At 64.1% G+C, this 57149-nt stretch carries 47 protein-coding genes, 1 other RNA gene and 4 pseudogenes (1 of these 52 running past the window's edge); 33 read left to right on the forward strand and 19 right to left on the reverse strand.

All coding sequences use genetic code 11. The features are described 5' to 3' along the window. Positions 1-221: pseudogene (locus QZ613_RS00005) on the forward strand (class I SAM-dependent methyltransferase); the annotation flags it as partial. Between the two features lie 84 nt (positions 222-305). On the opposite strand, the gene QZ613_RS00010 reads toward QZ613_RS00005, so the two are convergent. From QZ613_RS00010 to QZ613_RS00020, 3 genes are read right to left on the reverse strand one after another with little or no spacing between them, the layout of a single operon-like run. Beyond that, complete coding sequence (locus QZ613_RS00010) at positions 306-1550, reverse strand: multifunctional CCA addition/repair protein (RefSeq protein WP_291981172.1); 1245 nt, start codon at positions 1548-1550, stop codon at positions 306-308. Between the two features lie 40 nt (positions 1551-1590). Continuing rightward, entirely contained in the window at positions 1591-2556 is a 966-nt protein-coding gene (locus QZ613_RS00015; protein WP_291868174.1) for a complex I NDUFA9 subunit family protein, read from the reverse strand. Between the two features lie 40 nt (positions 2557-2596). Then, positions 2597-4555, reverse strand: a complete 1959-nt coding sequence (locus QZ613_RS00020) for a lytic transglycosylase domain-containing protein (RefSeq protein WP_291981175.1) — start codon at positions 4553-4555, stop codon at positions 2597-2599. A 44-nt stretch (positions 4556-4599) separates the two neighbouring features. Here QZ613_RS00020 and QZ613_RS00025 point away from each other — a divergent pair, with 44 nt between their 5' ends. After that, a complete protein-coding gene (locus tag QZ613_RS00025) occupies positions 4600-5223 on the forward strand; it encodes a 5-formyltetrahydrofolate cyclo-ligase (RefSeq protein ID WP_043570841.1) in 624 nt (207 codons plus the stop codon). Here QZ613_RS00025 and QZ613_RS00030 read toward each other — a convergent pair. From QZ613_RS00030 to QZ613_RS00065, 7 genes and pseudogenes are all read right to left on the reverse strand, one after another. Beyond that, positions 5220-6326 carry an EAL domain-containing protein gene (locus QZ613_RS00030; protein ID WP_291981177.1) on the reverse strand — a complete coding sequence of 369 codons (1107 nt, stop codon included), beginning with the start codon at positions 6324-6326 and terminating at the stop codon, positions 5220-5222. The genes QZ613_RS00025 and QZ613_RS00030 overlap by 4 nt on opposite strands. Before the next feature lie 28 nt (positions 6327-6354). Beyond that, a pseudogene (locus QZ613_RS21005) lies at positions 6355-8769 on the reverse strand (PAS domain S-box protein); the annotation flags it as partial. A gap of 57 nt (positions 8770-8826) precedes the next feature. Continuing rightward, positions 8827-10008: a PatB family C-S lyase gene (locus tag QZ613_RS00045; RefSeq protein ID WP_043570843.1), complete on the reverse strand. Its 1182-nt coding sequence runs from the start codon at positions 10006-10008 to the stop codon at positions 8827-8829. A 13-nt stretch (positions 10009-10021) separates the two neighbouring features. Next, positions 10022-10954, reverse strand: coding sequence for a cysteine synthase A (gene cysK / locus QZ613_RS00050; RefSeq protein ID WP_043570852.1), 933 nt, complete (start codon positions 10952-10954; stop codon positions 10022-10024). Positions 10955-11088: 134 nt separating this feature from the next. Next, complete coding sequence (ilvA, locus tag QZ613_RS00055) at positions 11089-12600, reverse strand: threonine ammonia-lyase, biosynthetic (protein ID WP_043570855.1); 1512 nt, start codon at positions 12598-12600, stop codon at positions 11089-11091. An 81-nt stretch (positions 12601-12681) separates the two neighbouring features. After that, positions 12682-13812 (reverse strand): YbdK family carboxylate-amine ligase, encoded by a 1131-nt coding sequence (locus QZ613_RS00060; protein WP_291981182.1) that lies wholly within the window; start codon positions 13810-13812, stop codon positions 12682-12684. A gap of 2 nt (positions 13813-13814) precedes the next feature. Further along, entirely contained in the window at positions 13815-15065 is a 1251-nt protein-coding gene (locus tag QZ613_RS00065) for a cation:proton antiporter (RefSeq protein ID WP_291981184.1), read from the reverse strand. Between the two features lie 329 nt (positions 15066-15394). Between QZ613_RS00065 and QZ613_RS00070 the strand changes: the two genes are divergently transcribed. The 5 genes from QZ613_RS00070 (at position 15395) to QZ613_RS00090 (ending at position 23810) form a co-directional block, all read left to right on the forward strand. After that, a complete protein-coding gene (locus QZ613_RS00070; protein WP_291981186.1) occupies positions 15395-19270 on the forward strand; it encodes a DUF3683 domain-containing protein in 3876 nt (1291 codons plus the stop codon). A gap of 214 nt (positions 19271-19484) precedes the next feature. Continuing rightward, positions 19485-20990, forward strand: a complete 1506-nt coding sequence (locus tag QZ613_RS00075; RefSeq protein ID WP_291981188.1) for a potassium transporter TrkG — start codon at positions 19485-19487, stop codon at positions 20988-20990. A gap of 205 nt (positions 20991-21195) precedes the next feature. Beyond that, complete coding sequence (locus QZ613_RS00080; protein ID WP_291981190.1) at positions 21196-21450, forward strand: DUF4212 domain-containing protein; 255 nt, start codon at positions 21196-21198, stop codon at positions 21448-21450. A 10-nt stretch (positions 21451-21460) separates the two neighbouring features. Continuing rightward, positions 21461-23269 (forward strand): sodium:solute symporter family protein, encoded by a 1809-nt coding sequence (locus QZ613_RS00085; RefSeq protein ID WP_291981192.1) that lies wholly within the window; start codon positions 21461-21463, stop codon positions 23267-23269. A 169-nt stretch (positions 23270-23438) separates the two neighbouring features. Further along, positions 23439-23810 (forward strand): hypothetical protein, encoded by a 372-nt coding sequence (locus QZ613_RS00090; protein ID WP_043568347.1) that lies wholly within the window; start codon positions 23439-23441, stop codon positions 23808-23810. Between the two features lie 90 nt (positions 23811-23900). Here the strand turns inward: QZ613_RS00090 and QZ613_RS00095 are convergent, their stop codons facing one another. From QZ613_RS00095 to QZ613_RS00105, 3 genes are all read right to left on the reverse strand, one after another. Continuing rightward, complete coding sequence (locus tag QZ613_RS00095; protein ID WP_291981194.1) at positions 23901-24551, reverse strand: BON domain-containing protein; 651 nt, start codon at positions 24549-24551, stop codon at positions 23901-23903. Then, on the reverse strand, positions 24548-25141 hold the full coding sequence (locus tag QZ613_RS00100; RefSeq protein ID WP_043568354.1) for a phosphoheptose isomerase: 594 nt from the start codon (positions 25139-25141) through the stop codon (positions 24548-24550). Before QZ613_RS00100 ends, QZ613_RS00095 begins: the two co-directional genes overlap by 4 nt. Before the next feature lie 300 nt (positions 25142-25441). Continuing rightward, complete coding sequence (locus QZ613_RS00105; RefSeq protein ID WP_043568357.1) at positions 25442-25852, reverse strand: YraN family protein; 411 nt, start codon at positions 25850-25852, stop codon at positions 25442-25444. On the opposite strand from QZ613_RS00105, the gene rsmI reads away from it, so the two are divergent. From rsmI to QZ613_RS00215, 22 genes are all read left to right on the forward strand, one after another. Beyond that, positions 25851-26690 (forward strand): 16S rRNA (cytidine(1402)-2'-O)-methyltransferase, encoded by an 840-nt coding sequence (gene rsmI / locus QZ613_RS00110; protein WP_043568414.1) that lies wholly within the window; start codon positions 25851-25853, stop codon positions 26688-26690. The two genes, QZ613_RS00105 and rsmI, sit on opposite strands and share 2 nt — an antisense overlap. Positions 26691-26813: 123 nt before the next feature. Further along, positions 26814-27848 carry a dihydroorotase gene (pyrC, locus tag QZ613_RS00115; RefSeq protein ID WP_291981196.1) on the forward strand — a complete coding sequence of 345 codons (1035 nt, stop codon included), beginning with the start codon at positions 26814-26816 and terminating at the stop codon, positions 27846-27848. Between the two features lie 56 nt (positions 27849-27904). After that, entirely contained in the window at positions 27905-28354 is a 450-nt protein-coding gene (locus QZ613_RS00120) for a hypothetical protein (RefSeq protein ID WP_291868208.1), read from the forward strand. A gap of 4 nt (positions 28355-28358) precedes the next feature. Then, a complete protein-coding gene (locus tag QZ613_RS00125) occupies positions 28359-29147 on the forward strand; it encodes a DUF3025 domain-containing protein (protein WP_291981198.1) in 789 nt (262 codons plus the stop codon). Between the two features lie 9 nt (positions 29148-29156). Continuing rightward, positions 29157-29530, forward strand: an RNA gene (rnpB, locus tag QZ613_RS00130) — RNase P RNA component class A. A 353-nt stretch (positions 29531-29883) separates the two neighbouring features. Then, on the forward strand, positions 29884-30330 hold the full coding sequence (gene mraZ, locus QZ613_RS00135) for a division/cell wall cluster transcriptional repressor MraZ (RefSeq protein ID WP_043568363.1): 447 nt from the start codon (positions 29884-29886) through the stop codon (positions 30328-30330). Further along, positions 30327-31277: a 16S rRNA (cytosine(1402)-N(4))-methyltransferase RsmH gene (gene rsmH, locus QZ613_RS00140; RefSeq protein WP_043568367.1), complete on the forward strand. Its 951-nt coding sequence runs from the start codon at positions 30327-30329 to the stop codon at positions 31275-31277. Before mraZ ends, rsmH begins: the two co-directional genes overlap by 4 nt. A gap of 1 nt (position 31278) precedes the next feature. Next, the gene (gene ftsL / locus QZ613_RS00145; protein WP_043568370.1) at positions 31279-31557 is read left to right on the forward strand and encodes a cell division protein FtsL; all 279 of its coding nucleotides are present in this window, start codon (positions 31279-31281) and stop codon (positions 31555-31557) included. Then, entirely contained in the window at positions 31554-33302 is a 1749-nt protein-coding gene (locus tag QZ613_RS00150) for a penicillin-binding protein 2 (protein WP_043568373.1), read from the forward strand. The genes ftsL and QZ613_RS00150 overlap by 4 nt, the downstream gene beginning before the upstream one ends. Beyond that, entirely contained in the window at positions 33299-34807 is a 1509-nt protein-coding gene (locus tag QZ613_RS00155; protein WP_291981200.1) for a UDP-N-acetylmuramoyl-L-alanyl-D-glutamate--2,6-diaminopimelate ligase, read from the forward strand. Before QZ613_RS00150 ends, QZ613_RS00155 begins: the two co-directional genes overlap by 4 nt. Before the next feature lie 5 nt (positions 34808-34812). Then, complete coding sequence (murF, locus tag QZ613_RS00160) at positions 34813-36186, forward strand: UDP-N-acetylmuramoyl-tripeptide--D-alanyl-D-alanine ligase (protein WP_291981344.1); 1374 nt, start codon at positions 34813-34815, stop codon at positions 36184-36186. Continuing rightward, the gene (gene mraY, locus QZ613_RS00165; protein WP_043568376.1) at positions 36186-37274 is read left to right on the forward strand and encodes a phospho-N-acetylmuramoyl-pentapeptide-transferase; all 1089 of its coding nucleotides are present in this window, start codon (positions 36186-36188) and stop codon (positions 37272-37274) included. The genes murF and mraY overlap by 1 nt, the downstream gene beginning before the upstream one ends. 1 nt (position 37275) lies before the next feature. After that, entirely contained in the window at positions 37276-38643 is a 1368-nt protein-coding gene (murD, locus tag QZ613_RS00170; protein WP_291868224.1) for a UDP-N-acetylmuramoyl-L-alanine--D-glutamate ligase, read from the forward strand. Then, a complete protein-coding gene (gene ftsW / locus QZ613_RS00175) occupies positions 38643-39803 on the forward strand; it encodes a putative lipid II flippase FtsW (protein ID WP_043568380.1) in 1161 nt (386 codons plus the stop codon). The genes murD and ftsW overlap by 1 nt, the downstream gene beginning before the upstream one ends. Beyond that, entirely contained in the window at positions 39800-40885 is a 1086-nt protein-coding gene (gene murG, locus QZ613_RS00180; RefSeq protein ID WP_043568383.1) for an undecaprenyldiphospho-muramoylpentapeptide beta-N-acetylglucosaminyltransferase, read from the forward strand. The genes ftsW and murG overlap by 4 nt, the downstream gene beginning before the upstream one ends. Continuing rightward, positions 40882-42270 carry a UDP-N-acetylmuramate--L-alanine ligase gene (gene murC / locus QZ613_RS00185; protein ID WP_291868229.1) on the forward strand — a complete coding sequence of 463 codons (1389 nt, stop codon included), beginning with the start codon at positions 40882-40884 and terminating at the stop codon, positions 42268-42270. The genes murG and murC overlap by 4 nt, the downstream gene beginning before the upstream one ends. 1 nt (position 42271) lies before the next feature. Then, positions 42272-43207 carry a D-alanine--D-alanine ligase gene (locus QZ613_RS00190; RefSeq protein WP_043568387.1) on the forward strand — a complete coding sequence of 312 codons (936 nt, stop codon included), beginning with the start codon at positions 42272-42274 and terminating at the stop codon, positions 43205-43207. 24 nt (positions 43208-43231) lie between these two features. Continuing rightward, a complete protein-coding gene (locus QZ613_RS00195; protein WP_291868233.1) occupies positions 43232-43963 on the forward strand; it encodes a cell division protein FtsQ/DivIB in 732 nt (243 codons plus the stop codon). Then, positions 43960-45189: a cell division protein FtsA gene (ftsA, locus tag QZ613_RS00200; RefSeq protein ID WP_043568391.1), complete on the forward strand. Its 1230-nt coding sequence runs from the start codon at positions 43960-43962 to the stop codon at positions 45187-45189. The genes QZ613_RS00195 and ftsA overlap by 4 nt, the downstream gene beginning before the upstream one ends. Positions 45190-45261: 72 nt before the next feature. Beyond that, a complete protein-coding gene (ftsZ, locus tag QZ613_RS00205; protein ID WP_043568393.1) occupies positions 45262-46437 on the forward strand; it encodes a cell division protein FtsZ in 1176 nt (391 codons plus the stop codon). A gap of 97 nt (positions 46438-46534) precedes the next feature. After that, the gene (gene lpxC, locus QZ613_RS00210; RefSeq protein ID WP_043568421.1) at positions 46535-47464 is read left to right on the forward strand and encodes a UDP-3-O-acyl-N-acetylglucosamine deacetylase; all 930 of its coding nucleotides are present in this window, start codon (positions 46535-46537) and stop codon (positions 47462-47464) included. Between the two features lie 4 nt (positions 47465-47468). Next, entirely contained in the window at positions 47469-47657 is a 189-nt protein-coding gene (locus QZ613_RS00215; protein ID WP_042335507.1) for a hypothetical protein, read from the forward strand. Here QZ613_RS00215 and QZ613_RS00220 read toward each other — a convergent pair. The 3 genes from QZ613_RS00220 to QZ613_RS00230 form a co-directional block, all read right to left on the reverse strand. Beyond that, positions 47644-48078, reverse strand: coding sequence for a DciA family protein (locus QZ613_RS00220; protein ID WP_043568396.1), 435 nt, complete (start codon positions 48076-48078; stop codon positions 47644-47646). The genes QZ613_RS00215 and QZ613_RS00220 overlap by 14 nt on opposite strands. 158 nt (positions 48079-48236) lie before the next feature. Beyond that, positions 48237-48752, reverse strand: a complete 516-nt coding sequence (locus QZ613_RS00225) for a dihydrofolate reductase (protein ID WP_043568399.1) — start codon at positions 48750-48752, stop codon at positions 48237-48239. Positions 48753-48848: 96 nt separating this feature from the next. After that, positions 48849-49670: a thymidylate synthase gene (locus QZ613_RS00230; protein ID WP_043568400.1), complete on the reverse strand. Its 822-nt coding sequence runs from the start codon at positions 49668-49670 to the stop codon at positions 48849-48851. Positions 49671-49850: 180 nt separating this feature from the next. On the opposite strand from QZ613_RS00230, the gene QZ613_RS00235 reads away from it, so the two are divergent. Beyond that, positions 49851-51380: a hypothetical protein gene (locus tag QZ613_RS00235; protein ID WP_043568402.1), complete on the forward strand. Its 1530-nt coding sequence runs from the start codon at positions 49851-49853 to the stop codon at positions 51378-51380. A 9-nt stretch (positions 51381-51389) separates the two neighbouring features. Here QZ613_RS00235 and mog read toward each other — a convergent pair whose 3' ends face one another. After that, the gene (gene mog, locus QZ613_RS00240; RefSeq protein ID WP_043568423.1) at positions 51390-52016 is read right to left on the reverse strand and encodes a molybdopterin adenylyltransferase; all 627 of its coding nucleotides are present in this window, start codon (positions 52014-52016) and stop codon (positions 51390-51392) included. A 2-nt stretch (positions 52017-52018) separates the two neighbouring features. After that, positions 52019-52552, reverse strand: a complete 534-nt coding sequence (yjgA, locus tag QZ613_RS00245) for a ribosome biogenesis factor YjgA (protein WP_043568405.1) — start codon at positions 52550-52552, stop codon at positions 52019-52021. Positions 52553-52669: 117 nt separating this feature from the next. Between yjgA and pmbA the strand changes: the two genes are divergently transcribed. The 3 genes and pseudogenes from pmbA to QZ613_RS00260 all read left to right on the forward strand — a co-directional run bounded on the left by pmbA (position 52670) and on the right by QZ613_RS00260 (position 56838). After that, a complete protein-coding gene (gene pmbA, locus QZ613_RS00250; RefSeq protein ID WP_043568425.1) occupies positions 52670-54043 on the forward strand; it encodes a metalloprotease PmbA in 1374 nt (457 codons plus the stop codon). A gap of 226 nt (positions 54044-54269) precedes the next feature. Beyond that, positions 54270-55629: pseudogene (locus QZ613_RS00255) on the forward strand (IS1182 family transposase). A 125-nt stretch (positions 55630-55754) separates the two neighbouring features. Next, positions 55755-56838, forward strand: a pseudogene (locus tag QZ613_RS00260) (twin-arginine translocation signal domain-containing protein). Between the two features lie 144 nt (positions 56839-56982). Here the strand turns inward: QZ613_RS00260 and QZ613_RS00265 are convergent. After that, positions 56983-57149, reverse strand: partial view of a TRAP transporter large permease subunit gene (locus tag QZ613_RS00265; RefSeq protein WP_291903281.1) — the end only. Its footprint extends 1333 nt past the window's final position; 167 of the gene's 1500 nt are visible here — the last part of the coding sequence; its start codon lies off the right edge, out of view; it ends in the stop codon at positions 56983-56985.

Below are 57149 nucleotides of genomic sequence, written 5' to 3' on the forward strand. Positions count from 1 at the left end.
ACAGCACGCAGTCGAGCTTCCTCCTCGACTGTGGCCTGGCTGCGGTTCTCGCACGAACGCCAAGCAGTGATGCGCGGCGCTACCTGCCCCTGGCCAGTGCCGCCAACAAGCTGGTTTCACCGGCGGAAATGGGCGAGCTGTTCAAGGTGATGGCGCTTGGCAAGGGTATTGCCGAGCCACTGCTCGGCTTTGCCAGCGGCGACCGCAGCCGGACCCTCTGAAGCCGCCCCGCCACTGCCGGTGGCCTTGCCAGTGTCCCCGGCGTCGCTCGCGCTGCTGGCGGCCTGCTGGCAGGCTCGGGCCGACTACGTGCGCTGCACAGGCGCGGTCTCTGCCCCGGGCTTCACGAGTGGTGCCAGCGCGGCCACGCGAGCGGCGTGTATCCGCGCGCCAATCTCGGCGGGTTCCGGGCAGCTGCCGGCAATCGCCGCGGCATCGATGCCGCGTGCCAGCAGCAGGGCCTGGCGAAGAAGTGGCGCTGCTGGATAGCCGGCGTCCTGCCAGCCCAGGCGACCCTGAAAGTCGCAGGTGCAGGCTTCGAGCAGCTGCTCGAAGCGCTCGGGGCGGCGCAAGGCGTCGGTGTTTTCGAGCAGCCTGACGATCTCTGCCGTCGCCAGTTGCCCGGCGCGATGTACGTCGCCGTGATGGCGTGCGACGAGGAGCGCCAGATCCCGGCACTCGATCGGTACTCTGAGGCGCTTGCACACCGCGCTCGCCAGTTCGACGCTGCGCGCTTCGTGACCCGGATGGCGTGGCAAGTCGGCAGCAGCCGTCTCGCCCTTGCCGAGATCGTGGAGCAATACGGCGAAGCGTACCGGTAGCGTGCAGCCGCGCTGCGCCGATTGATCGACGACCATCATGACATGCACGCCGGTATCGATTTCCGGGTGCATCTCGGCGCGTTGCGGTACGCCGTAAAGGCGGTCCAGTTCGGGCAGCAGTCGGCGCAGCGCTCCGCATTCGCGCAGTACGTCGAACATCCGCGACGGTTTTTCTTCCAGCAGACCCTTGGCCAGTTCCTGCCAGACGCGTTCGGGGACCAGGTGGTCGAGCTCGCCGCTGGCGACCATTTCTTGCGCCAGGGCCACGGTTTCCGGGGCTACCGTAAAAGCGGTGAAGCGAGCGGCGAAGCGGGCAAGGCGAAGGACGCGCACCGGGTCCTCGACGAAGGCCGGACCGACGTGGCGCAGTACGCGCGCGGCGAGATCATCGACACCGCGATGGGGGTCGATGAGCATCCCATCGGCACTGCGCGCAATGGCGTTGATGGTCAGGTCGCGGCGCGCCAGATCCTCACTCAGGCTGACTTCCGGTGCGGCGCGAAAAGCAAAGCCCTTGTAGCCGCGGCCCGTCTTGCGTTCGGTCCGCGCCAGCGCATATTCCGCGTGCGACTGCGGGTGCAGGAAAACCGGGAAATCCCTGCCGACGGGCTTGAAGCCGCGGGCGAGCATCTCCTCGGGTGAGGCGCCGACGACGACGTAATCACGATCCTGAACCGGCAAGCCGAGCAGTTCGTCGCGGATGGCGCCGCCGACGGTGAAGATCTCCATCAGGACGCTGGCCGGCGCTTAGCGCGGCGCGCCAGCCAGCTCAGCGACCGGCACGGAGGCGATAGCGATCCAGGCGAACCTGCCCCTGCTCGGCTGGCGACAGGTAGGTCGGGGCCACGGCTTCCAGGGCTGTTGGCTGCCAACCAGGATAGTCGTGTGCGCCATCGCTGACGCTGTCTACGTCCATCGAACGCAGGTTGTCCGGCGACATCGGCGGGTTTGGCAGCAGCCACAGCAGGCCGGCCTGCAGGTAGGCCCAGCCGCCGTTGCCTAGATCGATGATGCGCCGGCGCTTGCCGACCAGTTGGGCCGTGTACTCGACCAGCTCACGCAGCGTGTAGACCTTAGGACCACAGAGGTCGTAAGTCTGGCCAAAGGTGTTGCGATCGTTGAGGCTGTCGCAGAAAGCCTTCGCCACGTCGCCAACAAAGACCGGCTGGAAGCGCGCGGAGGCGCCGCCGAGCGGGAAAATCGGGAACAGTTTGAGCAATTTGGCAAACATGTTGAGGAAAGCGTCACCCGGGCCGAAAATCACCGACGGTCGAAATACCGTGATCTCCAGTTCGTCCATGGCCGCCCCGACCACGGCTTCTCCTTCACCCTTCGAGCGCAGATACTCCGATGCCCCGTCGCCGGCTGCATTCAGCGCGCTCATGTGCACCAGGCGCCGGACGCCGCTTTGTTTCATGGCCGCGACAATGTTCCTCGGCAGGTCGACATGTGCCGCGGCGAAACCCTTGCCGTAAGGCAGGCGCGAATCCTTGTCGTGGAGTATGCCGACCAGGTTGATGACGGCGTCCTGGCCGCGCATCAGTTCGACGAGGGCCTGTGAATCGTTCACCTTGGCTTCGACCATCTCGACGGTCGGCAGCATGATCAGCTTCTTGGTGTTGTCGCGGTGGCGGGTAGCGATCGTCACCCGTACGCCGCGTTGCGAAAGGCAGCTGGCGATCCAACCGCCGACAAAACCACTGCCGCCGATCAACAGCACGTTCTTGAGTTCCATAGCGTTCTACCGGTGAAATGAGTGTCGAGAAAGCATGATTCTAAGGCAAATCCTCGCCCTTGGCTTCGCCGCCGGTGCGGGGAGCGATGACCCCGAGCCGGTTCTTGAGCGTTTGCGGTCGGCCGTCGAACAGTGCCGAGTAATAGACCGAATTGCTCATCACCTTCTTGACGTAGTCCCTGGTTTCGCCGAAAGGAATCGTTTCCGCATAGATTGCCCCTTCCAGCGGCACGTCGGCGCGCCATCTGCGCGCCCGACCCGGCCCGGCGTTGTAGGCCGCCGAGGCGAGCACCGGGTGATTGTCGAGGCTCTCGAGCACCAGCCGCATGTAGCTGGTGCCGAGCAGCAGGTTGATTTCGGTGTCGTTGACCTTGCCCTGGTGGTAATCCTTGAGACCAATCTTGCCGGCTACCCATTTGGCGGTGGCCGGCATCAGCTGCATCAGACCGGAAGCACCGGCACCCGAACGCGCATTGGTGACGAAGCGGCTCTCCTGGCGCATCAGGCCATATACCCAGGCGTCGTCGAGCGCCTGGTTGCGTGCTGCCGGCCGCACCTGATCGCCAAACGGTGCCAGGTAGCGCAGCGAGTAGTCGTGTTCACTGCGCGTTCGGTCGGCCGTGGCAATGGCACGGTCGTAGATGTCGGCACGCAAGGCGATCGCGGATGCGGTCAGCAGTTCCCGGTCGCTCATTCCGCGCAGGGCCCAGTTCCATTCGCGGACAGCTTCCGAGCGCAGATTGAGGCGGAAGAAAGCCAGTGCGCGTTGCACGCCGGGATTGGCGTGAACGGCGGCCAATTCTTCCTTGCTCGGCGGTGACGCCTGCGGTGGTGGTGCAATCGGCTGGCCGAGGTCGTCACTGGCCAGGTTGCCATAAAAATCGGGTTGTCCGGCGATCTTCATAAACAGCGCATTCGCTTCGGCAAGTCGACCGCCGGCACGGTAGGCGCGGCCCAGCCAGTAGATCCAGGCCGGCTGCGCGGCAAGTTCCGGCGGCATCGCTTCGATCGTCGAGCGCACGGCGCCCCAGTCCTGTGCGCGTAGCGCCGCGCGGACCTTCCACTCCGCCACGTCGTCCGAAAGTGGCGCGTCACCCGCCTGCCGATACCACTCGATGGCCTCTGGCATGTGGTCCTGCGCCGCCTGGCGGCCGATCTGGGCCCACGCCCAGCCCAGTTGATCCTTGTTCAGCGAAGGCGCTATCCGCTGCAGTTGCTGTGCAGCCATGCGCGGGTCGTTGCGGGCGATGCGCTGGATAGCGAGGACGGCCAGCTCGCGTTGCATGCGATTGCCGGAAAAATCGCCCGGCAATCTGATCAGCCAGGGCAGCGGCGCGCCGATGATCGTTTGCGCCAGCTTCTTGTCCGGCGTCTGGCTGGGCGGCAGATAGTTCATGCTGTACGCCGCCGCAGTGGTCTTGTTGGCCTCGAACTGGTTGCGAATGCGCGCCCAGACGGCGTCGGCGAGGACCCGCTTTTCGAGTATCAGTGCCTCCAGCACCGGGTAGCAGGGTTCCGGCGGCTCGAGCAGAGTCAACCACAGCGGCAAGGCATCGTCGAGCATGGTCGGGTCGCCGCGTGCGCGCCTGCTCTGCAGCGAATAGCAGGCGAGATCCTGCGCCGGGGCTTGCAGCAGACCCGGGAACTCGGCGTCGAAGGCCGCCCATTGCTGCTGCTTGCCGGTCTGTCGGAGCCAGTCCGTGCGCAACTTCTCGGCGACGTAGGTGTTCTGGTGTCGGTTCAGGAAAGCCGCGACGGTCGCCGGATCGGCCTCCTTCAAGTCGAGGAGAAGCTGCCAGTAATCGACATAGGCCGCCAGTTCGTAACCCTGCAGCGTCGCCGCCAGTTGCTCGAGGCGGACTCTGTCGCCGTTGCGAGCGGCGCTGCGGGCGGCGAGAAACTGCTCGTCTGCGTCCGTCGCGACGGCGCCGAGCGGGGTCAGAAACCAGCTGCCGAGGACGATCAGGATGGTGTGGCGGAGGGTGTCGCGAAACTTCATGGTAAGCTGGATTTCCCTGAAAATATCGGTTTTGAGCATATCACATGGCTGCCGGACCAATCTCTGCAATCGCTGTCGACGGACCGGCCGGCGAGCGCCTGGCGGCGCGTTGCGCAGTGCGCAAGAGCCTGCTCGATCGCCGCCTGGCGCTGACTGCCGAGCAGTGCGCGCAACTCTCCAGCCGCGTCTGCGCGCACTTGCGCGACGGCTTCCCGCATTTGTCGGCGCTGGCCGTCGGTTTCTGTTGGCCGATGAAGAATGAAGCCGATCTCAGGCCGTTGATCGAGGAATGGGCCAGTGCGGGCAGGCGAGGCTTCAGCGCGTTGCTGCCGGTGGTCATCGACGAGCAGCAGGCGTTGGCATTTCGCGCCTGGTCCGCGGACAGCGTCATGTTCGCCGATCGCTATGGCATTCCAACCCCGGCTGGCGGCGACTTTCTGATTCCCGAGGCGCTGTTGTTGCCGGTGAATGGCTTCGACCTCGCCGGCTACCGCCTCGGCTACGGGGGGGGCTATTTCGACCGCACCCTGGCCCTGCTCTCGCCGCGACCCTTGGTCGTCGGGGTCGGATTCGAACTGGGCCGGCTGGACACCATCGTTCCCCAGCCGCACGACCAGCCCCTCGACGCGGTGGTTACCGAAGCCGGTATCTTCCGGCCGTTGCGCTAGGCTGGCTGGCGGCCGAGAACGAAGGCTGCCAGCGCATCGGCAGGCATCGGGCGCGCTATCCAGTAACCCTGGATTTCGTCGCATTGACAGAGACGCAGCTGCGCGGCGACCTCGGCATCCTCGACACCCTCGGCGATTGCGCGCAGCTTGAGCGCGTGCGCCATCTGGACGATGGCGCGAACGATTGCCGCGTCGTCGGCGTTGCTGACCAGGTCGCGGACGAAGGGGCGGGCGATCTTCAGTTTGTCCACCGCGAAACGTTTCAGGTAAGCAAGGCTCGAGTAGCCGGTACCGAAATCGTCTACGGATAGTTTGACGCCGATCGCCTTCAGGCGGCGGGCAGTGTCGAGCGTTGCTTCAGCGTCGTGAATCAGGATCGATTCGGTCAGTTCGAGTTCCAGCCATTGCGAGTCGAGGTCGGCGAGGACCAGCGAGTTGATCACCGTTTCGAGCAGATCGCTGCGCCGGAACTGCACGCCGGAAAGGTTGACCGCGACGCTGAAGGGCGGCAGCCCGGCCGCCTGCCAGGCGCTCGCCTGACGGCAGGCTTCGCCGAGAACCCACTTGCCGAGCGGCACGATCAGACCCGTCTCTTCGGCAATCGGGATGAATTTGGCCGGCGCAACCAATCCGTGATCCGGGCTCTGCCAGCGCACCAGCGCTTCGACGCCGACGATCGCGCCCGAAGCCAGGTCGATCTGCGGCTGATAGTGCAGGACGAATTCGGAACGCTCGAGTGCCCGCCGCAGACGAGTTTCGAGATGCATGTGCTCGACCGCCTGGACGTTCATCTGCTCGGTGAAGAAGCGGTGCGCGTTGCGGCCGGAGTGCTTGGCGTGATACATGGCCGTGTCGGCCTTCTGCGTCAGGCTGTCGAAATCGTCGCCATCGTCGGGAAAGAGCGAAATACCGATCGAGAACGAGGTGGACAAGGCGTGCTGGCCGATCAGAAACGGTTCGCCCATGCGCTGCTGGATCTTGTCCGCCAGCCGCGACACCGACTCGCTGTCGCCCGCGTCCCTGAGGACGATCAGGAACTCGTCGCCGCCCTGCCGGCTGATGGTGTCGGATTCGCGAACAACAGGTGCCGAGCCGGGCGACAACGGCCTGGAGCAACTTGTCGCCGACCGGGTGGCCGAGCGAGTCGTTGATCGTCTTGAAGCGGTCGAGGTCGAGGAACATCAGGGCGACGCGGCCGTGCGACCGCCTGGCCAGCGCCAGGGCCTGCTCGAGGCGGTCGCGCAGGAGCAGGCGGTTGGGCAGCCCTGTCAGCGGGTCGTGGTGGGCCAGGAATTCGGCGCGTTGCTGCGCGGCCTTGCGCTCGGTGATGTCGGTAAATGTGGCTACGGCGGCGTTAGCCTGCGTCGCGGTGCCGGTGCACAAGGGCGAGGCATTGATCAATATCCAGCGCACGCTGCCGTCGGCGGCGCGCAATCCCATGACCGTTTCGCGCACTTCGCAGGCTTCGCGGATGGCGATCACCCAGGGCCAGTCCTCGCTGGCAAAAGGTGTTCCATCCTCGCGCAGCCTGGTCGTGCCGGCGGCAAGCGAAACGCCGCCGGAAAACGTTTCCTGCGAGTCGGCGAAAATTTCTTCGGCGGCGGGGTTGGCAAAGATCAGTTTTCCCGCCTGCGACCACAGCATCAGCCCTTCGGCCATCGCCGACACCACGCCACGGAAGCGGCTCTCGCTTTCGTGCAGACGGTCGATCATCTGCCGCAACTCGCTGACATCCTCCTTGATGGCGACAAAGCTGGTGGTGCGACCCTGACTGTCCTCGACCGGTGCGATCATGGCGCGTTCGTGATAAAGCGAGCCGTCGCGACGTCTGTTCTCGAACTCGCCATGCCAGGTGTCGCCGGCCTTGAGCTTTGCCCACAGGTCGGCGTAGGTGGCCGCTGGCGTACGTCCTGATTTGAGTATCGCCGGCGTCTGGCCGATGACCTCATCCTTTGCATAACCGGTCGTTTCGACGAACTTGTCGTTGACGTATTCGATACGCCCCTGGGTATCGGTAATGATGATCGTGGCCGGGTTCTGCTCGACGACCAGCGAGAGCTTGCGTGCCCAGGCCTCGGCCACGTGGCGTTCGGTGATCTCGTGGAAAATGCCGAGGATGCTTGTTTCGCCAGTTGGTTTGGTGTGTTCCGGGACCAGAACGCCGTCGAAGAAGCGTGGACCCTGGAGCGTCGGAAAACCGAACTCGATCTGCTGCGCACAGTTGGTTTCGTAGACTGCTGCCAGCGCACGCTCCCAGCGCTCGATCAGCGCCGCGTCCAGATCGGGGAAGTCGGCGAACACCTCGCGCACGGTCCTTCCGAGAACGCTGCCTGGTTGAAGGCCCAGCGAACGTTCGAAGGAGGCGTTGGTGAACAGGTGGCGATACTGAGCGTCGTAGCGACTGATGATCACCGGCAGATTCTCGACCAGCGTCCGGTACGAGTTCTGCCGTTCGAGGAGGTCGGCCGTCCGCTCGCGGACCAGTTCCTCGGCCATCGCGCGCCGGTTCAGCACGTTGTGCAGGTAGATCAGCAGGAGCAGGGTGAACAGCGCGCCGAGCAGCGGAACGTAAGGCACCATCGGCGAATAATTGCGCTCCAGCCAGCCCGGCGTAGCCTCTATCTCTACCGACCACAGCCGCCGTCCAATCTCGACCTCGGCTCGGTAGCCGTTGATCGCCGCCGCCTTTGCGCGCTGCGTCGGAGGCTGCCCGGCAGGGGTCCAGGCACGAATCAGCTGCTGTTCCTCCGGCCGCGTCTGGTCGACCAGGAAGACGTTCAGGCCGGTTTCGGTATCCCCGGCGTTGGCGGCGTCGAACATCTGATTCATGCTCAGGACACCGAGGACGATGCCCCTGATCGCCGCACGGCGCTGATCGCGGGTGGGAGGGACTTTGCCGCCACGGTAGACGGGTGCGCAGATGACCACGGTGTCGGTCTGTCGGTTGTCGATGAGGAGCGGGCCAAGATCGCTGCTCACCTGCAGGCCGGTATCAATCGCCTGCTCGATGAGCGGCCCGCGGTTCGACGCGGCGTGCAGATTGACCCCGATGGCCAGGTGATTGGGCTCGTAGGGCACGGCATAGAGGACCGGGAAATAGCGTGGGCGATCGCCTACCGGCTGCGTTGCTCCTTCAGCGTTGCGTTCGCTGATCGCAAAGGAGTTGCCCCAAATCCGGCGGGCGCGGCGCTCGAAGTTGTCGCGATCAGCCGCCTCGACGACGGGCAACCAGCCAAAACCGCGAATGCCGCGATCGCCGACCATTGGTCCGGCGAACGCCTCGAAAGCACGCCAATCGACCGCTTCAACGCTGCTGAAAAGGCGTTGCAAGGTCGTCAGGTTGTCCAGCTGATCGACAATCCGCTGCCTGACGAGGTCGGCACGCGTTGCCGCTGCCTGGCGAAAGCGTTGTTCAAGGCGTTCCTGGGCGGCGTTCGACAATGAGCTGCTCACCCAGCCGGTAATCGCCGCAGCGGCCAAGGCGACGCCGATCAGGATCGCTGCGTGGCCAGACCAGGACCGGCGTGAAAAGAAAGAGAATGCCATTTACTACGATTGCCCTTGTTGGCACCCAGAGTCTCGCATGCTAGGCGCGCGGTTCGACTAAAGCAATGCGCTTCTCGCCGGTGGCAGTCGCCCGGGCAAGGCCGAACAGGCACTGAGCATGCGCTCGAGTGCTGCATCCAGCGTCGCGCGCGGACACCCGAAATTGAGTCGCAACCAGCCGGGAAGGCCAAAATCAGCGCCATTGGACAGGCCGACGCCGGCGTTCTCGAAAAAAACCGCGGCGTCGCCGACGCCGAGGGCGCGCGCGTCGATCCACGCCAGGTAGGTCGCCTCGACCTGGTTCACGGTCAGACCCGGGATGTCGCCGAGTACCGCTGCCACCCGGTCGCGGTTGTCGCGCAGAACGGCGAGCAGCGCCTGTTGCCAGTCATCGCAGTCGCGATACGCGGCTTCCGTTGCCGCCAGGCCCAGGGCATTCACATGCGGGACGATGCCGTGCATTGTCGCCTTGAAGCGCCGCCGCAGCGCAGCGTCGGGAATGACCGCGAAAGCGCAACCGAGACCGGGAATATTGTAGGTTTTCGAGGGCGCCATCAGGGTGATGCTGCGCTGCGCGATGTCGGCGTCGATCGTCGCCAGCGGCCGGTGTCGCAGGTGTCGGTCGAGCAGCAACTGGCAGTGGATTTCGTCGGAACAGACGATCAGCTGGTGGCGTTTGCAGAAGGCCGCGATCTGGGCGAGTTCGTCATCGTCCCAGGCGCGCCCCACCGGGTTGTGCGGGTGGCAGAGGAGCAGCAGGTGGCTGCTCGGCGTCACCGCCTTGTGCAAGGCGGCGAAATCCCACACCCAGCGGCCGCCAAGCTGCTGCAGCGCGGCGGTGGCCAGTTCCTTGCCGGCCAGGCCGGGTGCCGAGAGGAACGGGGGATAGACCGGCGTCGCCGTCAACACATCGCCGTCGACCGCGCGGCAGGCGACGTTGAGCCCGCTGACCAGCCCCGGCAGCCAGACCAGCCAGTCCGCCTCGATCTGCCAGTCGTAGGCGCGCTGCAGATGCCCGAGGACGGCAGCGAGCAGCGACGGGGTCGCCTCTGCGTAGCCGAAACAGCCGTGGGCGACGCGCTTTTCAAGGGCGCTGATGATCGCCGGCGGCGCCGCAAAATCCATGTCGGCAACCCACAGGGGGAGCACGTCGCGGTCAGCGTAGCGGTTCCACTTCAGCGAGTCGCCGTGGCGACGGTCGATGACGCGGTCGAAGCAGAAATCACTCACCGGCAGCATCGGCACAATGCACTCAGACTTCGAGGTCCGCAAAGAGGGCCGTCGACAGGTAGCGTTCCCCGAAAGAGGGAATGACGACGACGGTCAGCTTGCCCGCGTTCTGCGGCCGCCGCGCGACTTCCATCGCCGCCCATACTGCGGCCCCGGAAGAAATGCCGACGAGCAGGCCTTCTTCGGTGGCCATTCTGCGGGCGGTGGCGAAAGCGTCGTCCGCGCTGACCCGCAGCACTTCGTCGTAGATCGCCGTGTTGAGCACCTTCGGCACGAAGCCGGCGCCGATGCCCTGGATCGGATGCGGTCCCTTCGTTCCACCGGAGAGCACCGGCGAAGCGTCGGGCTCGACGGCGATCACCTGCACGCCGGGCTTCCTCTCCTTGAGCACTTCGCCGACGCCGGTAATCGTGCCGCCGGTGCCGACACCGGCGACGAAAATGTCGACCTGGCCATGCGTGTCACGCCACACCTCTTCAGCCGTCGTCGTACGGTGGATGGCCGGGTTGGCCGGGTTTTCGAACTGCTGCGGGATGTAGTAGCGCGAATCGGCGGCGGCCATGGCTTCGGCGCGGCCGATGGCGCCGCCCATCCCGTCCGGCCCGGGCGTGAGGACCAGTTCGGCCCCGTACGCCTTGAGCAGCAGGCGGCGCTCGCGGCTCATCGTTTCCGGCATCACGAAGCAGCACTTGATCCCGCGCGCCGCGCAGACCATTGCCAGACCGATGCCGGTGTTGCCCGAGGTCGGTTCAAGAACGATCGTTTCCGGGCCGATCCGGCCGGCAGCCTGCGCGTCGTCGATCATGGCCATGGCGATGCGATCCTTGACGCTGTGCGCCGGATTGCAGAACTCCAGCTTGGCGGCGATGGTGCCTTCGATGCCGGCAGTGATTCGATGCAGTCTGACCAGTGGCGTATTGCCGATCAGGCCGGTGACGTCGTTGACGATGTTCATGGGCATCTCGATGATCTCCTCGAAAGTGTGCGGTGTCTGGACCGGCTCGGGAACGAACAGCGGCGTGTGAGAGGTCAAGGCCGCTGGCGTTGCCGGCCAAGCCTATCACCGCTACGGGTGTCTGCGGCGTGAAACTAGCCCAGGAACAGCTTGTACGCCTGGTTGTTGGTCTCGTTCCAGTGCGCGTAGCCGACCTTCTTCAGGAAGTCCTCGAATTCGTTCATTTCACTCGGCGGTACCTGCATGCCGACCAGTACTCGCCCGTAGTCGGCGCCGTGGTTGCGGTAGTGAAAAAGACTGATGTTCCAGCCCGCGCTCATGCTGTTGAGAAATTTCATCAGTGCGCCAGGGCGTTCGGGAAACTCGAAACGGTAAAGAAGCTCGTTGCTGATGCGTGGCGAGTGGCCGCCAACCAGATGGCGGATGTGCCCCTTGGCCATTTCGTCGTCGGTCAGATCGAGGGCCGGATAATCGTGCCTGTGCAGCTGTTCGAGGAGCTTTATCGATTCGGCGCGGGAACCGACCTGGATGCCGACGAAGACGTGTGCGTCGCGCTGGTCGTTGTAGCGGTAGTTGAACTCGGTGATGTTGTGCGATCCGATCAACGACACGAATCGCTTGTAGGCACCGGGTTTCTCGGGCAGGGTCACGGCAAAGACGGCTTCGCGTTGTTCGCCCAGTTCCGCGCGTTCGGCAACGAAGCGCAGACGGTCGAAGTTGAGGTTGGCGCCGGAGGCGATGGCGACCAGCGTCTTGTCTTTCAATTTGTGCGCGCGGGCGTATTCCTTGGCGCCGGCCACCGCCAGCGCGCCCGCCGGTTCGAGGACCGCGCGGGTGTCCTCGAAGACGTCCTTGATCGCCGCGCAAATGGCGTCGGTATTTACCAGCACCATTTCATCGACGTACATCTGGCAGAGGCGGAAGGTCTCCTCGCCGACGTATTTGACCGCCGCACCGTCGGCAAACAGGCCGACATGGTCGAGCCGCACGCGCTTGCCGGCCGCCAGCGAGCGCGCCATGGCGTCGGCGTCGCTGGCTTCAACCCCGATGATCCTGGTCTCCGGCCGGACCCGCTTGATGTACGCGGCAACGCCGGAAATCAGTCCGCCACCCCCGACACAGCAGAATACGGCATGGATCGGTTTGCCGTGCTGGCGAAGGATTTCCATGCCTATCGTCCCCTGGCCGGCGATCACCTCCGGGTCGTCAAAAGGGTGCACGAAGCTCAGTTTTTCGCTCTTTTCCAGCTCGCGGGCGTGCGCGTAGGCGTCGTCGAACGACTCCCCGACCAGCACCACTTCCCCGCCGAAGGCCCGTACCGCCTGCACCTTGATCTGCGGCGTCGTGGTCGGCATGACGATCACCGCTCGACAGCCGACCTTGGCCGCCGCCAGCGCCACGCCCTGGGCATGATTGCCGGCCGACGCGCAGATCACTCCGCGTTTCAGCTTCTCCGCCGAGAGATGGAAGATTTTGTTGTACGCGCCGCGCAGCTTGAAGGAAAAAACCGGTTGCAGGTCTTCCCGCTTGAGCAGTATCCGGTTGCCGGTACGCGCCGAAAGGCCGGGCGCGAAATCAAGCGGCGTTTCGCTTGCCACGTCGTAGACCTGCGCGTTGAGAATTCTTTCGAGGTAGTCCATGGGCATGATGGCGGCGGGAGTGTGCGGCAAGGGAAACCGCGGATTCTAGCAGGTGAAGCGGTCGCCGATCACTTCGCGGGCGGTCGACTACCTGCTTCTTCCCCGCCGGAAGAGGGTTACCGCCGCATCGACCACTCCCTGCACGCTGCCGGCGTTGGCGAAGTGCTGGCGAAGCAGGCTCGCGTGGTTGCCTTCACCGATCACTTCATGGCGCAGCTGATCGAGTGCCGCCACGCTGTCCAGGGCCGCGGCATGGGGCTCGAGGCGGACCAGGGTGGCAAGGATGTCGTCGCGCAGCAGCTGACTCGCGTTGCTCTTGGGATGCACCAGGACGCCGTCGAGCCCGAAGCGGCAGGCCTGAAAACGGTTGTAGTTGTAGACCAGATAGTCGTCCTCGACCGGCGGCGCTTCATCACGTTGCAGGAGCATGCGGCAGAGCGCCTGCAGGTAAGCGGCCAGCGCCGCGGCGCGATCGACGGTGAGCGGCGTATCGCAGACACGCAGCTCGATCGTGCCGTACTCGGGTTTCGGGCGGATGTCCCAGTAGAAGTCCCTCATGCTCTTTACCACGCCGGTTTTTTCCATCTTGGCGAAGTAGTGTTCTGCGAACTCCCGCCAGTCGAAAATCAAGGGCGCACGGCCGCTCAAGGGAAAGGCGAAGACCGAATTGAGGCGCGCCGAGTCGAACTGGGTGTCGACGCCCTGGAAGAACGGTGACGAGGCGGACAGGGCGATGAAGTGGGGTACATAGCGATTCAGGGCATGCAGCAGGTAGAGCGCTTCATTGGCGCTGGCACAGCCGATATGTATGTGTTGTCCGAAGACGGTGAACTGCTTGGCAAGGTAGCCGTAGAGGGTCGAAAGCTGATTGAAGCGCGGGTTGGGAAAAATGCGCCGCTCGGACCAGCGCTGGAAAGGATGCGTGCCACCGCCGCAGACGGCGACGTTGAGGCGGTCGCCGGAGCGGACCAGCGCGTCGCGAATGCTGCGCAGCTGGGCGAGCAGCTCGGCGTGGCTGTGATGCACGGCGGTCGAGATCTCGATCATGCTTTCGGTGATCTCGGGCTTGACGTCGCCGGGGAAGGTCCGGTGACCGAGCAGGTGGAGCAGATCGCTGGCCGAGCCGGAAAGGTCGAAGTCGGTCCAGTTGACCAGCTGCAATTCGAGTTCGATTCCCATGCTCAGGGGTTCGCTGGCCTTGAAGGCGTTGAGGGCCACGCTCAGCGACCCTCGCGCGGGTGCGTTTCGCCGGCCCAGACCAGCGCCTGGCGAGTAAGGATTGGGCCAATCACTTCAAGCAGCAGTACGATCGCCGCCAGTCCGGCCACCTGATCGAGGGCGTAGAGCTTGAGGTGGCGAGTCTGCTCGAGCAGGACGATGACCAGGCCGGACATCGGCGTCATGGCCAGTCCGGTCAGCGCGCCTTTTCGCCAGGTGATGCCGCTGGGACGGGCGAAGAGCGTCGTCGCGGCCATCTTGACGGCCAGACGCAGCGCGATGACCGCCAGCGCCAGCGTCAGTCCGTTGCGCACCTGCTGCCAGTCGAGTGAGGCGGCGATAAAAACGAACAGGAGCACGGTCAGCAGGTCGCCGAGGGTGCCGAAGTTGCGTTGCGCCTGCGAGAGAATCGCTCGCCGGTGCCGGGCGACCAGTCCGAAGGCCAGTGCCGCCAGCAGCGGCGAGAACTTGAAGGCGTGCGTCACGGCGGTCAGCAGCAGGGCTGCGGCGGCAAAGGCGACGGTCGCGTTGCGGTCGATCCTACCGAGCTGGCGGAGCAGCGCCGGAACGGCAACACCGAAGGCCGCGCCGATGGCGACCGATACGCCGATCACCACCAGGCTGTTCCACACCGCCTCGAAGGCGCTGCCAGCGCTGGCCAGCACCCAGTAGCCGACGACAGCCTTGAAGACGAACAGCGAGAGCACGCAGTTGCAGGCGGTGAGGTGGAACAGGCGTTCGGTGACCTGGCCGGAGCTTTGCAGTTCGTTGGCCACGCGCAGTACCGCTGCCGGTGACGTGGCCATGGCCAGGGCGGCGAGGAGCAGCGACGGCACCATCGGCAGGGCGAAGGCCTGCGCGAGAATGAACACCGCCGCAAAGCTGCCGCCCGCTTCGGCCACCCCGGTGATGGCCAGCCAGGGGTTGACGCGCAGCCAGCGCAGGTTGATGCGATAGCCGAGCTCGAAAAGGATCAGTCCGAAGGCAAAATGTGCGAGCAGCGCGACCGGCGTTCCCGATGGGTTGTCGAGAAATCCCCCCTGGCTGGCCGCCATCGCAAAACCGGCGATGCCATAACTGCTGATTCGCGGCAGCGACAGCAGACGGTAGGCGAGTTCGCCGACGACCCAGGCGGTGGCGATCGCCGCCGGCCAGGCGACGCTGGCCAGGATCCCGTGCAGCGTTTCGTGAATCAAGTGGGTCGGCTCGCGAGCCGGGACGTCGGCGCCACGCGCCTGGCGAGCGCGATGCAAGGCCTTGCCTGACCTGGCGTCCGCGTGCGTGGCTGCTGCGCCGTGGTCAGGCGCCGGTCACGCGTGCCGCGCAGCACGGCCGTTCGCGGCTCGCTGACCAAACCAGTCGCCCAACAAGTAATCCTGCTCATGCGCCCTCCCAAGCTGATGGCGACAGGATACCCGAGGAAGCCGAGCTGCGACGGCCGTGAGCGGAAGCTTTTGCTGCTGCCCGGCTGACAGAATGGGCGCGCTCACGGCGCTGCCGGGGGCCAGGGCCGCCGATCGGCGGCCATCTGTTGCACTGCAATAAGCTAGAATTCGCCTTTTGCCGGTAGCCGAGAGCATCAATGAACGCACGCCTGCGCGAGATCCCCTACAACTACACGTCGTTTTCCGACCGCGAGATCGTTATTCGACTGCTCGGTTCGGAAAACTGGGCCTTGCTTGACCAGCTGCGTGCCGAACGCGTCACCGGTCGCTCGGCGCGGATGCTCTATGAAGTGCTGGGAGATATCTGGGTAGTGCAGCGCAATCCCTACCTGGAGGACGATCTGCTCGCCAGCCGTGAGCGGCGGACGGCGCTGATCGGCGCACTTCGCCATCGGCTGCGCGAGATCGAGAAGCGCCGCCAGGGTAACGAACGTGTCTTGCAGTTGATCGTCGCCGCCGAGGCGGCGGTCGATGCCTTCGAGCGCCATTTCGATCATACGGCCACGCTGCGCAGCAAGGTCCGGAAAGCGCTTTCCCGGCATACGCGCCGCGACAATATTGCCTTCGACGGCCTGGCGCGCGTCTCGCACGTCACCGACGCCACTGACTGGCGCATCGAATATCCCTTTGTCGTGGTGAACCCGGACAGTGAGGAAGAGATCGCCGCTCTGGTACGTGCGTGCATCAAGCTCGGGCTGACGATCATTCCGCGCGGTGGCGGTACCGGTTATACCGGCGGTGCGATTCCGCTGACGCCGCTTTCGGCGGTGATCAACACCGAGAAGTTGCTCAATATCGGCGCCGTCGAGGAAACGCTGCTGCCCGGATGCGATCGCCCGTACGCGACGATCCGTACCGGCGCCGGGGTGGTCACGGCGCGCGTCGCCGAGGCCGCGACGGCCGCCGGTCGGGTGTTCGCCGTCGACCCGACTTCGGCCGAAGCCTCGTGCATTGGTGGCAACGTGGCGATGAATGCCGGCGGCAAGAAGGCGGTGCTATGGGGGACGGCGGTCGATAACCTCGCCTGGTGGAAGCTGGTTGACCCCAGCGGTCACGAGATGGAAGTGACGCGCATCGGGCACAACTTCGGCAAGATCCACGAACAGGAGAGTGTGCGCTTCGAGATCAGGCGCTTTCGTCGGGACGGCAAGACGCTCTACGGCGAGCCGGAAATCCTGGACATTCCGGGGCCAAGGTTCCGCAAGGCGGGTCTCGGCAAAGACGTTACCGACAAGTTTCTGGCCGGCCTGCCGGGCGTGCAGAAGGAAGGAACGGACGGCCTGATCGTCGCTGCGCGCTGGGTTCTGCACCGCATGCCGCAACATGCACGCACCGTCTGCCTGGAGTTTTTTGGCCAGGTCCGCGAGGCGGTGCCGGCGATCGTCGAGATCACCGATCTATTCGCGCCTGGCGGTGGCGGCCAGGACGCCAGCGTACTGCTCGCCGGACTCGAACACCTCGACGAGCGCTACCTGCGCGCCGTCGGCTATGCCACCAAGGCCAAGCGCAAGGCGGAAAACGCCGGGCGACCGAAAATGGTGCTCATCGGTGACCTGGTCGGCGACGACGAGAAGGCGGTGATGAGCGCCGCGTCGGAAGTGGTGCGCCTGTGCAATCTGCGCGGCGCCGAAGGCTTCATCGCCGTGGACGCCGAAACGCGCCGGAAATTCTGGCTCGATCGCTCGCGTACCGCCGCTATTTCACGTCACACCAACGCGTTCAAGCTCAACGAGGACGTGGTCATCCCGCTGCCGCGGATGGGCGAATACTGCGACGGCATCGAGCGTATCAACATCGAGCTGTCGATCGGCAACAAGCTGGCGCTGTGCGACTCGCTGAGCGACTTCCTGCACGGCGATCTGCCTTTGCATCGTGGCGATGCCGAACTCGACCAGGAGTTGCTGATCGGAGACCGTCGACTGGCAGCGCTGGAAGCGGTGGCCATCGTGCGTACTCGCTGGCAGTGGCTGCTCGACAATCTCGACCTGCCGCTGCACGAAGCGGAAGCGCAGTTCGCTGCGCGTGGCCTGAGCAGCGGCGAGCTGAAAAATCGCGCACCCGGGCCGACGCTCTTTCATCGCCTGCAGGACTACTCGCTGCGCGTCTCCTGGAAAAGCGAACTCAAACCGCAACTCGAAGGGATTTTCGACGGCGTTGCCTACCGGCCGGTCGTCGAGCGCCTCGCCGCGATTCACCAGCAGACGCTGCGCAGCCGCTTGTTTGTCGCCCTGCACATGCACGCCGGTGATGGCAATGTGCATACCAATATTCCGGTGAACTCCGATGACTACGAAATGCTGCAGGCCGCCTATGCGGTGGTCGAGCGGATCATGGCCCTGGCCCGGGCGCTCGACGGAGTGGTGTCGGGCGAGCACGGCATCGGCATTACCAAGCTGGAATTCCTCAGCGACGACGAAATCCAGCCCTTTCGCGACTACAAGGCCAGGGTCGATCCGGAAGGCCACTTCAACAAGGGAAAGTTGCTGCCCGGCGGTGACCTGAGCAATGCCTACACGCCGTCGTTCTCGCTGCTGGGCACCGAGTTGCTGATCATGGAGCAGTCGGAAATTGGCCACATCTCGGCGATGATCAAGGACTGCCTGCGGTGCGGCAAGTGCAAGCCGGTCTGTTCGACGCACGTGCCGCGCGCCAACCTGCTCTACTCGCCGCGCAACAAGATTCTCGCCACGTCCTTGCTGATCGAGGCATTTCTCTACGAGGAGCAGACGCGGCGCGGCGTTTCGCTGCGTCACTTCGACGAATTCAACGACGTCGCCGATCACTGCACGATCTGCCACAAGTGCCTGAGCCCGTGCCCGGTCGACATCGACTTTGGCGACGTCACGATCCGCATGCGCAATCTGCTGCGCGAGCAGGGCAAGAAGAAGTTCGTGCCGGCAAAAGCGGCAGCGATGGCCTTTCTGACGATCAAGGATCCGGCGACCATCAAGCTGGTGCGCAAGCTGATGATCGACTGGGGCTACCGGGCACAGCGCCTGGCTTACCGGGCGGCGAAGTCGCTGGGCCTGATTCAGGCGCAAACGCGCCAGCCGCCGGCGACGCTCGGTTCGCCAAAGCTTCGCTCGCAGATCATCCATTTCATCAACAAACCGATGCCCGGCGGGCTACCCAAACGCACTGCCCGGGCCCTGCTCGACATCGAGGACGACAAGATCGTCCCGATCATCCGCGATCCGCACAAGGTCAGCGCGCCGGACTACGACGGCGACGCCGTTTTCTATTTCCCGGGCTGCGGCTCCGAGCGGCTGTTTTCGCAGGTTGCCCTGGCAACGCAGGCGATGCTCTACGAGATCGGCGCGCAAACCGTTCTGCCGCCCGGCTATCTGTGCTGCGGCTATCCGCAGACCGCCGCTGGCGAGGCCGACCAGGGGCAGACGATCATCACCGACAACCGCGTGCTCTTCCACCGCGTCGCCAATACCTTGAACTACCTGGATATCAAGACGGTCATCGTTTCCTGTGGCACCTGTATGGACCAGCTGGAAAAGTACCACTTCGAGCAGATCTTTCCCGGTTGCCGCCTGCTTGACATTCATGAGTACCTGCTCGAAAAAGGCGTCTGTCTCGACGGCGTCAGCGGCAGCCGCTACCTGTACCACGACCCCTGCCACGCGCCGATGCGAACGATGCCCGGCATCAAGGTGGTTAACCGCCTGATGGCGCAGCCGGTCGAGCTCTCCGCGCGTTGCTGCGGCGAGTCAGGAACCCTGGCCGTGACCCGTCCCGACGTGTCGACGCAAGTGCGCTTCCGCAAGCAGGAGGAGATCGCCGGCGGCGTCGAAAGGCAGCGGGCAGACGGCTTTGCCGGCCCGGTCAAGATCCTCACATCCTGCCCGTCGTGCCTGCAAGGGCTGTCGCGCTACAACGACGACAGCGCTACCGAGGCCGATTACATCGTCGTCGAAATGGTCAAGCGCCTGCTTGGCGAAGACTGGCTGGCGCGCTACGTCAACCGGGCCAACAATGGCGGCATCGAACGCGTGCTGCTCTAGAGCGTGGGCGATACGGATGGCGAATGATCGGCGGCGAAGCTTGCGCGAAGCTTTCAGTATAGAATGCCCGCCACATTGCGGTTGCCTGGAGCGGAGGTCCCGTCGCTCCTGCGGCTGATTTGCTCTGTCCCTGACCCGCGCGGATAGGCCGCTGACGGGTCGATTCCGAACGCTCTTGGGGACGTCAAGAAGGCAGGTGACCAGGATCGAGAAAATGTCTGGTTCTTCGTCGCTTTCCGCGCAGTCGCGAGGAGCGCGCGCGTGCGGGCGTTTCGCGCCGGCCCTGTACGTACTCGGCGTCCTGATCACCGGTTTCGGTTTCCTGATGCTGATCCCGCTGGCCATATCGTGGGTGACCGCCGACGGCGCGCATGGCGCCTACGACGAAGCGGTGTTGATCACCATCCTCAGCGGCTTGCTGCTTTCGTTCTCGATAGGCCGGCAGCGACGCGAGATGCGGGTGCGCGAGAGCTTTCTGCTGGTCGCCCTGATCTGGGCATTGCTGCCCGCTTTCGGCGCCCTTCCCCTGTATCTGCACATCGACGAACTGACGTGGACCGACGCCTACTTCGAGGCCGTTTCGGGGCTCACGGCGACCGGTGCAACGGTCCTCTCCGGACTTGACCAGTTACCCCTATCGATCAACTTCTGGCGTACCTTCATGCACTGGATCGGCGGCCTCGGCGTCGTCGTTCTTGCCGTCGCCATTCTGCCCTTGCTCGGTTTTGGCGGCCGCGGCATGCTCAAGGCCGAAACGCCGGGCCCGATGAAGGATTCCAAGATCACGCCGCGCATCACCGAGACGGCCAAAGGTCTGTGGGTCGTCTATGTGATCCTGACCATTGCCTGCGGCGTCAGTCTGCATTACGTCGGAATGGAGCCTTGGGACGCCATGATGCACGCTTTCTCGGTCATGGGCCTCGGCGGTTTTTCGAGCAAGGACGCCAGCGTCGGACACTTCGACAGCCTCGATATCGAGCTCGTGGTCGTCTTTTTCGCCCTGCTCGCCGGCATCAACTTCAGCACCCACTTCCTGGCCTTCTCGCAGCGGTCGCTGCGCGCCTATCTGGCCGACGTCGAGGCGCATTATTTCCTCGGCATTCTCGCTCTGAGCATCCTGGCGCTGTCGCTCTACCTGTGGCCGGAGGCGATCTATCCGGACTTCCTGACGACTCTGCGCTACGTCGGTTTCCACTCCGTGTCGCTGGCTACTTCGCTTGGCTTTGCGACGACCGACTATGTTCAGTGGCCGCTGTTCGGGCAACTGTGGATTCTCTTTCTGGGCAGTTTCGTCGCCTGCTCGGGTTCGGCCGGTGGCGGGATCAAGATGATGCGCGCGGTCGTTCTCTACAAGCAGGTGTCACGCGAACTGACGCGCGCCATGCATCCGCGCGGCCTGCAGACCGTTCGCTTCGGCGAGACGGTGATTCCGGACCACGTGCTGCACGCGATCCTCGGTTTCATGTTCATTTACGTGGTCAGCATCGTCGTGATGACGCTGCTGATGGTCGCCACGCGGCTGGACATCATCACCGCCTTCTCCGCCGTAGTCGCCTGCTTGAACAACACCGGCCCCGGACTGAACCTCGTCGGTCCGGCGACGACCTACGCCGTGCTCACCGACTTTCAGACCTGGGTGTGCACCTGGGCCATGCTGCTCGGACGTCTGGAGATCTTCACCTTGCTGGTCTTGCTCACGCCGGGCTTCTGGCGGCGTTAGCCCGTCGCCATCCCGAGCGCTCGCCGTGGCGATTGCCGCCGCCGGGTGCGACCGCAAAATTCCATGCGGGTTCGCCGCGCAAGCCTGACTTTCCAGTGTGGTGTCAGTTTCCAGTAAGAATCGACATCAATAATCGCGCCGGTGGTTCCCTTGGATGCTTCGGGATCCGCTCAATCGATCGAAAAAAAAATTGGAGGAGGTAATCATGGACGACAGCGGAAAGGCCTACTGGTCGGCGACGCTCGGGTTATTAAGCAAGATCCTGGTGGTCTGGTTCCTGGTTTCGTTTGGCGCGGGCATCCTGTTCGCACCGGCACTCAATAGCTTCCATCTGGGCGGCTACCCCCTGGGCTTCTGGTTTGCCCAGCAGGGAGCGATGTACGTGTTCATCGCGCTGATCTTCTACTACAAGAAGAAGATGGGTGAGATCGACCGTCAGTTCGACGTTCACGAAGAATAAGGGGCCAATTATGGAGCTGCAAACCACGATTTACCTGGTCGTCGGCGCCTCTTTCGCGCTGTACATCGGGATTGCACTATGGGCGCGTGCCGGTACCACGAGCGATTTCTACGCTGCTGGCGGTCAAGTCGGGCCGGTCATGAACGGCATGGCGATCGGGGCGGACTGGATGTCGGCCGCGTCGTTCATTTCGATGGCCGGCCTCATCTCCAACATGGGCTACGGCGGCGGTCTCTTCCTGATGGGCTGGACCGGTGGCTACGTGCTGCTGGCAATGCTGCTCGCGCCTTACCTGCGCAAGTTCGGCAAGTTCACCGTGCCGCAGTTCATCGGCGACCGCTTCTACTCGAAGACCGCCAGCACGGTCGCAGTTCTCTGCCTGCTGGTCGCGTCGCTGACCTACATCATCGGTCAGATGACGGGTGTCGGCGTCGCCTTCTCGCGCTTCCTGGGAGTGACGAGCGAAACCGGGATCTACGTGGGTATGGGCATCGTCTTCGTGTACGCGGTGTTCGGCGGCATGAAAGGGATCACATACACGCAGGTGGCGCAGTACTGCGTGCTGATCTCGGCCTACATCATCCCGGCGATCTTCATCTCGATCCAGCTCACCGGCAACCCCATCCCGCAACTGGGTCTGGGTTCCAACATTGTCGGCCAGGATGTCTCGCTGCTGCACAAGCTGGACATGGTGGTCAGCGATCTCGGATTTGCCAATTACACCACGTCAGACGCTGGCGGTATGTTGAACATGTTCGTGTACACCATGTCGCTGATGATCGGTACCGCCGGTCTGCCGCACGTCATCATGCGCTTCTTCACGGTGCCGACGGTGGCGGCCGCGCGTAGTTCCGCCGGTTGGGCGCTGATTTTCATCGGCCTTCTCTATACCACCGCACCTGCCGTTGCGGCGATGGCCAAGACCAACCTGCTGCGCACGATCACCCCGGGCGTGGTGATGGGCAATGCCGATCCCTACGCTGCCGACTCGCAACTGGTGTACGAGGAGCGTCCGGACTGGATGAAGCGCTGGGAGAAAACCGGTCTGCTGAAGTGGGAAGACAAGAACGGCGACGGTCGCATCCAGTACTACAACGACAAGTCCAAGAGCGACGCGTTCAAGGCCAAGGCCGAATCCGCCGGCTGGAAGGGTAACGAGCTGACGGTCAACGCCGACATCATCGTTCTCGCCAACCCGGAAATCGCGCTGCTGCCGAACTGGGTGATCGCACTGGTCGCTGCCGGTGGTCTGGCTGCCGCCCTGTCGACTGCCGCGGGCCTGTTGATGGCCATCTCGGCCGCGATCTCGCATGACCTGATCAAGAACGTCTTCGTTCCCGATATCAGCGAGAAGAACGAGCTGCTGGCGGGCAAGGTCTCGATGGCCGTGGCGATCGTCATCGCGGGTTATCTGGGTCTCAACCCGCCGGGCTTCGCGGCCGGTACCGTGGCCCTGGCCTTCGGAATCGCGGCGAGCTCGCTGTTCCCGGCGATCATGATGGGTATCTTCTCGAAGAAAATGAACAAGGAAGGCGCGATCTGCGGCATGCTCGCCGGCCTGTTCGTCACCCTTTTCTACGTCTTCGCAGCCAAGGGTATCTTCTTCATCAAGGGAACCGAGTACCTGCACCTGATCGGCGGCCCGAACAGCTTCTTCGGCATCACGCCGGAAGCCTTCGGTGCTATCGGAGCCTGCGTCAACTTCGGCGTTGCCTTCATTGTCGACAAGATGACCCCGGAACCTCCGGACCACATCCAGGCAATGGTCGAAGCAGTGCGCATCCCGCGTGGCTCAGGAGCTGTTACGGGCGCGCACTAAGCGAGTTGGCTTTATGATCATGCTGTCGTCCGGCTTCCAGTCGGCGGCAGCGGGCAAGGAGAACCCCGCTGGTGGCTGTGGCGGGGTTTTTCTTTGCTCGGTTGCCTTGATGTTGTAATTACCTGGGTTTCTGAGTGCGCGCAGTGGCGCGAAAAACAAGGAGTAGTGGATGACTATCAGCGTCGCGATAACATGGATACTGTTTCTCGGCCTCTTTCCAATTGCTTTTTTCTGGCTGCGGCGGGCGTGGCGCATCCTTTTCAAGAGGGATTTTTCCGAGGTGGCGCTGAAAGGCGGCGTGCCACCCGCCAAGCCGGAGAAGTATGCGCCCTACACGGCGGCCATTAATCTGGTTGCCGGCGGCGTCGCGGTGGCGGTGATCCTGATGATCGTCATCGGTGGCGTCGCGTACGACATCTGGAGCGCAATTGCCGGGTCGACAATCTGGATGAAGTTCTTTGCCGACTATATTGTCAGCCGGAATGCCCACGCCAGCTGGGGCAAGAAGAAGGCGCCGGCCGCACCTGGCGACCGTGGCTGACGCTTCTCTGCGCCTAGCCGTCGCGAGCGCGAGCTTGCTTCGGCTCGCGGTGGCCGTTACGGCCGCCGGTCGGGGGACTCTGCCGGGAATCTATCCGCCGCTGGTGACGCTATCCTGCTTCGCTGGCTGGGGCTCGATCTTGACCTCCAGCGCCTTGGCCTCGGTATCGCTGATGATCTCGAACAGGTTGACGACTTTCCTGACGTCGGTGGTCGTACGCGCGACCTGGATTGCTGCGTCCGCCTCGCGCTGCGTGACCAGGCCCAGCAGATAGACGACTCCGGCTTCAGTGACCACCTTGACATGCGCGGCGCTGACCCTGCCCGAGTCCACCAGGCGTGCCTTCACCTTGGTGGTGATGTAGGAGTCCTGGCTGCGCGTGCTCAGTGAGCTGGCCGGGGCGATGGCCAGTTCGTCGTAGACGCCCTTGACCTGCGGTATGGCGGCGACCAGGCGCGCCACCTCGGCCTTGATCGCCTCGGAGGGGACCTCGCCGGTGATCAGCACCTTGCGGTTGTAGCTGGTGAAGTTGGTGTGCGACTGCTCGCCCGCCTTTGTGCTGACGTTTCCTGCCGCTTTCCATTCGATGGTTTCGTCTTCAGTCTGGGTGCCGAGAGAGCGGCGATCGACTGCCGACAGGGTTGCTTGGGTCGCGCCGGCGGCGACCAGCGGGATGCAGCCCTGCAGTGTCGGTGCCAGGGTCACGGCAAGAAGGAGGCTGGTGGCCAGAGTTTTTTTCATTCCTCGACTCCCATGAGCAGGCCGTCTATGCCATCGCAAAGGCAGTGGATGGCGAGCAGGTGCGTTTCCTGAATGCGTGCGGTGCGCTCGGCAGGCACGCAGATATGAACGTCGCTATCGCAGAGCATTTCCCCGATCGCGCCGCCGCCCTTGCCGGTCAGCGCCACCACGCGTAGTTCGTTCTCGTGTGCGGCGTTGATCGCTTCGATGACGTTGGGCGAGTTTCCCGACGTCGAGATGGCCACCAGCACGTCGCCTGGCTGGCCGAGGGCGCGGACCTGCTTGGCAAATACCATCTTGAATCCATAGTCATTGCCGATGGCGGTCATGATCGACGTGTCGGTGGTCAGCGCAATCGCCGCCAGCTCGTGCCTTTCGGCCTCGAACCGGCCAACCAGTTCGGCCGCCAGGTGCTGCGCGTCGGCGGCCGAGCCACCGTTGCCGCAGGCGAGGATCTTGCCGTTGTTGAGCAGGCAGCCGACCATTGCTTCGATCGCCTGTGCGATTGGCGCGGCCAGCAGTTCGCTGGCGTCGAGCTTGGTCTGCGCGCTGTCCTGGAAGTGCTGTTTGATACGGGCGATCAAATTCATGGGCTGTACTTGACCAGACTGAAAGAGGAGCCAGGGATCTTAACACCAGGGAGTCGCGAGGACCGCGCAGTCAACACCGAACACCGAACACCGAACACCGAACACCGAACACCGAACACCGAACACCGAACACCGAACACCGAACACCGAACACCGAACACCGAACACCGAACACCGAACACCGAACACCGAACACCGAACACCGAACACCGAACACCGAACACTGCGGCTGCGACGGCGCGATGGCGCGATGGCGCGGCCAGCGTGCGGATCGGGGTGCTGCGGGGGACATGGTACGCGCTAGGGCGCCGCAAAGGCGTCACGCAACCATTCGATTGCCGTGTCGGACAGATCGTCCAGGAGCAGGCAGTCGAAGCGGCATTCAGGTTCACGCTGGCCTGCCTGCGACGCCAGGTAATGGCGCGCGGCGAGGATGATGCGGCGTTGTTTGGCGCCGGTGATGCTGGCCGCCGCGCCGCCATAATTGGCGTTGCGGCGCAGGCGGACTTCGACGAAGACAAGCACTCGTCGTTCCTGGCAGATCAGGTCTACCTCGCCGCCGCGGCAGCGGTAATTGCGTCTCAGGATGGTCAGGCCGCTGCGTTCGAGGAAGGACGCCGCCAGCCGCTCGGCGAGGACGCCCGCTGTTGGCGGCCTTTCGCCTGGCCCGGCCGTGCTATCTTTGTCGCTTGCCTGCGGACGGATGGTCATGACGGAAGAACTCCCTGCGTTGTATGTGGTGCCGACGCCGCTCGGCCATCTTGGCGACATGACCCAACGTTCGATCGAGGTCCTGCGGCGGGTGGCGTGGGTGGCCGCCGAGGACACGCGCCACAGCGGGCCGCTACTCAGACATTATGGCTGTACTGCACGTTTGCTGGCGGCGCATCAGCATAATGAACAGTCCGCCGCACAACAGGTCATCGCTCGCCTGGCGAACGGCGAGTCGGTGGCGCTGGTGGTCGACGCCGGCACGCCGGCGGTGTCCGACCCTGGCGCGCGGCTGGTGGCCAGGGTGCGTGCGGCCGGCTATCGCGTCGTCCCTTTGCCGGGTCCCTGCGCGGCGATCGTCGCGCTGTCTGCCGCCGGACTCGATGACCCGCATTTCCTCTTCTACGGCTTCCTGCCGAGCAAGGCGGGGCAGCGCGCAGAGGCCTTGCGCGGACTGGCCCATCTGCCCTACGCGCTGGTTTTCTACGAGGCTCCGCATCGCATTCTCGACGCCGTGGCGGCGTTGGCTGACGCGTTTGGGCCGACACGAACCGTGGTTCTGGCGCGCGAACTGAGCAAGTTGTTCGAATCGATCCATGTCTGTCCGCTTGCCGAAGCGCGCGACTGGTTGCTGGCAGACGCCAACCGGCAGCGCGGCGAATTCGTGGTGCTCGTTTCGGGGGCGGCGTCGCTGGACGACGGTGCCGAAGGCGAAAGGGTCGTCAGGCTGCTGCTCGACGAGGGACTGCCGGTCAGCCAGGCCAGCCGCCTGGCGCACGCGATTACCGGGGTCGGCAGGAAAGCCTTGTATGAGCTGGCCTTGCGACTGAAGGCTTGAACGCTGCCTGGCTGGCCGCAGGAGGCGCGCCCTTGATCGGCCACGACGCCGACACCGAGGCCTGTTTCGGCCGCCAGGAGAAAATCATCTAGAATCCGGTCTTTCTCTTGTCGCGGTCCAAGAATGCAGATCACTCTTACTCGTCCTGACGACTGGCACCTTCATCTGCGCGATGGTCAAGCGCTGAGCGCAGTGTTGCCGCATAGTGCCCGTCAGTTTGCCCGGGCCATCGTGATGCCCAATCTGCGCCCGCCAGTGACCACCGTCGCTGCAGCGGGCGAATACCGGGCGCGGATCCTGGCGGCCTTGCCGCGCGGCGCGCAGTTCGAACCGCTGATGACCCTCTACCTGACCGATCGCACCTCGGCCGATGAAGTGCGGCGCGCTGTCGATAGCGCCTTCGTGCACGCGGTGAAGCTGTATCCGGCGGGGGCGACGACCAATTCGGATTCCGGGGTCAGCGATCTCGATAAATGCGCTGCCGCGCTTGCCGAAATGGAACGGTCCGGGATGCCCTTGCTGGTGCACGGCGAGGTGACCGATCCGGACGTCGATGTATTCGATCGCGAACAGCGCTTCATCGAGAGCGTCCTGCAGCCGCTGCTGGCACGCTACCCTGGGCTCAAGCTTGTCTTCGAACACATTACCACCAGCGATGCCGCCGATTTCGTTGCCAGCGCGGGGCCGAACCTGGCAGCAACGATTACCGCGCATCACCTGCTCTACAATCGCAACGCCATTTTTGCCGGCGGCATTCGCCCGCACCACTACTGCCTGCCGGTGCTCAAGCGTGAGGCGCATCGGCAGGCGCTGGTGCGTGCGGCGACTTCGGGTAACCCGCGGTTTTTTCTCGGCACCGATTCGGCGCCGCATGCGCGGAGCAGCAAGGAGACCAGTTGCGGTTGCGCCGGCTGCTATACGGCGCACGTGGCGCTTGAACTCTACGCCGAAGCTTTCGAGGCGGCCGGCGCTCTCGATCGGCTGGAAGCGTTCGCCAGCTTCAACGGTGCCGATTTCTATGGCCTCGCACGCAATACCGGGACGGTGACGCTGCGCCAGGAGGAGTGGCTGGTCGCCGAGGCGTTTCCCTATCTCGGCGACGAGACGCTGGTTCCACTACGTGCCGGCGAGCGGTTGCGCTGGCGGATGCTCGCTTGATGTTGGCGGATCGCCCTGCGCGTGCCCGCTGCGCGATTCGCATGAGGAGGCTTGCCGTGTTGCGGAAAACCTTGTTGTCCTTGTTCCTGCTGCCCCTGCTGGTCGCCTGCTCCGATCAGCGTGCGTCGTTCGAGATCGCTTCGAGTCAGCATGCGCTGACGCTGATTCGCATCAAGAATTTCTTCTGGGAAAAGACGGCTTCCTACGCCATCGTCGCGGCGCGGATGCCCGAGTGCATGCGCCGCCACGACATGGGGAAGGGCGGCGCCGAAACCCCGGTCGAGGTCTACGCGCCGGGGAACGACGCCTGGATTCTCAAACAGGGCCGCCGCATGCTGGTCGTCGAGACGCGAACCTGCGAGGGCTTCGCCCGCCTTGAAGAAGAGCCTGCCGGCGGCATGGGCCCCTTGCAGGGCAGCTTCGAGATGCGCAATGGGAGCTTGACCTTCGTCGCCGCGCCGAAGGGTGATGCGCAGACGGAAGCCGTGGCGCCGGCGCCGCAGTGAACCCGTGAGCCTGTCCGGCTGGCCTTCTCCGGGTGGCCTGTTTGCGCCGTTGTCACCTCTTGTCGAGGGCATTCCCTTCGCGCCTGACGCGGCATCGCTCGAGTTGCTCTGTGCTCGCCTAGACCCGCGCACGGCTAGCGGCCGGCGGCTTTCGTTCATTGCGCCGCAAGGGGATGGGGTCGATTACGAAATGCGCATCTGGGCGCGCGGCGAGGTGGAGACGCGTCCCGCCAATTGGCACGATTTCTTCAATGCTCTGGTCTGGCTCAGCTTTCCGCTCAGCAAATCGGCGCTGAATGCCCGTCACGTCGAGTCGATGGCGGTGCCCCGCGCGCAACACAGCCGCGGTCGCGATCGTGATGCGCTGACGCATTTCGATGAATGTGGCGTCATCGTCGTCTCCTCCGATCGTTCCCTGCTCGCCCTGCTGCGCAGCTTTCAATGGAAAACCCTGTTCTGGGAGCGGCGCCGTGACCTCGCGCGCGCGTTGCGCTGTTTCGTCTTTGGCCACGCCACCTACGAGCAGCTGTTGCAGCCGTTTCGCGGCTTGACCGCCAAGGCCGTGCTTCATGAAGTCAGCGCCGACTGGCTGCACGCACCGCTGCGCGAACAGCTGGCTGACGTCGACCGGCGTCTGGCTGGCGAAGTGGCGGCTGGATTGCACGTCGATCCGAGCGCCTTTCACCCCCTGCCTCTGCTCGGTCTGCCGGGCGTGACAGCCGCCAACGAGAGCGCCTCCTACTACGATGACGCTTGGCAATTCCGCCCGGGGCGAACGCGGCGGCGCGTATAATCAGCGCGGGAAGTCGGTCAGGCAGCCGCTGGGCAAGAGGTCACCACCTTGCGCCGAGAGGAAAGTCCGGGCTCCGCAGAGCAGGATGCCGGTTAACGACCGGGCACCGTGAGGTGACGGAAAGTGCAACAGAGAACAGACCGCCGATGTCCGCGCTCAGACAATCGAGAGTGGGCAGGTAAGGGTGAAACGGCGAGGTAAGAGCTCACCGCGGCCGTGGTAACACGGCTGGCACGGCAAACCCCATCCGGAGCAAGGCCAAATAGGGAAGCATGGGCGTGGCTCGCGCTGCTTCCGGGTAGGCTGCTTGAACGTACTGGTAACAGTGCGTCTAGAGGAATGGCTGTCCACGACAGAACCCGGCTTATCGATCGGCTTCCCACTATTCCCGCCTGACCGGCAGTCGTTGCTGCCAATCCAACAGTTTTTCTCCCTCTTCGCCGCCTCCAGCAGCGCGCTCCTCGGCCGCTTCGCGCACGTGCAAAGCGTGTGCCAGCCGAGTTTGCCTGCCTTTCTTGAGAGATCACTTTAACTCTGGAAATTGCGCCATTGTTTTATAAAAACAATGTCCCTCTCAGCGTGCTTCAGGAGTCGTCCATAAGTCCTTGTAGCTATTGAGAAAAGCAATGCAAGAGTCCTTGCTTTAGCGCAATCTTTGTCTTAAAGTGGGGGCAAGTAGTAGAAAGTGGGAAGATTGCGGTGTTCTCGGAAGGATTGCAAGGGAAGATTTGGATTGATGTTTCAGGGTGCTGCGGCGTTGAGTCTCGATGTGAAAGGCAGGCTGGCCATTCCGGTACGTCACCGGGAAGCCCTGGCCTCGGTCGCTGACGGTCGCCTAGTGCTGACTGCGCACCCGCATCGTTGCTTGCTTCTCTACCCCGAGCCCGCCTGGGAGCCGATTCGCGACAAGGTTCTGGCTGCTTCGAGCATGAATCCGCAATCGGCGGCGATCAAGCGGCTGTTGGTCGGCAATGCGCGCGAAGAAGCGATGGATGCGGCTGGCCGCCTGCTGATCGCTCCCGAACTGCGCCAGTTCGCCGAACTGGAAAAGCAGGTCTGGCTGGTCGGGCAGGGCAGTCATTTCGAGATCTGGTCGGACAGCGGCTGGAAGAGGCAGCAGGAAGCGGTTTTTCTTCTCAGCGATCAGTGTCTGCCGCCGGGTCTTGAGGACCTGGCGCTGTGACCTTGCCGTCGCAGCATCAGACGGTTTTGCTGCGGGAGGCGGTTGATGCGCTGGAGATAAAACCCGCGGGGACCTATGTCGACGGCACCTTTGGTCGCGGCGGGCACAGTCGGGCGATTCTCGACAGGCTCGGACCGGACGGTCGCCTGCTCGCTCTCGATCGTGACCCGGACGCCGTGGCGCTGGCGCGAGAGACTCCGGACCGGAGGTTGCGGGTCATGCACCAGAGCTTCAGCGAATTGACCGAGGCCTTGCGGGTGGCGGGAATCGACGTCGAGCAGGGTGTCGATGGCGTGCTTCTCGATATTGGCGTCTCGTCGCCCCAGCTCGATCAAGGGGAGCGGGGATTCAGCTTTCGTTATGACGCGCCGCTGGATATGCGGATGGATACGACGCAGGGCGAGACTGCTGCGCAGTGGTTGCAGCGGGCCGGCGTGCAGGAGATTACGGAGGTCATCAGGAATTATGGGGAAGAACGGTTTGCTTTCCAGATTGCAAAGAAGGTTGTGGCTGCTCGGGGAGAGCGGCCGCTTACAACCACGGGTGAGCTCGCAGCCCTTGTACGCGCGGCCGTGCGGACCCGCGAGCCTGGCAAGGACGCGGCGACGCGTACCTTTCAAGCTCTACGGATTCATATCAATCAAGAGCTCGAGCAGCTCACGCTAGTGCTGCCGCAGGCAATGACTGTCCTCAAGCAGGGTGGGCGCCTGGTGGTGATCAGTTTCCACTCGCTCGAAGACCGGATCGTCAAGCGCTTCATGCGCGACGGCGCCGCTCCCGATCGCCTGTCCAGAAAGCTGCCCTTGCGTGCTGTCGATCTGCCGCAACCGGATCTGCGCCTGGTCGGCAAGGCGCTCAAGGCGAGCGCAGAAGAAGTTGCCGCCAACCCGCGCGCACGTAGCGCCGTGATGCGCGTGGCCGAAAAGCTGGCCAGGAAGGCGGCCTGAAATGGTCCGCCTGAACGTGCTCCTGCTCCTGACGGTGATGCTCTGCAGCCTGGGGGTCGTGACCTCGCAACACAAGGCGCGACAGCTCTTTCAGGCGCTTGAAGTGCAGCAGGAGCGCACGCGCCAGCTGGAGGTCGAGTTCGGGCAGCTGCAGCTCGAACTGTCGACCTGGGGGACGGCGCCGAGAATCGAAAAGATCGCTGTCGAGAAGCTCGGCATGCGCACCCCCGACGCCGAGACCTTGCTTCCCTCGTTGCCGACTGGGGGTGCGTCGCGATGATGCGTTTCAAGGGCAAGGTCGCGCACAAATTTGCCGAGAGCCCGTTGCTCGAGCTGCGTCTGCCTGCCTGGCGTTCGCGCCTGATGGCCTTGCTGATCCTCTTTTCCTTCGTCGTCCTGATTGGCCGCGCCTTCTACCTGCAAATACTCGATACCGACTTCCTGCAGGAAAAAGGCGAGTCGCGCTACCGCCGCGACATCGAAATTACCGCGTCGCGCGGACGTATCGCCGACCGCCACGGCGACGTTCTGGCCATTTCGACACCGATGAGGTCGATCTGGGCCGTCCCGCCGGCGGCACAGTTGACTTCCGAGCAGACCCAGCATCTGGCCGCACTGCTGGAGATCGACGCGCAGGGCCTGGCCCGCAAGCTGACCAGCGACAAGCCCTTCGTTTTCCTGCGCCGCCAGATCCCGCCGCCGGTGGCTGCGCAGGTGGCCGCGCTCAAGTTGCCTGGCATCGGTCAGGACAAGGAATATCGCCGCTTCTACCCGACCGGCGAGATGACTGCGCACATGGTCGGATTCACCGGCGTCGACGACAAGGGGCTGGAAGGAGCCGAGCTGGCTTTCCATGGGCAACTGCTCGGCACGCCGGGCAGTCGCAGCGTGATCAAGGACCGGCGCGGCCAGATCGTCGAAGACGTGGGATCGGTCAAGCCGCCGCAGGACGGTGAAGATATCAGCCTGGCGCTGGACTCCAAAGTCCAGTATCTGGCCTATAGCCAGCTCAAGCAGGCGATCGCCGACAGCAAGGCAAAAGCCGGCGGAATTGTCGTCCTTGACGCCAGGACCGGTGAAATACTCGCCCTGGCCAACTGGCCGACGTATAACCCGAACAACCGCGAGAGCCTTTCCGGCGGGCAGTTGCGCAACCGTGCCCTGACCGACACCTTCGAGCCGGGTTCGACGCTCAAGCCGTTTACCATCGCCCTGGCGATGGATACCGGCAAGGTGCGTTTCGACACCCAGATCAACTGTGCGCCCGGTCGCCTGCAAATTGGCGGCGCGACGATTTCCGATACCCATCGCTACGGCGTGCTGACCGTCGCCGAGGTCATCCAGAAGTCGTCGAACGTCGGGTCTTCGAAGATCGCCGCCATGTTGCCGGCGCAAGCGATGTGGGAGATGTTCCACAGCGTCGGTTTTGGAGAGGTGCCGAGACTCGGCTTCCCGGGCGAGGTCAGCGGCCGCCTGCGCCCCTGGAAGTCGTGGCGGCCAATCGAGCAGGCGACGATGTCCTTCGGGCATGGCCTTTCGGTGTCGCTGATCCAGCTCGCGCGCGCCTATTCCGTTTTTGCGCGCGACGGCGACCTCGTGCCGCTCTCGCTGACCCGTGTCGGTGCGGCGAAGCCGCGCGGTACGCAGGTGTTCAGCCCGCAGACGGCGCGGGAAGTGCGGGCCATGCTCGAGATGGCGGTGCGCCCCGGTGGAACGGCTCCCAAGGCGCAGATCCCGGGCTATCGGGTTGCCGGCAAGACGGGTACCGCGCGCAAGCTCGAAAATGGCCGCTACACGACGACCAAGTACGTGGCTTCGTTCGTCGGCTTTGCTCCGGCGTCCGACCCGCGCCTGATCGTTGCCGTGCTGATCGACGAGCCGCGTGGCAAGTACTATGGTGGCGAAGTGGCAGCCCCGGTTTTCGCCTCGGTGATGGCCGGCACCCTGCGCACGCTCGGCATTGCGCCGGACGCGCCGCTCGAGGTTGCGCAAGGCGCCAAGCCGGCGGTCAAGGCCAGGTTATGAGCAACTCGGACTTCGTCGCCGCCGAATCCTCCGCCCGCGCTGTGCTGGTGCGGCTGGCGGAACTCGGCGTGGTGCCCAGCGGCGTCACCGACGATAGCCGCCAGGTCGCCGTCGGCGATCTCTTCCTGGCCTACCCCGGCGACCTCGCCGATGGCCGCAGCCACATCGCCGCAGCCATCGCCGCGGGCGCTTGCGCCGTCCTTTGGGAGAGCTCCGCGGCCGCCACGGCCGACTTCGTCTGGAATGCCGACTGGCGGATCGCCAACCTGCCGGTACAGGCCTTGCGGGCGTTATGTGGGCCGCTGGCGCACGCCGTATACGGGCGTCCAAGCGAGCGCCTGTCGCTGATCGCGGTCACCGGCACCAACGGCAAGACCAGCGTGACGCAGTGGCTTGCCGCCTGCCACCCGCGCAGCTGCGCGCTCATCGGCACCTTGGGTGCCGGCTTCCCCGGCCGGCTTGCCGAGACCGGGTTTACGACCCCCGAGGCAACGACGCTGATGCGCTCGCTGGCACGCTTCGCTGACGACGACGCGCAGGCCTGTGCCCTCGAAGCCAGCTCGATCGGAATTGCCGAGGGGCGCCTCGACGGTGCCCGCGTCGATGTCGCGGTATTCACCAATCTGACCCACGATCATCTCGACTATCACGGCACTTTCGCGGCCTACGCCGAGGCCAAGGCAAGGCTTTTCAGCTGGCCCAGGCTACGCCTGGCCGTGTGCAATCTTGACGACCCCTTCGGGCGTGAGCTGGCGGCACTCAGTTCGGCCACCAAGGTGATCGGCTACACGCAGCAGGAGGCGTCCGATGGTCGGCAGGGAACGGTGCGTGCGCAAGACGTCGAGGAAACCATCGACGGCCTGCGCTTCCGGCTCTGCGCCCCGAGCGGGCGTGCTCTGGTCGAGACCGGGCTGCTCGGTCGTTACAACGTTGCCAATCTCCTGGCCGTCGCCGCTGTCCTCATCGACGCCGGCTTGACACCCAAGGCCGTTGCCGAACGCTTCGCGCAGTTGCGTTCGCCAGTCGGCCGCCTGGAGAAGATCGGTGGCCACAACGAGCCGCTGGTCGTCGTCGACTACGCCCACACGCCGGACGCTCTGGGCAGCGCCCTGGGCGCCTTGCGCGCGGTGGCCACGGCGCGTGGCGCCGGTCTGACGGTCATCTTCGGCTGTGGCGGTGACCGGGATCGCGGCAAGCGACCGTTGATGGGGGCGGTCGCCGTAGAGCGTGCCGATCGCGTCGTGCTGACCAGTGACAACCCGCGCGGTGAAGATGCGCAGACGATTCTCGACGAAATTCGCGTCGCGGCGCCGAATGCCGAGGTCCTGGTCGATCGCGGCGAGGCGATCCGGCGCACCATTCTTGTGGCGCATCCGGCGGAAGTGGTGTTGATTGCCGGCAAGGGACATGAGTCGTATCAGGAGATGCACGGCGTGCGGCGGCCGTTTTCCGATGCCGCACAGGCGCGCGCCGCACTCGCTGCTCGCCAGGAGACGAGCCAATGACCGTGATGATGGATCTCCTGGCCGTTGCCCGCGCGACCGCCGGCAGGCTGATCGGCGAAAACGTCGAGTTCTGTGGCGTGTCGACCGACAGCCGAAGCATCGGCCCCGGCGAGTTGTTCCTTGCCCTGCGCGGCGACCATTTCGATGGCCACGATTACCTCGCCGTCGCCAAGGCTCGCGGCGCGGTCGCCGCCGTCGTCGCTGCCGACGCCGCCGATGCCCTGCAGGAGCTGGCGATGCCGCTGGTTCAGGTCGCCGAAACGCGCTTGTCGCTCGGCGCTCTGGCCACGGATTGGCGTGGCCGTTTCACGCTGCCGCTGATCGCCGTGACCGGCAGCAATGGCAAGACGACGACCAAGGAGATGATCGCCAGCATCCTCAAGGTCGTTTACGGTGACGCCGTGCTGGTCACCCAGGGCAACTACAACAACGATATCGGGTTGCCACTGACGCTGCTGCGGCTGCAGGCCAGTCATCGTGCGGCGATCATCGAGATGGGCATGAATCATCCCGGCGAGATTGCCTATCTGGCGGGAATCGCCCACCCCAGCGTCGCCGTGGTCACCAACGCGCAACGCGCACATCTCGAGGGAATGGGCTCCCTGGCGGCCATCGCCAGCGAAAAAGGGAGTATCTACTCGGGACTTGGCCAGTCCGGTGTCGCGGTGTTCTGCGCCGACGACCAATGGGCCGAACTCTGGCGCAGCCAGAGCCGCGGCCTCGGGGTGATGACCTTCGCCTTCGAGAAAGGCGCGGACGTTGTCGGTCGCTTCCATCTCCACGGCCTCGAAAGCCGTCTCAGCGTCGCCGCAGGTGGTGACGAGGTCGAAATCGTGCTCTCCCTGCCCGGGCGGCACAATGCCCGCAACGCGCTGGCCGCCGCCACCGCCTGCCTCGCGGCCGGTGTGCCGCTGGCAGCGGTGCAGGCGGGACTGAGCGCCTTTCGCGGTCTCAAGGGGCGGCTGCAGCGGCGCGCTGCACTGAACGATGCGCTGCTCCTCGACGACACCTACAACGCCAACCCCGACTCGGTCCGCGCCGGCATCGACGTGCTCGCGGCGACGATCGGGCGCAGCGTGCTGGTCCTCGGCGACATGGGCGAGATTGGCGAGATGAGCGGTCAGTTTCATGACGAAATCGGCGGCTACGCCAAGAGCCAGGGAATCGATCGCCTGTTCACGCTGGGCGAGGCGAGTGCTCTCGCGGCGCACAATTTCGGCAGCGGCGGCGAGCATTACCAGGACGTCGACAAGTTGATCAATGCCTTGATCGCCGAACTGACCCCGGATACCACGGTCTTGATCAAGGGGTCGCGCTTCATGCGCATGGAGCGGGTGGCTGACGCCATCGCCCGGCCCGCAATGGCGGGGGGCGACTGATGCTGCTCCTGCTCGCCCAATGGTTGGCGCAGGACGTCCGCGCCTTCAACGTCTTCGGCTACATCACCCTGCGCACGGTCCTCGCGGCGATGACCGCTCTGATCATCTCGTTCATGGCCGGGCCGCCGTTGATCCGCTGGCTGGCGGCCAAGAAGATTGGTCAGGCGGTACGCCAGGACGGCCCACAGACGCACCTCGTCAAGTCGGGAACGCCGACCATGGGCGGTGCGCTGATCCTGATCGCCATCTGCATCACGACCCTGCTTTGGGGTGACCTCAGCAATCGCTACGTCTGGGTGGTCCTGCTGGTCACCGTCGGTTTCGGCGGCATCGGCTGGTACGACGACTGGCAAAAGGTGGTCAAACGCGATCCCCGCGGGCTGGCTTCGCGCTGGAAGTATTTCTGGCAATCGGCGCTCGGCCTGCTCGTCGCCCTCTATCTTGGCCTGAGCGCCAGCGGGCCGGCGCAGCTGCAGCTGATCGTACCCTTCTTCAAAACGGTCGCCTATCCGCTGGGAATCGTCGGCTTCATCGTTCTCAGCTATCTGGTCGTCGTCGGGACCAGCAATGCGGTCAACCTGACCGACGGGCTTGACGGTCTGGCGATCATGCCGGCGGTGATGATTGCCGCGGCGCTGGCCATCTTCGCCTACGTGGCGGGCAATTCGGTCTATGCCCGCTATCTGCTTCTGCCCTACGTCCCGGGTGCCGGCGAACTGGCCATCTTTCTCGGGGCCATGGCGGGTGCCGGGCTCGGCTTCCTGTGGTTCAATGCCTACCCGGCCGAAGTATTCATGGGCGACGTCGGCGCGCTGGCGCTTGGCGCGGCCCTGGGGACGGTGGCGATCATCGTCCGCCAGGAAATCGTCCTGGCCATCATGGGCGGCGTCTTTGTCGCCGAAACCCTGTCGGTGGCCGCACAGGTCATCTACTACAAGCTTACCGGCGGCCGACGAATCTTCCGCATGGCACCACTGCATCACCACTTCGAGCTCGGCGGCTGGAAAGAAACACAGGTCGTCGTCCGTTTCTGGATCATCACCATCATGCTGGTGCTGATCGGCTTGTCCACCTTGAAGCTGCGCTGACATGGAGCTGTACGGCAAACTGACTCTCGTCATCGGCCTCGGCGAAAGCGGGCTGGCGATGGCCCGCTGGCTGGCCCGGCAGGGCGCGCGCGTTCGCGTCGCCGACAGCCGCAGCGCTCCGCCACAGGCCGATGCGCTGCGCGCCAGTGTCCCCGAGGCGGTCCTGTTCTCCGGTCCCTTCTCCGCTGAAGCTTTCACCGGCGCCGAATTGATCGCCATTTCTCCCGGCGTGCCGGTGCACCAGGCGCTGGTTCAGGACGCCGTCGCGAGCGGCGTCCCGCTGGTCTCCGAAATCGAGCTCTTCGCCTGGGCCGTGCACCGATTGGCTCCGCAAGCCGCGCTGATCGCCATCACCGGCAGCAACGGCAAGACCACCACCACCGCACTGGTCGGTGCCCTGTGTCGCGCAGCGGGCCGGCGGACGCAAGTCGCCGGCAATATCAGCCCGGCGGCTCTGGATGCCCTGCGGAGCGCGATCGACAGTGGCGATCTGCCGGCGGTCTGGGTTCTCGAGCTGTCGAGTTTCCAGCTCGAAACGACGCATACCCTGGCTGCCGACGCCGCGACGCTGCTCAATGTCAGCGAAGACCATCTTGATCGCTATGACGGTCTCGACGACTACACCGCTGCCAAAGTGCGGGTCTTTCAGGGCGCGGGGGTGATGGTCGTCAATCGCGACGATCCACGCAGCCTCGCCGCCGCGCGCAGCGATCGGCGCTGCGTCAGCTTTGGCCTCGGCCCGACGACGAAGGCGGGCGATTACGGAGTGGTCGACGGCTGGCTGGTGCGTGGCGACGAGAAGCTGATCGCCGTCGAGGCCTTGCAGCTCGTGGGCAGTCATAACGTGGCCAATGCGCTCGCTGCGCTGGCCCTGTGCGAGGCGATCGGCATCGAGCCGCAGGCAGTCCTGCCGGCCCTGGCCGCCTTCACGGGCCTGCCGCACCGGGTCGAATGGGTAGCGGAAATCAAAGGGGTTCGCTACTTTGATGACTCCAAGGGAACCAACGTCGGGGCGACGCTCGCCGCGATCGAGGGTCTCGGCTGCAAGATCGCCATCGTCCTCGGTGGCGACGGCAAGGGGCAGGACTTTTCGCCTTTGCGGCCAGCGCTTGACCGGCACGCCCGCGCGATCGCCCTGATCGGGCGCGACGCGCCACTGCTCGCCGCGCTGCTGGCCGGCTGCCAGGCGCCGATGCGCTCCTGCCTGGACATGCCCGAAGCCGTGCGCTGGTGCGCTGCCCAGGCGCAAAGCGGCGACGCCGTTCTGCTCTCGCCGGCGTGTGCCAGCATGGACATGTACCGCAACTACGCGCATCGGGCCGAAGCCTTTGTCGACGCTGTCCGCGGCCTGGAAAGGGAGGTCGCCTGATGTTGCGCACCTTCGATACGCCACGCCGTCTGCCTTCCGAGATCGACCTGGCACTCCTGTGGAGCACCTTGATCCTGCTCCTGATCGGCATGGTGATGGTGTACTCGGCGTCGATGGCGACCGCCGAAGCCGCCCGCGGCACAGGCCACCAGCCGGCGTACTATCTGGTACGCCATGCCATTTTTCTGATCATTGGCCTACTCGCCGCGGCCGTCGCCTTTCAGGTGCCAATGGCCAGCTGGCAGCAGTGGTCCCCCTGGCTGTTCGTCGGCGGCTGTCTGCTCCTGGCCCTGGTGTTGATTCCCGGCGTCGGCCGTGAGGTCAATGGCGCGCAGCGCTGGCTTCCGCTCGGGATCGTCAATCTGCAGCCTTCCGAGTTGATGAAGCTCTGTGCCGTTCTCTACGCCGCCGACTACACTGTGCGCAAGATGCCGCACATGCACGATCTGAAGAAGGCCTTCCTGCCGATGGCCTGCGCCATGGTGACCGTCGGTGTGCTGCTGCTCAAGGAGCCCGACTTCGGCGCTTTCGTGGTCATCATCTCGGTTGCCTTCAGCATCCTCTTTCTTGGCGGCATGCGGGCGCGCCTGTTCGTCGTGCTGATCGTTGTCCTGGCGGCGGCTTTCGCGGCGCTGATCATCCTCTCGCCCTACCGTCGGGACCGCATTTTCGGTTTCATGGACCCCTGGGCCGACGCCTTCGGCCGCGGCTATCAACTGTCGCACGCGCTGATCGCCTTCGGTCGCGGCGAGCTGTTCGGCGTCGGTCTCGGCGCCAGCGTCGAAAAACTGTTCTACCTGCCGGAAGCGCACACCGACTTCCTGCTCGCGGTGATTGCCGAAGAACTCGGCTTTGTCGGCGTTCTGGCGATCATCGTGCTCTTCGGTCTGCTCGTTCAGCGGGCTTTCGCCATCGGTCGCCAGGCAGTCGCCCTGGAACGTCTGTATTCGGCTCTGGTCGCACAGGGAATCGGCGTCTGGATTGGCGTTCAGGGTTTCATCAATATGGGCGTCAACACCGGGCTGCTGCCGACCAAGGGCCTGACCCTGCCCTTGATGAGCTTTGGCGGCTCCGGAATTCTCGCCAACTGCGTGGCGGTGGCGGTACTCCTGCGGATTGATTGGGAAAATCGCCAGTTGATGCGTGGAGCCAAGGTATGAGCGCGCAGGGAGCGGCTGGCGCGATCGGCAAGACCCTTCTGGTCATGGCCGGGGGTACGGGTGGACACGTCTTCCCGGGACTGGCGGTGGCCGACCTGCTCAGCAGTCGCAACTGGAAAGTCGTCTGGATGGGCGCCCCGGGGAGCATGGAAGCGAAGCTGGTTCCCGGGCGTGGCTATGAAATGGCCTGGGTCCGTTTTGCCGCCCTGCGTGGCAAGGGCCTGCTGCGCAAGCTGCTGCTCCCCTTCCACCTGCTCTGCGCGTGCTGGCAGGCGCAGCGTGAACTTCGCCGCGTGCAGCCGGACGTGGTACTCGGGATGGGTGGTTACATCAGTTTCCCCGGCGGCCTGATGGCGGTCCTGTTGCGCTATCCGCTGGTGATTCACGAGCAGAACTCGGTTGCCGGCCTGGCCAACAGGGTCCTTGCCAAGTTCGCCGACCGGGTCGCCTGCGGCTTTCCTGACGTCCTGCCCAAGGGCGTTTGGGTAGGCAACCCGTTGCGCCCGGAAATGAACCGTGTGCCAGCGCCGGCTGTTCGCCTCGCCGGCCGCCAGCCACCGCTGCACCTGCTCGTCCTCGGAGGCAGCCTGGGCGCCGCGGCGCTCAACGAAATGGTCCCCAAGGGGCTGGCCCTGATCGACGCCGCGGCGCGTCCGGAAGTGGTTCATCAGGCGGGCGAGAAACATCTCGCGCAGCTGCAGGAGAACTACCGGGCGGCTGGGGTGCAGGCGCACTGTGCGGCGTTCATCGACGACATGGCCGCTGCCTACCAATGGGCTGATCTGGTGCTCTGTCGGGCTGGCGCGCTGACCGTCGCCGAGCTGGCCGCGACCGGTGTGGCCAGCGTTCTGGTGCCCTTTCCCTACGCCGTCGACGACCACCAGACCGCCAACGCCCGCTTCCTGTCGCGGGCTGGCGGCGCCACCCTGCTGCCGCAGAGCGAGCTGACTCCGGAAGCCATCGGTGTGCTGGGCAACTATTCCCATGCGCAGCTTGCGCAAATGGCCGCGCAGGCGCACCAACTGGCCAAGCCGGAGGCCGCCGCAGACGTGGCACGAATGTGTGAGGAACTGGTGCAGTGAAGCATAAGGTCAAGACCATCCATTTCGTTGGCATCGGTGGCGCCGGCATGAGCGGCATCGCCGAAGTGCTCGCCAATCTCGGCTTCAAGGTCAGCGGCTCCGACCTCGCCGAGAGTCCGGTGACCCGGCGCCTCTCGGCGCTCGGCGTGCGTACCGTGCTCGGGCACGCTGCCGAAAACGTTGATGGCGCCGACGCGGTGGTCGTGTCGTCGGCGGTAAAGGAGGACAATCCCGAGGTCGTCGCCGCGCGGCAGCGCAAGGTGCCTGTCGTTCCCCGGGCACAGATGCTGGCCGAGTTGATGCGCCTGAAGCAGGGAATCGCCGTCGCCGGGACGCACGGCAAGACGACGACGACCAGCCTGACGGCGTCGATTCTTGCCGAGGGAGGGATGGACCCGACTTTTGTCATCGGCGGACGCCTGAACGCCGCCGGCGCCAACGCCCGCCTCGGCTCCGGCGAGTTTCTCGTCGCCGAAGCCGACGAGTCCGACGCCTCGTTCCTGTTTCTTTCGCCGGTGATCTCGGTGGTGACTAATATCGACGCCGATCACATGGAAACCTACGGCCACGATTTCAATCGCCTGAAGCAGGCTTTCGTCGATTTTCTCCAGCGCCTGCCGTTCTACGGCGTTGCCGTGCTCTGCGCCGACGATGCCAATGTCCGCGAAATCATGCCCATGGTCAGCAAGCAGATCGTCACCTACGGCATCGACGCTGCAGCCAACGTCTATGCGGAGAACATCGTCGCCGATCACGGCCAGATGCATTTCGATTGCGTCCGGGTCAACGGCAACATCAGCCGCCTGCCGGTTACCGTCAATCTGCCGGGACGGCACAACGTCCTCAATGCCTTGGCGGCGATCGCCGTGGCCAGCGAGCTGGGGGTTTCCGATCAGGCGATCGTCAGGGCGCTCACCGGGTTCACCGGCGTCGACCGCCGCTTCCAACGTTACGGCGAGGTCAGTTTGCCAGGCGGTGGCTGCTTCAGTCTGGTCGACGACTACGGTCATCACCCTGTTGAGATGCGGGCGACGATCGCCGCCGCTCGTGGCGCCTTCCCGGGTCGTCGCCTGTTGCTCGCCTTTCAGCCACATCGCTATACCCGTACGCGCGACTGCTTCGAGGATTTTGTGAGCGTTCTGGGGGCCGTCGACGCCCTCGTGTTGAGCGAAGTCTACGCGGCCGGCGAACCGGCGATTGTCGCTGCCGATGGCCGCGCGCTGGCGCGCGCGCTGCGCGTCGCGGGCAAGGTCGAACCGCTATTCGTCGACCATGTCGGCGACCTGCCACAAGCGATTCTCGACATCGCTCGCGATGGCGACGTGGTGATGACCATGGGGGCTGGTTCCATCGGCGCTGTCCCTGGCAAGCTGGTGGCGGGCTAGGATGGCGACCGTGAACAGCAACAACTTCGGCAAGGTGGCCGTCCTCTTCGGCGGGCGTTCGGCCGAGCGGGAAGTCTCGCTGAACAGCGGCTCACGGGTACTCGCCGCCTTGCGCCGGCAGGGTGTCGACGCGCACGCCTTCGATCCGGCGACGCGCAAGCTTGACGACCTGGCGGCCTTCGACCGTGCCTTCATTGCCCTGCATGGGCGCTATGGAGAAGACGGGACGATCCAGGGGGTTCTCGAACTGATGGGAATTCCCTACACCGGTAGCGGTGTGATGGCTTCGGCAATCGGCATGGACAAGTGGCGTAGCAAGATGCTCTGGCACGCCGCTGGCGTGCCGGTACCCCACTACGTGATGCTCGCCGCCGATAGCGACCACGCCGTCGTCGAAAGCTCGCTGGGCCTGCCGCTGTTCGTCAAACCGGCCTGCGAGGGTTCGTCGATCGGGATCAGCAAAGTCAAGCAAACGGGCGAGCTGGGCGCGGCGTATGCTGCCGCTGCGCAACATGATTCGCTGGTCATCGCCGAGCGCGCAATCCTTGGCGGCGAGTATACGGTCGCCATTCTCGGCGAGCAGGCGCTGCCGATCATCAAGATCGAGCCGATCACCGAGTTCTACGATTACGAGGCCAAGTACCTGCGCGACGACACCGCTTACCGCTGTCCTTGCGGCCTGCCGGAAAGCCGCGAGCGCGAACTTCGCGCCCAGGCCCTGCATGCCTTCCGCATCCTCGGCGGGCGCGGTTGGGGGCGGGTCGACTTCCTGATGGACCCGCCGGCGGACGACGGGTCGCGCAAGGCCTACTTCCTTGAAGTGAACACCTCGCCGGGAATGACCGATCACTCGCTGGTGCCGATGGCCGCCCGCGCTGCCGGGATTTCCTACGACGAGCTGGTCGTCCGCGTTCTTGCTCTTGCTGCCCTGGGATGAGCGATGTGGCACAAACCGCAATTGATGACCGCTGTTGCAGATCTGCTCTTGCTGGCCGCCGGTGCGGCCTTGCTGGTTGCGGCGGTGATCTGGGGTGCGCCGCGCATGCGCCTGATTCCGCTCAACGAGGTGCGGGTGACGCACGAGCTGCAGTCGGTTCAGCGCAGCGACGTCGAACAGGCGCTGGAGGATCTGCTGCGTGGCAGCTTCCTGACGGTCAATCTGGAAGCCTTGCGTCTGGCGCTCGAACAATTGCCCTGGGTGCGGCATGCCGAAGTGTGGCGGAAGTGGCCGGCGCGTATCGACGTCAGGATCGAAGAGCAGCAGGCGGTTGCGCATTGGGGCGAGGGACGTGGCGAGCTGGTCAATATTTTCGGCGAGGTCTTTGCCGCATCGTTACCCGAAGGGCAACGCCTGCCGCGGCTCAGCGGACCGAGCGGATCGGCGGGCGATGTACTGCGCCGGCACGAGGAGTTTGCGCGGGTCCTGCGGCCGATCGGTCGGCAACCGGTACAGGTGGCCCTGTCGCCGCGTCTGGCCTGGGCGCTGGAACTGGAGGACGGGATGTTGGTTGAGCTCGGTCGCGAGCAGGCGAAGGCGCCGATTCGGATGCGTCTGCAGCGTTTCGTCGACTACTACCCGACGCTGTCGGATACCCGCCATGGGCGGCCGTTGGCGGTGGACATGCGGTATCCCAACGGCTTTGCACTGCGCTTCCCAGCCAGTGCGGGTCACGAAGTCAAAGGAAAGAAATGAGCAGGGATAGCAAAGATCTGATCGTCGGACTCGACATCGGCACGTCTAAGATCGTGGCGCTGGTCGCTGAACTCACTCCGGAAGGGCGAGTAAACGTAATTGGCATGGGCCAGCAGGAATCGCGGGGGCTCAAGAAGGGAGTCGTGGTCAACATCGAGGAGACCGTGGCGACCATTTCGCGCGTCCTGCAGGAAGTCGAACTGATGGCCGATTGCAAGGTTCGCGACGTCTATACCGGCATTGCCGGCAGCCATATCCGCAGCTTCAATTCGAATGGAATGGTGGCCATCAAGGACCGCGAAGTCACTCCGATGGACGTCGAGCGGGTGATCGAAACGGCGCGCGCCATGCCCATTCCCGCCGATCAGGAGATCCTGCACATCCTGACCCAGGAGTTCATCATCGACGATCAGGATGGCATCCGCGAACCGATCGGGATGAGCGGCTTTCGCCTCGAGGTCAAGGTGCACATCGTCACCGGCGCAGTCTCGGCGGCGCAGAACATCATCAAGTGTGTTCGTCGCTGCGGGCTGGAAGTCAACGATCTCGTTCTGCAGCCCCTGGCTTCGAGTTGCGCCGTGCTTTCCGAGGATGAAAAGGACCTCGGCATCTGTCTGATCGACATCGGTGGCGGCACCACCGATCTGGCCGTGTGGACGCAAGGCGCCATTCGCCATACCTCGGTGATCCCCATCGCCGGCGACCAGATCACCAATGACATCGCCATGGCTTTGCGCACGCCCACGCGCGAGGCTGAAGACATCAAGCGCCGTTACGGGTGCGCGCTGGCCGACCTCGCCGACCCGGAAGACGCGCTCGAGGTCATTGGCGTCGACGACCGGCCGTCGCGGAAGTTGTCGCGCCGCGCGCTCGCGGACGTCATCCAGCCACGCGTCGAGGAGCTCTTCGAGCTGATCCAGGCCGAGTTGCGCCGCTCGGGATTCGAGGACGTGCTCTCGTCAGGAATCGTGCTCACCGGCGGTGCCTCGGTGATGCCGGGGATGATCGAGCTCGGCGAAGAGATCTTTCACATGCCGGTACGCCTGGGTATCCCCAAGTATCAGGGAGCCCTCGCCGACGTCGTCCAGAGCCCGCGCTTTGCGACTGCCTGCGGCCTTCTGCTCGAGGCGCAGACGCAGCGCAAGCGTGGCTTGAAGGTGCGTGAAACGAGAGACGTCAAACAGGTTTTCGGGCGCATGCGCTCGTGGTTCGAAAAGAACTTCTGACCCCGGCAGTGTCAGGTGTCAGGCCATTACCCACTTTCAGCAGCAACCAAGCTTTTTGCAGAGGAGACGACAATGTTTGAAATCATCGACAAAGAAGAACAGGGTGGTCACCGAGATACGGTGATCAAGGTCATCGGTATCGGTGGCGCCGGTGGTAACGCCGTCGATCACATGATCCGCGAAGGCGTCAATGGCGTCGATTTCATTGCCGCCAATACCGACTCGCAAGCGCTCGGCCGCAGCGTTGCCCTGCAGCGCCTGCAGCTTGGCAAGACGGGTCTTGGCGCCGGTGCAAAACCGGAGGCAGGGCGTAGCGCTGCCGAGGAAGAGCGCGCGGCCATCGCCGAGTCGCTGGCCGGTGCGCACATGGTCTTCATCACCGCCGGCATGGGCGGCGGCACGGGTACCGGTGCCGCGCCGATCGTCGCCGAGGTGGCACGCGAACTCGGCGTCCTGACCGTCGCCGTGGTGACCAAGCCTTTCGGCTTCGAGGGCAAGCGCCTGAAGATTGCCGAAGCCGGTATCGCCGAACTGCAGAAGCACGTCGATTCGCTGATCGTCATTCTCAATGACCGCCTGATGGACGTTCTTGGCGACGACGTGTCCATGGACGATGCCTTCAAGGCGGCGGACAACGTCTTGCGCAATGCGGTTGGCGGGATTGCCGAGATCATCAATTTCCCTGGCCTGGTGAACGTCGACTTCGAGGACGTGCGCACGGTCATGGGAGAAATGGGGATGGCGATGATGGGCTCGGCCAGTGCCGCCGGTGTCGACCGGGCGCGGATTGCCGCCGAACGGGCGGTCGCCTCACCGTTGCTCGAGGGGGTCAACCTTTCCGGGGCGAAGGGCGTGCTGGTCAATATCACCGCGACGCGTTCGTTGAAGATGAAGGAAGTCAACGAAGTCATGAACACCGTCCGCGCCTTTGCCGCCGACGACGCGCACATTATCTTCGGTGCGGTCTACGACGAAAGCATCGACGAGGAAATTCGCGTGACGGTGGTCGCTACCGGCCTCGGTCAGGCGCAGGCGAAAAGGCAGAGCTTTGAAGTGATCAATACATCGGCGACGCAGGCGACCGGTACCGACGGCCGTTTTGCCAACGGGCAGAGCATCGATTACTCGAGCCTGGATCAGACGCCGGCGGTTTTCCGCAAAGGGCGTAGCGCGACCGTCGAAGCGCTGGCCAACAGCGGTGTCGACCGCTGGGATATCCCGGCGTTTCTCAGGAAACAGGCCGACTGAAGCCGGCCATGTGCTAACTCCTCTGCCGGGGTCGGCGCGTTTCAGGGCAGTTCAGACTGTGCTAAAATGCGTCGATTCCACCGGTTTTTTCAAGCAGATGCTAAAGCAGCGAACACTCAAGTCCGTGATCCGCGCCGCTGGCGTCGGGCTCCATTCGGGCGTTAAGGTAAATATGTGCCTGCGGCCGGCTGCGCCGTCGACGGGAATCGTCTTTCGGCGCCTCGATCTCGATCCGGTCGTCGACTTGCCGGCATCGGCGGTGCTCGTCGGTGACACGCGCATGTGCTCGTGCCTGGAAGTCGACGGTGCCAAGGTGGGTACCATTGAACACCTGATGTCCGCATTCGCCGGCCTCGGCATCGACAACGCCTTTGTCGATCTGGATGCCGCCGAAGTTCCGATACTCGACGGCTCGGCGTCGCCGTTTGTTTTTCTGATCCAGTCCGCCGGGATCGAAGAGCAACCCGTCGCGAAAAAATTCATCCGCGTGAAACGTCCGATCGAGGTTCGCGAGAGCGACCAGTCGGGGGAGAAGTGGGCGCGTTTCGAACCCTATGACGGTTTTCGCCTGAGCTTCTCGATTGGCTTCAATCATCCGGCGATTGACCGCACGGGTCAGTCGGTGAGCATCGATTTTGCGGAAAACTCCTACGCTCGCGAAGTGGCACGGGCGCGAACCTTCGGCTTCATGCAGGAGGTGGAGTGGTTGCGCGAGAACGGCCTTGCGCAAGGCGGCGGGCTCGATAACGCCGTCGTCCTTGACGAGTACCGCGTGCTGAATGCCGAGGGTTTGCGCTACAGCGACGAGTTCGTGAAACATAAGGTTCTCGACGCCATCGGCGACCTATACCTGCTCGGGAGCCCGCTACTCGCTTCGTTCGTCGCCCACAAGTCGGGGCACGCACTCAACAACGCGCTGGCTCGGCGACTGCTGGACAGTCCGGAAGCCTGGGAATACGTCAGTTTCGAAGACCGCGACCTGGCTCCACAGTCCCTGTCGCGCTGGCTGGCGTTGCCGGCGGTCTGACCCGGTGTGGTTGCTGCGCCTGCTGGCGGTTCTGACGGTGATTACCGTTGCCGGCGGGGTGGTGATCTTCCTGTTTACCCGAGACCCGCGCTACCTGCACTTCGCTTGGCGGCTCTTTCGCTACTCGCTGATCGTCGCCCTGCTGGTTTTCGCGCTGCTGATCCTCGAGCGTGTGGCGGTCATTCCTCTCTAGCCGAGCGCGCCAACAACTGTTCGAGCGCGGAGCGCAACGGCGATACCGGTAGCGATCCGCTGAGCGCGCTCAACTGCTCGCTGGCCCTTACGCTGAGCGGTCTTTGCGCCGGGACGTGGGGCGCCGCGGTGCGGGCTCGGGCTTGCACTTTGACCTGCAGCCCCCGACACTCAACCCCGCGCTTCAACAATTCGTCGACCAGCGTCGGTGCCATCTGGCGTAGCTTGGTTGCGACTGCGCCGCTGCTGGCGTGGATAAGTACGATCCCCGACTTGTAATTGGCCAGGCTGCTCGCCTGGCCGAGATGTGGTGGCGCAATCTCCTGAAACAGCCCGCCGAGCCTGGCCAGGAGCCTGGCATGCGCCAAGACCTTGCCAGCTCCGTCGGCGCCTTCAAGATAGTCGTGCAGTGAGTCGGTCATCGGCCGTTTCTGGGGGAGGCTAGGCGTGCATCTTATTCTCGTCGCCAACCGTCTGGCAACCGCCAGAACCTTGACCATTGCCCCGCGCCTGGAGACGCTGCTGGTAGGAGGACTGCCGCCGCGTAGCCAGAGCTGGCCGCGAATGCGCCAGCCGGCGTTCAGCGCCGCTCATAGACGACGAAGTCGAAGAACGGGCCGCCCAAGCCTTTGCTGCCGGATGAGTCGTCGCTGCAGGTCCTCCCCGGGCGACGCGAGACCTCGCGCCACTCGGCGGGTGGAACCTCCGGGAAATAGCTGTCTCCCGCGCCGTCCTCGGCGACTTCGGTCAGGTACAGTCGACTTGCCAGCGCCAGCGTCTGTCGGTAGAGGTCGGCGCCACCGATGACGAATACCTCACCGGCATTCCCCGCCAGGCGCAGCGCCTCGTCGATCGAACCCGCCAGTGTCGCGCCGCTCGCCTGGTAGGTTGGGTTGCGGCTGACGACGATGTTGTGCCGATCCGGCAATGGTCGAAAAGCTGCCGGCAGCGATTCCCAGGTATTCCTTCCCATGATCACGGTCTTTCCGCGCGTCGCCTCGCGAAAGTGCTTCATGTCTTCGGGTAGGTGCCAAAGCAAGTTCTGCTGCCGGCCAATGGCGCCGTTTCTGGCAACGGCAGCAATCAGCGCGATCACTCGCCGCGCCTCCGCAAGCGATTGCCGCTCGCTCGGCAGCCGGCATCGGCGGCGAGGGCGTGGTTGAGCGAGTAGCGCTTGCCGTTATACATCGGATCAGACGGCGACTGGCGCCGCGATGTGCGGGTGCGGATCGTAGCCTTCGAGGTTGAAGTCCTGAAAACGGAAAGCGAACAAATCGGTCACCTCGGGGTTCAGGCGCATCGTCGGCAGGGCGCGCGGCGGGCGGTCCAGTTGCAGCCGCGCCTGCTCAAAGTGATTGCTGTAGAGATGGGCGTCGCCAAAGCTATGCACAAACTCGCCCGGCCGGTAACCGCAAACCTGAGCCAGCATCAGAGTGAGCAGCGCGTACGAGGCAATGTTGAACGGCACGCCAAGGAAGATGTCCGCGCTGCGCTGGTAGAGCTGACAGGAAAGTTTGGCACGGCGATCGCTGTCTGATGGCCCGGCGGGCGCGACGTAGAACTGGAAAAAAGCGTGGCAAGGCGGTAGCGCCATACGCTCGACGTCGGCTGGATTCCAGGCACTGACCAGGTGTCGGCGCGAGTCGGGGTCATTCTTCAGATTGTCGACCAGTTGAGCGATCTGGTCGATTTCGCGTCCGTCCGGCGTTTGCCAGTGACGCCACTGATGCCCATAGACCGGGCCAAGATCGCCATTGTGGTCGGCCCATTCGTCCCAGATGCGGACGCCGTTCTCGCGCAGATAGCGGACGTTGGTGTCACCTTGCAGGAACCACAGCAACTCGTGGATGATCGACGGCAGGTGCAGCTTCTTGGTCGTCAGCGCCGGGAACCCGGTACTGAGGTCGAAGCGCATCTGCCAGCCGAATACCGAGCGCGTGCCGGTGCCGGTGCGGTCTGCCTTGACCGTGCCATGTTCGAGAACATGGCGCATCAGGTGGAGATACTGCTGCATGCTTTTGGCCGATGGTTGATTCAGGCCGAATTGTAGAGTAATCGACAGCCCCTCGCTGTCCGAGGGCTCACCCGCTCCTGCCTTCTCAGTGCCCAAGCCGCATCCGGCAGCCGTTGGCGCGCGTCCTGGTTTACAATTCGCGGTCCAACCGCAGTCGTCTGCGCCGAGGCTTCACGTCCAATGATGTTCAATTTCTTTGCCAAACGTTCCGACCATCCGCTGGCTGACAGCAAGGAGCTGAAGCGAATTATTGCCGAGCTGCACGTCGACAAGCCGGCAAAGGCCGTCGACGAAGTAAGCGGCTGGTTTGATTCGCTGCAGCATGTCGAGAACTTTCGCGTCGACCAATTCTTCGACGTACTGCGCCAGCTCGACGAGGCGGCGCAACGGCACCTGCTGCGCGTGGCACGCGACTACCTGCTCGCCGCGCGTCTGACGAAACTTGAAGAAGAGCGCTTGTGGACGCGGAGCTATCGCTATTGGGGCCAGGTCGCGACGCTGTACCGAGACTGCGTCGAGCGTGCCCGGCTTGCGCCAAAGAGCAAGGGCAGCGACGCTTTCAAGGCCTCCGTGCCGCTGGCGCTCGTACGCTCGCAAGCGGCCCGCTGCAATCAGCTGAAGTGGTTGGCGTTTCGCTACGGCTCCGCTGACGAAGATCTCTGGAGGTCTCTCGGCGAGACCTATCTGCTCGCCGAAGGCGCCGGCAACGCACAGAAGGCGGTGCCGCTCTATCCAGCCAGGAAAGGGCTGTGCACCGTGGCGCAGCAATACCTGCACGCCATCGCCTTCTTTGCATCCTCGATGGATAGCTTGATGCCCGTGCAGATCGAGCTGGCTGACCGCCTGATCGCCCATTTCCTGCCCCATTTTGTGCTCCTGCCTGATTGTCGGCCGGACAGCGTTTATTGGGTCGATGCGGCAGCCGGAACGGCACCGCTGCGGTTGGCCCGTCACCCCGGCGTGGGCCGACCCGGCTTGCGCTTTTTCTCTCCGGGGACGGCACTGCCGGCGCTCGAAGAACTGCTGCATCGGGTTGAGCGGGGTGAGATTCCAAGTGACCTCAACCTTGGCGGTGAGTACGCCCAGCGCGCCCTGTTGCCGGTACTGCGCCATCTCCATCTCTATTGGGCAAAGTGCCCGCCCCAGCGCCGCCATACGCGGCATGCGGTCAAGACGCGAATGCTCGTGCTCTTTGGCTTCGATGACAGCTATTCGCTTTTCTCGGGAGCCGCTTCGCGCCCTGGCAACGACGCGGGGATGGACGACTGGGTGGTCGAGAATGTCAGTCTCGGAGGCTTTCGTGCGCAGGTCGGCGAGGTCGGAAGCGGGCGCATCAACATCGGCGCACTGCTGGCTGTCCAGCCGGAGGGCGGCGACAACTGGATGTTGGGGGTCGCCAGACGTTTTACCCGGCGCGATACCGACGGCGCCAGCCTGGGCGTGCAGGTGCTCTCCAGGCAGGCGCTGAGCATTGAACTGCGGCCACGGCGCCGCGGTTTTTCGGCAGCGGTGGCCATTCCGGGAATCTGGTTACAGGATCGAGGTGAAGCCGGCATCCTGCGTATCGTCTTGCCACTGGCGGGCTTCAACGTTCGGGAGACGCTGGAATTCAGCCATCAGGGCAAGCGCCGGGAGCTGATTCCCATGGAGCTCGAGGAAGCCGGCGCCGAGTACGAGATTGGCTGTTTTCGCGAGCAAGCCGCCACGTGACGATGGCCCTCAAGGCCGGGCAGGCCGCTCCCCGGCGCCCGCTTCCGGTGGCGGTCGCAGAGCCGATTTCGGTCGGAAAGCCTTGACCACCTGCTCGACCGTTTCGACGTAAGGGCCACCAAGCAGATCGATGCAGTACGGGATGGCGGCAAAAATGCCGTTCACCAGTACCGTGCCGTCGGCCGCCTTCACTCCTTCAAGGGTTTCCCTGATCGACTTTGGCTGCCCGGGCAGATTGAGGATCAGCGCCTTGCCGCGCACTACCGCAAGCTGGCGCGACAGAATCGCCGTCGGCACGAAGTTCAGGCTGATCCGGCGCATTTCCTCACCGAAGCCGGGCATCACCTTGTCGGCGACGGCCAGTGTGGCTTCCGGCGTGACGTCGCGTGGCGCTGGACCGGTGCCGCCGGTGGTCAGCACCAGATTGCAGCCGACCTCATCGACCAGCTCCCTGAGCGTTTCTTCGATACGCGTCTGGTCGTCGACGATCAGGCGCGTCGCCGTTCGCCACGGGCTGGCCAGCGCCCGCCCGAACCATTCTTCAAGCGCCGGGATTCCCTGGTCGGCATAGACGCCCTGCGCGGCGCGGTCGCTGATCGACAGCAGCCCGATCAGCAGCTCGTCATCGTTGGTCATGCTCATTCCCCGCGCAGCGCCGTGTTCCCGCCGCCTTCAAGTTCCTTGAGAAACTGGAAAATGGCGCGGTAATTGCGTGGCGGCTTTCCTTGCTCCTGCTCGTTCAAGGCGGCGCGGCGCAGCGAACGCAGATGCTGCAGATCAACCGCCGGGAAATCCTCGGCAATTCCGTAGAGCACGCTTTCGTCGGCCAGCAAGGCCGTCCGCAGGCGCTCGATGCGGTGCAGCCTTCCCGTTTCCTCGGCCGAATCACCGCGCAGCGCGGCCAGCGAGTGGCGGATCGGTTCCGGGTCGTCGATGTCACGCATCACCCGGCCGATGTATTGCAGCTGCCGCCGTCGCGCCTCGTCGTGTCGGGTCATGCGCTGTGCCGCGCGGACGGCGGTGCGCAGATCCTCCGGAAGATCGATCTTCTTGAGCCGATCGGGCGCCAGCTCCACCAGTTCCTCGCCGAGGGCCTGCAGTTCCTCCATGGCCCGCTTGCGCTGCGTTTTCGACGGCGGGCCTGCTTCTTCTTCTTCTTCGGGGGGAGTCATCGGTGGCAGAGGTGCCTTTATTGGTGGCTGGTGGGGATGGCCGCGGGCAAGGACGCTGCGGGGGACGCCTTGCGCGGAGCTGCTATGATAGCGACTTTTGCCTTTGGCCACCGCCCCATGTCCCCTCCAGCTGCCTCCGCCGTTCACCAATCACGCTTCAGCCATGGTTTCGACACTCTGCAGCAATTGGCGCGTGACGTTCTTGCCCATGCCGAAAAGGGCGGCGCAAGTGCTTGCGAGGTCGATGTCTCCGACGGCTTCGGCCAGTCGGTGACCGTTCGTCGCGGCGAGGTCGAAACCATCGAGTACAACCGCGACAAGGCGATCGCCGTTGCCGTCTATCTTGGCCAGCGCAAAGGCCAGGCGAGTACTTCGGATTTTTCGTCGACGGCCTTGCGCGAAACGGTCGAGGCGGCGTTGAATATCGCCCGCTTTACCGCCGCCGACCCCTGCGCCGGCTTGCCCGATGCGGGCCTGCTGGCCATCGATAGCCAAAGCTTGCCGGATCTCGATCTCTATCACCCCTGGCTGCTCTCGGTCGAAGCCGCCGTCGACCTCGCCCAGCGCTGCGAACGTGCAGCCTTCGCAGTCGACCCGCGGGTGAGCAATTCGGAAGGCGCGTCGGTGTCGAGTCAGGAAGGGCATTTCGTGTCTGCCAACAGCCTGGGTTTCATGGGCGGCTACCCGACTTCGCGGCATTACCTGTCGTGTTCGATGATCGCCGGCAAGGACGAGAACATGCAGCGCGACGACTGGTACTCGATTGCCCGCGATGCACAGGCGATCGGTTCGCCGGAACTGATCGGCGAGCGCGCCGCGCAACGCGCCCTGGCGCGGCTCGGCGCACGCAAGATCAAGACCTGCAAGGTGCCGGTGATCTTCGAGGCGCCGCTCGCCTCATCGCTGATCGGCAACTTCGTACACGCGGTCAGCGGCGGTAGCCTGTATCGCAAGACCTCCTTCCTGGTCGATAGCCTGGGCAAGCGTGTCTTCGCCAGAAAAATGCAGATCAGCGAGCGACCGCATCTGGCGCGTGGCCTGGCGAGCGGCTATTTCGACAGCGACGGCGTGGCGACGCACGATCGCGAAGTCATTGTTGACGGCAAGTTGCAGGGCTATTTCCTCAGCGCCTACACGGCGCGCAAGCTGGCCATGCAGACCACCGGCAACGCTGGTGGCTGCCATAACCTCGTCGTGCACCCGGGCAAGCGCAATCTGTCTGGCCTGCTCAAGAAAATGGGACGCGGCTTGCTGGTCACCGAACTCCTCGGTCACGGCGTCAACTACGTGACCGGTGACTATTCGCGCGGCGCCGCCGGCTTCTGGGTCGAGGGCGGCGAGATCGTCCATCCGGTTGAAGAGATCACCATTGCCGGCAACCTCCGCGACATGTTCAGAAACATCGCCGGCGTCGGGAACGATGTCCTGGTGCGCGGCTCGAAGCAGGTCGGCTCGCTGCTCGTGGAGCAGATGAAGGTGGCCGGCGCCTGAGTTCCTGTCCGCGCATGGCGATCGAAAGGGCCGCTTCGGAGCGGTGCAGCGCTCGGCTGCTTCTCCCCTTGCGGGCTCGGAAAATCCGTATTCCATGCCGAAGGGCTTTCGCTATAATCGGCGGGCAACTCGTGTACAAGAAACCCAACTAGCAGCCTGTCGGACTTTCCCGGCGCCAGATCCGAACATGCTATAATCATACTTCTTCGAGCAACCGAGTCATCGCATGTCCAACTTTATCGTTGCTGACCGCCAGACGGACTATCTGCTGCCGCCGTCGGTGGACGATTGGCTGAACCAGGACCATCTGGCGCGCTTCATTGTCGAGGTAATCGACCAGCTGGATCTGTCGAAGCTGACGCGTCAGTACGCGGGGCGCGGATCGAAAGCCTACCACCCGGCGACGCTGCTGGCGATTCTGGTCTATGGCTACGCCACCGGTGTCTTCTCGAGCCGCAGGCTGGAGCAGGCCACCTACGACTCGGTCGCCTTCCGTTTTCTTGCCGCCAAACCGGCATCCCGATCACGACAGCCTGGCGGCCTTCCGCCGACGTTTCCTTGACGAACTGAGCGACCTGTTTCTGCAGGTCCTGGAAATGGCCAAGGAAATGAAGGTGCTCAAGGTGGGGAACATCTGCCTTGACGGCACGAAGATCGAAGCCAACGCCTCGCGGCACAGTGCGTTGTCGCACGGGTACATCGAAAAGCTGGAAGTGCAGCTCAAGGGCGAAATTCAGGAACTGCTGGCGCTGGCGGAACAAGCGGATCGAGCCGATATCCCGAATGGCGTCAGCCTGCCCGAGGAACTCAAGCGTCGCGAAGATCGGCTGGCGGCCATGGCCGCCGCCAAGGCCACGATAGTCGCCCGGGCCAAGGAGCGCGATCAGCGTGAGAAGGCCGAATATGACGAGAAGATGGCCTGCCGCGCCGCCAAGGAAAAAGCCACCGGCAAGAAGCCGGGCGGCAAGCCGCCCAGGGCGCCCGAGCCTGGACCGCGGGACAAAGATCAGCTCAATCTGACTGACGAAGAGTCACGCATCCTGCCGGTGGCCGGTGGCGGCTTCGAACAGGCGTACAACGCCCAGGCGGCGGCCGATGCGGCAACGATGCTGATCGTCGCCACCGGGGTCACGCAAGCGCCCAACGACAAACAGCAAGTCGAGCCGATGCTGGCGACCCTCAAGGCGCAGGCGGTGGTGCTCGGCGCCGTGGAATGCCTGATCGCTGACAGCGGCTACTGCAGCGAGAAGAACATCAAGGCGTGTGAGGCGGCCGGCATCGATCCCCTGATCGCCGTCGCTCGTGACGAGCACCACCCGGGCTGGCGGGAGCGCCACAGTGAGCCGGCAGCCTTGCCCGACAATGCCACCCCCGTGCAGGCCATGTCTCATCGCCTGAAGACCCAGGCAGGACGGGCGCGCTATGCGTTACGCAAGCAGACCATCGAACCGGTGTTCGGGATCATCAAGTCGGTGATGGGCTTTCGCCGCTTCTCGCTGCGCGGTTTGAACAAGGTCACCGGCGAGTGGACGTTGGTTTGTATGGCGTGGAATTTGAAGCGCCTGGCCGTATTGCGCCTGCAGTAGGGAAAATGAGGGGAAAACCCTCGGAAAAGCCTGAAAACCGACGAAATTCGGCTTTTTTGTTGCGTATGGTGAAACGCGCCGGCCAGGCCGGCGGTCAGTCCGACAGGCTGCTAGGAGACAAGACTGTGGAAAGACGTTCGTTTTTGAAGAATGCTGGTGTCGGCCTTGCGGCCGGTACCGTTGCCATGCCCGCAATTGCCGACAATGCGCCGACCATCCGCTGGCGTCTGGCGTCAAGCTTTCCGAAGAGCCTGGACACCATCTACGGGGGTGCGGAATACATGGCTCAGCGGGTCGCCGAAGCAACCGGTGGCAAGTTCCAGATTCAGGTTTTCGCCGGTGGCGAGATCGTCCCCGGGCCGGCCGTCTTCGACGCCGTCAAGGACAACACCGTCGAAATGGCGCACACCGCGTCGTACTACTTCTTCGGCAAGGATCCGACCTACGCTTTCGACTGTGCCATTCCTTTCGGGATGAACAATCGCCAGCTCGACGCCTGGATGCGCTACGGCAACGGCACCAAACTGATGAACGAACTGTACGGGAAGTCTAATATCGTTCCGATTCCCTGTGGCAACACCGGCGCGCAAATGGGCGGTTGGTTCCGCAAGGAAGTCAAGACCGTTGCCGATATGCATGGCCTGAAGATCCGCATTGGCGGTTTTGCCGGCGAGGTGCTGAGCAAACTGGGCGCCGTGCCGCAGCAGATTCCGGGTGGCGATATCTATCCGTCTCTGGAAAAGGGCACCATCGACGCCGCCGAATGGATTGGCCCCTACGACGATCAGAAACTGGGGTTCAACAAGGTCGCCAAGTACTACTACTATCCGGGCTGGTGGGAGGGTGGGCCGCAGTTGTCGGTTTACGTCAATAGCGCCAAGTACGCCGAGTTGTCCGAAAGAGTACAAGGCGATTCTGCACATGGCCTGCTGCCGACGCGCATGTGGACTATGATGGCCAAGTACGACGCCAAGAACCCGATCGCCTTGAAGCAACTGGTTGGCTCCGGAACGCAGCTGCGCCAGTATCCGAAAGGCAATCATGGACGCCTCGTACAAGGCGGCCATGGAACTCTATGCCGAAACGTCGAAGGCGAATCCCGGGTTCAAGAAAGTCTACGACGACTACGCGAAGTTCCAGGCCGACGAGAACCTCTGGTTCGGTATTGCCGAAGGTGCTTACGCGAGTTACATGGGTACCAAGCGCTAGATCGCTTTCCCGCAGGGCCGCTTGCCGGTCCCTGGCCGGCAACGAAAAAAGAAACGGAGGCCACATTGGCCTCCGTTTCTTTTCCCAGGTCTCCATTCCTGCTGCGCTCGTGCGCGATCGTCCCGCGCGAACGCAGCCTGCCGGCTATTTTTGCTTGCTTTCCTTGAGCATGTCGAGAATGGCATCGGTGGCCGCAGCGCCCGGTTTTGGTTGCCCGTCCTGCGCGCCTTCCGGTGAGCCGTACACGCCGCCCCCTCCGTAGCCGGAACTTGGCACTTCGATCTCGACGCTATCAAGATCAACCTTGACCG

Origin of the sequence: Candidatus Accumulibacter sp. ACC005 (genome assembly GCF_907163215.1) — a bacterium.
Classification (GTDB): domain Bacteria; phylum Pseudomonadota; class Gammaproteobacteria; order Burkholderiales; family Rhodocyclaceae; genus Accumulibacter; species Accumulibacter regalis.

What these genes read in the sequence shown, in the direction of transcription:
- QZ613_RS00010 (WP_291981172.1), bottom strand. Translation starts at nt 1,550, where the DNA reads ATGGAGATCTTCACCGTCGGCGGCGCCATCCGCGACGAACTGCTCGGC.
- QZ613_RS00015 (WP_291868174.1), bottom strand. Translation starts at nt 2,556, where the DNA reads ATGGAACTCAAGAACGTGCTGTTGATCGGCGGCAGTGGTTTTGTCGGC.
- QZ613_RS00020 (WP_291981175.1), bottom strand. Translation starts at nt 4,555, where the DNA reads ATGAAGTTTCGCGACACCCTCCGCCACACCATCCTGATCGTCCTCGGC.
- QZ613_RS00025 (WP_043570841.1), top strand. Translation starts at nt 4,600, where the DNA reads ATGGCTGCCGGACCAATCTCTGCAATCGCTGTCGACGGACCGGCCGGC.
- QZ613_RS00045 (WP_043570843.1), bottom strand. Translation starts at nt 10,008, where the DNA reads ATGCTGCCGGTGAGTGATTTCTGCTTCGACCGCGTCATCGACCGTCGC.
- cysK (WP_043570852.1), bottom strand. Translation starts at nt 10,954, where the DNA reads ATGAACATCGTCAACGACGTCACCGGCCTGATCGGCAATACGCCACTG.
- ilvA (WP_043570855.1), bottom strand. Translation starts at nt 12,600, where the DNA reads ATGCCCATGGACTACCTCGAAAGAATTCTCAACGCGCAGGTCTACGAC.
- QZ613_RS00070 (WP_291981186.1), top strand. Translation starts at nt 15,395, where the DNA reads ATGAACGCACGCCTGCGCGAGATCCCCTACAACTACACGTCGTTTTCC.
- QZ613_RS00075 (WP_291981188.1), top strand. Translation starts at nt 19,485, where the DNA reads ATGTCTGGTTCTTCGTCGCTTTCCGCGCAGTCGCGAGGAGCGCGCGCG.
- QZ613_RS00080 (WP_291981190.1), top strand. Translation starts at nt 21,196, where the DNA reads ATGGACGACAGCGGAAAGGCCTACTGGTCGGCGACGCTCGGGTTATTA.
- QZ613_RS00085 (WP_291981192.1), top strand. Translation starts at nt 21,461, where the DNA reads ATGGAGCTGCAAACCACGATTTACCTGGTCGTCGGCGCCTCTTTCGCG.
- QZ613_RS00090 (WP_043568347.1), top strand. Translation starts at nt 23,439, where the DNA reads ATGACTATCAGCGTCGCGATAACATGGATACTGTTTCTCGGCCTCTTT.
- QZ613_RS00095 (WP_291981194.1), bottom strand. Translation starts at nt 24,551, where the DNA reads ATGAAAAAAACTCTGGCCACCAGCCTCCTTCTTGCCGTGACCCTGGCA.
- QZ613_RS00100 (WP_043568354.1), bottom strand. Translation starts at nt 25,141, where the DNA reads ATGAATTTGATCGCCCGTATCAAACAGCACTTCCAGGACAGCGCGCAG.
- rsmI (WP_043568414.1), top strand. Translation starts at nt 25,851, where the DNA reads ATGACGGAAGAACTCCCTGCGTTGTATGTGGTGCCGACGCCGCTCGGC.
- QZ613_RS00105 (WP_043568357.1), bottom strand. Translation starts at nt 25,852, where the DNA reads ATGACCATCCGTCCGCAGGCAAGCGACAAAGATAGCACGGCCGGGCCA.
- pyrC (WP_291981196.1), top strand. Translation starts at nt 26,814, where the DNA reads ATGCAGATCACTCTTACTCGTCCTGACGACTGGCACCTTCATCTGCGC.
- mraZ (WP_043568363.1), top strand. Translation starts at nt 29,884, where the DNA reads ATGTTTCAGGGTGCTGCGGCGTTGAGTCTCGATGTGAAAGGCAGGCTG.
- ftsL (WP_043568370.1), top strand. Translation starts at nt 31,279, where the DNA reads ATGGTCCGCCTGAACGTGCTCCTGCTCCTGACGGTGATGCTCTGCAGC.
- QZ613_RS00150 (WP_043568373.1), top strand. Translation starts at nt 31,554, where the DNA reads ATGATGCGTTTCAAGGGCAAGGTCGCGCACAAATTTGCCGAGAGCCCG.
- QZ613_RS00155 (WP_291981200.1), top strand. Translation starts at nt 33,299, where the DNA reads ATGAGCAACTCGGACTTCGTCGCCGCCGAATCCTCCGCCCGCGCTGTG.
- murF (WP_291981344.1), top strand. Translation starts at nt 34,813, where the DNA reads ATGATGGATCTCCTGGCCGTTGCCCGCGCGACCGCCGGCAGGCTGATC.
- mraY (WP_043568376.1), top strand. Translation starts at nt 36,186, where the DNA reads ATGCTGCTCCTGCTCGCCCAATGGTTGGCGCAGGACGTCCGCGCCTTC.
- murD (WP_291868224.1), top strand. Translation starts at nt 37,276, where the DNA reads ATGGAGCTGTACGGCAAACTGACTCTCGTCATCGGCCTCGGCGAAAGC.
- ftsW (WP_043568380.1), top strand. Translation starts at nt 38,643, where the DNA reads ATGTTGCGCACCTTCGATACGCCACGCCGTCTGCCTTCCGAGATCGAC.
- murG (WP_043568383.1), top strand. Translation starts at nt 39,800, where the DNA reads ATGAGCGCGCAGGGAGCGGCTGGCGCGATCGGCAAGACCCTTCTGGTC.
- QZ613_RS00190 (WP_043568387.1), top strand. Translation starts at nt 42,272, where the DNA reads ATGGCGACCGTGAACAGCAACAACTTCGGCAAGGTGGCCGTCCTCTTC.
- QZ613_RS00195 (WP_291868233.1), top strand. Translation starts at nt 43,232, where the DNA reads ATGACCGCTGTTGCAGATCTGCTCTTGCTGGCCGCCGGTGCGGCCTTG.
- ftsA (WP_043568391.1), top strand. Translation starts at nt 43,960, where the DNA reads ATGAGCAGGGATAGCAAAGATCTGATCGTCGGACTCGACATCGGCACG.
- ftsZ (WP_043568393.1), top strand. Translation starts at nt 45,262, where the DNA reads ATGTTTGAAATCATCGACAAAGAAGAACAGGGTGGTCACCGAGATACG.
- lpxC (WP_043568421.1), top strand. Translation starts at nt 46,535, where the DNA reads ATGCTAAAGCAGCGAACACTCAAGTCCGTGATCCGCGCCGCTGGCGTC.
- QZ613_RS00220 (WP_043568396.1), bottom strand. Translation starts at nt 48,078, where the DNA reads ATGACCGACTCACTGCACGACTATCTTGAAGGCGCCGACGGAGCTGGC.
- QZ613_RS00230 (WP_043568400.1), bottom strand. Translation starts at nt 49,670, where the DNA reads ATGCAGCAGTATCTCCACCTGATGCGCCATGTTCTCGAACATGGCACG.
- QZ613_RS00235 (WP_043568402.1), top strand. Translation starts at nt 49,851, where the DNA reads ATGATGTTCAATTTCTTTGCCAAACGTTCCGACCATCCGCTGGCTGAC.
- mog (WP_043568423.1), bottom strand. Translation starts at nt 52,016, where the DNA reads ATGACCAACGATGACGAGCTGCTGATCGGGCTGCTGTCGATCAGCGAC.
- yjgA (WP_043568405.1), bottom strand. Translation starts at nt 52,552, where the DNA reads ATGACTCCCCCCGAAGAAGAAGAAGAAGCAGGCCCGCCGTCGAAAACG.
- pmbA (WP_043568425.1), top strand. Translation starts at nt 52,670, where the DNA reads ATGTCCCCTCCAGCTGCCTCCGCCGTTCACCAATCACGCTTCAGCCAT.